The organism is Pseudomonas protegens CHA0, from assembly GCF_000397205.1.
Lineage (GTDB): Bacteria > Pseudomonadota > Gammaproteobacteria > Pseudomonadales > Pseudomonadaceae > Aquipseudomonas > Aquipseudomonas protegens.
The window spans coordinates 5,425,586-5,480,113 of record NC_021237.1 but is presented as its reverse complement, the minus strand read 5'-3'; the positions used below and the strand labels follow the sequence as shown (position 1 = coordinate 5,480,113).

Annotated in this window: 57 protein-coding genes (2 of these 57 only partly in view); 20 read left to right on the top strand and 37 right to left on the bottom strand. The window is 62.2% G+C overall.

What is annotated here, in order from left to right; all coding sequences use genetic code 11:
* A protein-coding gene (locus PFLCHA0_RS24360; protein WP_011063154.1) for an FMN-binding glutamate synthase family protein crosses the window boundary here: on the bottom strand, positions 1-262 show its 5' portion. Its footprint begins 1,358 nt before the window's first position; only the first 262 of its 1,620 coding nucleotides appear in the window; it begins with the start codon at positions 260-262; its stop codon lies off the left edge, out of view.
* 108 nt (positions 263-370) lie between these two features.
* On the bottom strand, positions 371-1,171 hold the full coding sequence (locus tag PFLCHA0_RS24355) for a helix-turn-helix transcriptional regulator (protein WP_015636842.1): 801 nt from the start codon (positions 1,169-1,171) through the stop codon (positions 371-373).
* A gap of 93 nt (positions 1,172-1,264) precedes the next feature.
* On the opposite strand from PFLCHA0_RS24355, the gene PFLCHA0_RS24350 reads away from it, so the two are divergent.
* From PFLCHA0_RS24350 to PFLCHA0_RS24315, 8 genes are all read left to right on the top strand, one after another.
* Complete coding sequence (locus PFLCHA0_RS24350; protein ID WP_015636841.1) at positions 1,265-2,086, top strand: carbon-nitrogen hydrolase family protein; 822 nt, start codon at positions 1,265-1,267, stop codon at positions 2,084-2,086.
* 96 nt (positions 2,087-2,182) lie between these two features.
* Entirely contained in the window at positions 2,183-3,508 is a 1,326-nt protein-coding gene (locus PFLCHA0_RS24345; RefSeq protein WP_015636840.1) for an APC family permease, read from the top strand.
* Between the two features lie 100 nt (positions 3,509-3,608).
* Entirely contained in the window at positions 3,609-3,878 is a 270-nt protein-coding gene (locus tag PFLCHA0_RS24340; protein WP_011063150.1) for a type B 50S ribosomal protein L31, read from the top strand.
* A gap of 196 nt (positions 3,879-4,074) precedes the next feature.
* Entirely contained in the window at positions 4,075-5,421 is a 1,347-nt protein-coding gene (locus tag PFLCHA0_RS24335) for a response regulator c-di-GMP phosphodiesterase, NosR family (protein WP_015636838.1), read from the top strand.
* Positions 5,422-5,521: 100 nt separating this feature from the next.
* Positions 5,522-5,956: an NUDIX hydrolase gene (locus PFLCHA0_RS24330; RefSeq protein ID WP_015636837.1), complete on the top strand. Its 435-nt coding sequence runs from the start codon at positions 5,522-5,524 to the stop codon at positions 5,954-5,956.
* Positions 5,957-5,981: 25 nt separating this feature from the next.
* Positions 5,982-6,620, top strand: coding sequence for a LysE family translocator (locus PFLCHA0_RS24325; protein WP_011063147.1), 639 nt, complete (start codon positions 5,982-5,984; stop codon positions 6,618-6,620).
* A gap of 15 nt (positions 6,621-6,635) precedes the next feature.
* Positions 6,636-7,001: a nuclear transport factor 2 family protein gene (locus tag PFLCHA0_RS24320; RefSeq protein ID WP_015636836.1), complete on the top strand. Its 366-nt coding sequence runs from the start codon at positions 6,636-6,638 to the stop codon at positions 6,999-7,001.
* A 2-nt stretch (positions 7,002-7,003) separates the two neighbouring features.
* Positions 7,004-7,513 (top strand): GNAT family N-acetyltransferase, encoded by a 510-nt coding sequence (locus PFLCHA0_RS24315; protein WP_015636835.1) that lies wholly within the window; start codon positions 7,004-7,006, stop codon positions 7,511-7,513.
* A gap of 45 nt (positions 7,514-7,558) precedes the next feature.
* Here the strand turns inward: PFLCHA0_RS24315 and metR are convergent, their stop codons facing one another.
* Positions 7,559-8,476 carry a transcriptional regulator MetR gene (gene metR / locus PFLCHA0_RS24310; RefSeq protein WP_011063144.1) on the bottom strand — a complete coding sequence of 306 codons (918 nt, stop codon included), beginning with the start codon at positions 8,474-8,476 and terminating at the stop codon, positions 7,559-7,561.
* A 289-nt stretch (positions 8,477-8,765) separates the two neighbouring features.
* Between metR and PFLCHA0_RS24305 the strand changes: the two genes are divergently transcribed.
* A complete protein-coding gene (locus PFLCHA0_RS24305; protein ID WP_015636833.1) occupies positions 8,766-9,800 on the top strand; it encodes an alpha/beta fold hydrolase in 1,035 nt (344 codons plus the stop codon).
* A gap of 71 nt (positions 9,801-9,871) precedes the next feature.
* Here PFLCHA0_RS24305 and PFLCHA0_RS24300 read toward each other — a convergent pair whose 3' ends face one another.
* Genes PFLCHA0_RS24300 through PFLCHA0_RS24275 form a run of 6 tightly spaced genes read right to left on the bottom strand, consistent with a single transcriptional unit; the run spans position 9,872 to position 17,115 of the window.
* Positions 9,872-11,269, bottom strand: a complete 1,398-nt coding sequence (locus tag PFLCHA0_RS24300) for a sigma-54-dependent transcriptional regulator (protein WP_015636832.1) — start codon at positions 11,267-11,269, stop codon at positions 9,872-9,874.
* A complete protein-coding gene (locus PFLCHA0_RS24295) occupies positions 11,259-13,031 on the bottom strand; it encodes a sensor histidine kinase (protein ID WP_011063141.1) in 1,773 nt (590 codons plus the stop codon). The genes PFLCHA0_RS24300 and PFLCHA0_RS24295 overlap by 11 nt, the downstream gene beginning before the upstream one ends.
* Positions 13,028-14,155, bottom strand: coding sequence for a GNAT family N-acetyltransferase (locus tag PFLCHA0_RS24290; protein WP_015636831.1), 1,128 nt, complete (start codon positions 14,153-14,155; stop codon positions 13,028-13,030). Before PFLCHA0_RS24290 ends, PFLCHA0_RS24295 begins: the two co-directional genes overlap by 4 nt.
* A 14-nt stretch (positions 14,156-14,169) precedes the next feature.
* Positions 14,170-15,036 (bottom strand): alpha/beta hydrolase, encoded by an 867-nt coding sequence (locus PFLCHA0_RS24285; RefSeq protein ID WP_015636830.1) that lies wholly within the window; start codon positions 15,034-15,036, stop codon positions 14,170-14,172.
* A complete protein-coding gene (locus tag PFLCHA0_RS24280) occupies positions 15,033-16,427 on the bottom strand; it encodes an aspartate aminotransferase family protein (protein WP_011063138.1) in 1,395 nt (464 codons plus the stop codon). The genes PFLCHA0_RS24285 and PFLCHA0_RS24280 overlap by 4 nt, the downstream gene beginning before the upstream one ends.
* Complete coding sequence (locus PFLCHA0_RS24275; protein ID WP_011063137.1) at positions 16,420-17,115, bottom strand: HAD-IB family phosphatase; 696 nt, start codon at positions 17,113-17,115, stop codon at positions 16,420-16,422. The genes PFLCHA0_RS24280 and PFLCHA0_RS24275 overlap by 8 nt, the downstream gene beginning before the upstream one ends.
* A 190-nt stretch (positions 17,116-17,305) precedes the next feature.
* Between PFLCHA0_RS24275 and PFLCHA0_RS24270 the strand changes: the two genes are divergently transcribed.
* Positions 17,306-18,115: a MipA/OmpV family protein gene (locus PFLCHA0_RS24270; RefSeq protein ID WP_015636829.1), complete on the top strand. Its 810-nt coding sequence runs from the start codon at positions 17,306-17,308 to the stop codon at positions 18,113-18,115.
* 102 nt (positions 18,116-18,217) lie between these two features.
* Positions 18,218-19,084 carry a fatty acid desaturase family protein gene (locus PFLCHA0_RS24265; RefSeq protein WP_015636828.1) on the top strand — a complete coding sequence of 289 codons (867 nt, stop codon included), beginning with the start codon at positions 18,218-18,220 and terminating at the stop codon, positions 19,082-19,084.
* A gap of 106 nt (positions 19,085-19,190) precedes the next feature.
* Here the strand turns inward: PFLCHA0_RS24265 and PFLCHA0_RS24260 are convergent, their stop codons facing one another.
* The 14 genes from PFLCHA0_RS24260 to PFLCHA0_RS24195 form a co-directional block, all read right to left on the bottom strand.
* Entirely contained in the window at positions 19,191-19,592 is a 402-nt protein-coding gene (locus tag PFLCHA0_RS24260; RefSeq protein ID WP_011063134.1) for a DMT family transporter, read from the bottom strand.
* A 31-nt stretch (positions 19,593-19,623) separates the two neighbouring features.
* The gene (locus tag PFLCHA0_RS24255; RefSeq protein ID WP_015636827.1) at positions 19,624-19,998 is read right to left on the bottom strand and encodes a DMT family transporter; all 375 of its coding nucleotides are present in this window, start codon (positions 19,996-19,998) and stop codon (positions 19,624-19,626) included.
* Complete coding sequence (locus PFLCHA0_RS24250; protein ID WP_015636826.1) at positions 19,995-20,915, bottom strand: arginase family protein; 921 nt, start codon at positions 20,913-20,915, stop codon at positions 19,995-19,997. Before PFLCHA0_RS24250 ends, PFLCHA0_RS24255 begins: the two co-directional genes overlap by 4 nt.
* A 178-nt stretch (positions 20,916-21,093) precedes the next feature.
* Positions 21,094-21,423 carry a GlpM family protein gene (locus PFLCHA0_RS24245; protein WP_169892259.1) on the bottom strand — a complete coding sequence of 110 codons (330 nt, stop codon included), beginning with the start codon at positions 21,421-21,423 and terminating at the stop codon, positions 21,094-21,096.
* A gap of 27 nt (positions 21,424-21,450) precedes the next feature.
* Complete coding sequence (gene aauR / locus PFLCHA0_RS24240) at positions 21,451-22,776, bottom strand: two-component response regulator AauR (protein WP_011063130.1); 1,326 nt, start codon at positions 22,774-22,776, stop codon at positions 21,451-21,453.
* Complete coding sequence (aauS, locus tag PFLCHA0_RS24235) at positions 22,773-24,674, bottom strand: two-component sensor histidine kinase AauS (protein WP_015636825.1); 1,902 nt, start codon at positions 24,672-24,674, stop codon at positions 22,773-22,775. The genes aauR and aauS overlap by 4 nt, the downstream gene beginning before the upstream one ends.
* A 133-nt stretch (positions 24,675-24,807) precedes the next feature.
* Positions 24,808-25,542 (bottom strand): amino acid ABC transporter ATP-binding protein, encoded by a 735-nt coding sequence (locus tag PFLCHA0_RS24230; RefSeq protein WP_011063128.1) that lies wholly within the window; start codon positions 25,540-25,542, stop codon positions 24,808-24,810.
* Positions 25,539-26,210 (bottom strand): amino acid ABC transporter permease, encoded by a 672-nt coding sequence (locus tag PFLCHA0_RS24225; RefSeq protein ID WP_011063127.1) that lies wholly within the window; start codon positions 26,208-26,210, stop codon positions 25,539-25,541. Before PFLCHA0_RS24225 ends, PFLCHA0_RS24230 begins: the two co-directional genes overlap by 4 nt.
* Entirely contained in the window at positions 26,210-26,956 is a 747-nt protein-coding gene (locus tag PFLCHA0_RS24220) for an amino acid ABC transporter permease (protein WP_011063126.1), read from the bottom strand. Before PFLCHA0_RS24220 ends, PFLCHA0_RS24225 begins: the two co-directional genes overlap by 1 nt.
* Positions 26,957-27,147: 191 nt before the next feature.
* A complete protein-coding gene (locus tag PFLCHA0_RS24215; protein WP_011063125.1) occupies positions 27,148-28,062 on the bottom strand; it encodes a glutamate/aspartate ABC transporter substrate-binding protein in 915 nt (304 codons plus the stop codon).
* Positions 28,063-28,426: 364 nt separating this feature from the next.
* On the bottom strand, positions 28,427-29,965 hold the full coding sequence (glpD, locus tag PFLCHA0_RS24210; protein ID WP_015636824.1) for a glycerol-3-phosphate dehydrogenase: 1,539 nt from the start codon (positions 29,963-29,965) through the stop codon (positions 28,427-28,429).
* 275 nt (positions 29,966-30,240) lie between these two features.
* Entirely contained in the window at positions 30,241-30,996 is a 756-nt protein-coding gene (locus PFLCHA0_RS24205; protein WP_011063123.1) for a DeoR/GlpR family transcriptional regulator, read from the bottom strand.
* Positions 30,997-31,091: 95 nt separating this feature from the next.
* A complete protein-coding gene (gene glpK, locus PFLCHA0_RS24200; protein ID WP_015636823.1) occupies positions 31,092-32,597 on the bottom strand; it encodes a glycerol kinase GlpK in 1,506 nt (501 codons plus the stop codon).
* A gap of 76 nt (positions 32,598-32,673) precedes the next feature.
* Positions 32,674-33,522, bottom strand: coding sequence for an MIP/aquaporin family protein (locus tag PFLCHA0_RS24195; RefSeq protein ID WP_015636822.1), 849 nt, complete (start codon positions 33,520-33,522; stop codon positions 32,674-32,676).
* A gap of 371 nt (positions 33,523-33,893) precedes the next feature.
* Between PFLCHA0_RS24195 and ybaK the strand changes: the two genes are divergently transcribed.
* Positions 33,894-34,364, top strand: coding sequence for a Cys-tRNA(Pro) deacylase (gene ybaK, locus PFLCHA0_RS24190; protein ID WP_015636821.1), 471 nt, complete (start codon positions 33,894-33,896; stop codon positions 34,362-34,364).
* A 117-nt stretch (positions 34,365-34,481) separates the two neighbouring features.
* On the top strand, positions 34,482-35,264 hold the full coding sequence (locus PFLCHA0_RS24185; RefSeq protein WP_041752529.1) for a PhzF family phenazine biosynthesis protein: 783 nt from the start codon (positions 34,482-34,484) through the stop codon (positions 35,262-35,264).
* 76 nt (positions 35,265-35,340) lie between these two features.
* Here PFLCHA0_RS24185 and PFLCHA0_RS24180 read toward each other — a convergent pair whose 3' ends face one another.
* Together PFLCHA0_RS24180 and argF are read right to left on the bottom strand one after the other, a co-directional pair.
* The gene (locus PFLCHA0_RS24180; RefSeq protein WP_011063118.1) at positions 35,341-36,450 is read right to left on the bottom strand and encodes an ABC transporter ATP-binding protein; all 1,110 of its coding nucleotides are present in this window, start codon (positions 36,448-36,450) and stop codon (positions 35,341-35,343) included.
* Positions 36,447-37,367, bottom strand: a complete 921-nt coding sequence (gene argF / locus PFLCHA0_RS24175) for an ornithine carbamoyltransferase (protein ID WP_011063117.1) — start codon at positions 37,365-37,367, stop codon at positions 36,447-36,449. The genes PFLCHA0_RS24180 and argF overlap by 4 nt, the downstream gene beginning before the upstream one ends.
* Before the next feature lie 415 nt (positions 37,368-37,782).
* Here argF and PFLCHA0_RS24170 point away from each other — a divergent pair, with 415 nt between their 5' ends.
* The 3 genes from PFLCHA0_RS24170 to grxD all read left to right on the top strand — a co-directional run bounded on the left by PFLCHA0_RS24170 (position 37,783) and on the right by grxD (position 40,752).
* Positions 37,783-38,073 (top strand): hypothetical protein, encoded by a 291-nt coding sequence (locus PFLCHA0_RS24170; protein ID WP_015636818.1) that lies wholly within the window; start codon positions 37,783-37,785, stop codon positions 38,071-38,073.
* A 135-nt stretch (positions 38,074-38,208) separates the two neighbouring features.
* Entirely contained in the window at positions 38,209-40,317 is a 2,109-nt protein-coding gene (locus tag PFLCHA0_RS24165; protein WP_015636817.1) for a molybdopterin oxidoreductase family protein, read from the top strand.
* 96 nt (positions 40,318-40,413) lie between these two features.
* Complete coding sequence (gene grxD / locus PFLCHA0_RS24160; RefSeq protein WP_011063114.1) at positions 40,414-40,752, top strand: Grx4 family monothiol glutaredoxin; 339 nt, start codon at positions 40,414-40,416, stop codon at positions 40,750-40,752.
* Between the two features lie 177 nt (positions 40,753-40,929).
* Here the strand turns inward: grxD and bfr are convergent, their stop codons facing one another.
* The gene (bfr, locus tag PFLCHA0_RS24155) at positions 40,930-41,403 is read right to left on the bottom strand and encodes a bacterioferritin (RefSeq protein ID WP_011063113.1); all 474 of its coding nucleotides are present in this window, start codon (positions 41,401-41,403) and stop codon (positions 40,930-40,932) included.
* Between the two features lie 212 nt (positions 41,404-41,615).
* Positions 41,616-41,834, bottom strand: a complete 219-nt coding sequence (locus PFLCHA0_RS24150) for a bacterioferritin-associated ferredoxin (protein ID WP_011063112.1) — start codon at positions 41,832-41,834, stop codon at positions 41,616-41,618.
* 324 nt (positions 41,835-42,158) lie between these two features.
* On the opposite strand from PFLCHA0_RS24150, the gene PFLCHA0_RS24145 reads away from it, so the two are divergent.
* Positions 42,159-42,761 carry a peroxiredoxin gene (locus PFLCHA0_RS24145; protein ID WP_011063111.1) on the top strand — a complete coding sequence of 201 codons (603 nt, stop codon included), beginning with the start codon at positions 42,159-42,161 and terminating at the stop codon, positions 42,759-42,761.
* Positions 42,762-42,831: 70 nt separating this feature from the next.
* Here the strand turns inward: PFLCHA0_RS24145 and rnt are convergent, their stop codons facing one another.
* A complete protein-coding gene (rnt, locus tag PFLCHA0_RS24140) occupies positions 42,832-43,503 on the bottom strand; it encodes a ribonuclease T (RefSeq protein ID WP_015636816.1) in 672 nt (223 codons plus the stop codon).
* Positions 43,500-44,546, bottom strand: a complete 1,047-nt coding sequence (gene pyrC, locus PFLCHA0_RS24135) for a dihydroorotase (protein WP_015636815.1) — start codon at positions 44,544-44,546, stop codon at positions 43,500-43,502. Before pyrC ends, rnt begins: the two co-directional genes overlap by 4 nt.
* Positions 44,547-44,702: 156 nt before the next feature.
* Here pyrC and PFLCHA0_RS24130 point away from each other — a divergent pair, with 156 nt between their 5' ends.
* The 3 genes from PFLCHA0_RS24130 to PFLCHA0_RS24120 all read left to right on the top strand — a co-directional run bounded on the left by PFLCHA0_RS24130 (position 44,703) and on the right by PFLCHA0_RS24120 (position 47,977).
* A complete protein-coding gene (locus tag PFLCHA0_RS24130) occupies positions 44,703-45,617 on the top strand; it encodes a flagellar protein MotY (protein WP_011063108.1) in 915 nt (304 codons plus the stop codon).
* A 129-nt stretch (positions 45,618-45,746) separates the two neighbouring features.
* Complete coding sequence (locus PFLCHA0_RS24125; RefSeq protein WP_011063107.1) at positions 45,747-46,964, top strand: argininosuccinate synthase; 1,218 nt, start codon at positions 45,747-45,749, stop codon at positions 46,962-46,964.
* 386 nt (positions 46,965-47,350) lie between these two features.
* Positions 47,351-47,977 (top strand): response regulator transcription factor, encoded by a 627-nt coding sequence (locus tag PFLCHA0_RS24120; protein WP_011063106.1) that lies wholly within the window; start codon positions 47,351-47,353, stop codon positions 47,975-47,977.
* Between the two features lie 147 nt (positions 47,978-48,124).
* On the opposite strand, the gene PFLCHA0_RS24115 is transcribed toward PFLCHA0_RS24120, so the two are convergent.
* The 8 genes from PFLCHA0_RS24115 to metG all read right to left on the bottom strand — a co-directional run.
* Positions 48,125-48,304, bottom strand: coding sequence for a PA3496 family putative envelope integrity protein (locus tag PFLCHA0_RS24115; RefSeq protein ID WP_011063105.1), 180 nt, complete (start codon positions 48,302-48,304; stop codon positions 48,125-48,127).
* A gap of 107 nt (positions 48,305-48,411) precedes the next feature.
* Positions 48,412-49,050: an endonuclease III gene (gene nth, locus PFLCHA0_RS24110; protein WP_015636814.1), complete on the bottom strand. Its 639-nt coding sequence runs from the start codon at positions 49,048-49,050 to the stop codon at positions 48,412-48,414.
* A 7-nt stretch (positions 49,051-49,057) separates the two neighbouring features.
* Positions 49,058-49,654: an Rnf-Nqr domain containing protein gene (locus tag PFLCHA0_RS24105; RefSeq protein ID WP_041119686.1), complete on the bottom strand. Its 597-nt coding sequence runs from the start codon at positions 49,652-49,654 to the stop codon at positions 49,058-49,060.
* Positions 49,647-50,258 carry an RnfABCDGE type electron transport complex subunit G gene (locus PFLCHA0_RS24100; protein ID WP_015636812.1) on the bottom strand — a complete coding sequence of 204 codons (612 nt, stop codon included), beginning with the start codon at positions 50,256-50,258 and terminating at the stop codon, positions 49,647-49,649. Before PFLCHA0_RS24100 ends, PFLCHA0_RS24105 begins: the two co-directional genes overlap by 8 nt.
* Positions 50,255-51,247: an RnfABCDGE type electron transport complex subunit D gene (locus tag PFLCHA0_RS24095; protein ID WP_041752527.1), complete on the bottom strand. Its 993-nt coding sequence runs from the start codon at positions 51,245-51,247 to the stop codon at positions 50,255-50,257. The genes PFLCHA0_RS24100 and PFLCHA0_RS24095 overlap by 4 nt, the downstream gene beginning before the upstream one ends.
* Complete coding sequence (locus PFLCHA0_RS24090; RefSeq protein ID WP_015636810.1) at positions 51,234-52,439, bottom strand: RnfABCDGE type electron transport complex subunit B; 1,206 nt, start codon at positions 52,437-52,439, stop codon at positions 51,234-51,236. Before PFLCHA0_RS24090 ends, PFLCHA0_RS24095 begins: the two co-directional genes overlap by 14 nt.
* Entirely contained in the window at positions 52,436-53,017 is a 582-nt protein-coding gene (locus tag PFLCHA0_RS24085) for an Rnf-Nqr domain containing protein (protein WP_041752781.1), read from the bottom strand. Before PFLCHA0_RS24085 ends, PFLCHA0_RS24090 begins: the two co-directional genes overlap by 4 nt.
* A gap of 130 nt (positions 53,018-53,147) precedes the next feature.
* Positions 53,148-54,528, bottom strand: partial view of a methionine--tRNA ligase gene (metG, locus tag PFLCHA0_RS24080; RefSeq protein WP_015636808.1) — the 3' portion only. Its footprint extends 665 nt past the window's final position; the window shows 1,381 of its 2,046 coding nt (coding positions 666-2,046); its start codon lies beyond the right edge, outside the window; the stop codon is at positions 53,148-53,150.

Genomic DNA, 54,528 nt, shown 5'->3' with positions numbered 1-54,528 from the left:
CGTCGCTGTCGGATTCCAGCAGGTACTGGCGGATCTCCGGGCGGATGCCTTCCACCAGGTAGCGGATATTGCCCAGGATCGGGTAATTGCGCCGCACCGCGTGCGGGCTTTGCAGCAGGTCGAAGATCCCCAGCAGGCTCAGCAGGCCGGTGACCAGGGCGAATGGCCAGAGCCAGTCGTGTTCGAGAAAGGGCAGGCTGGCGAGGGTGAAAATCACACAGGCGGCAAAGAAGGCGTAGCGGCTCAGAAGGGACAGGCTCATACGGTTTCCTTGGTTCGGACTCATTAAGGTCGTTTATCAGTACTCATTCTTATGGGTGCACAAGATCTTATTGTTGTGTGGGGCTGCCGGGGCGGCCCTGAAGGGGTATCAGGCGCTTTGCGCCTGGAGAAAAATCGAAAACAGCTCGGACTGGGATTTGATGCCCAGCTTGCTGTAGATGTGCTTTTTATGAACTTTCACGGTTTCGGCGGAGATTTCCAGCTTACGAGCGATCTCCTTGTTGGAGCAACCGCTGAGCATCAGGCGCCCCACATCCAGCTCCCGGGCGGTGAGTTGTGCGCCCCGCAGTTGTTGCATGGAGTGGTCCAGCTGGCTGCGCCAATCGGGCATTGGATGCAATTGCGCTGGGTTGTCTTGCTCAATGCTTTCGTGGGGCAGGCGCTGGCGCAGCAAGGCCACCACCCAGGGCTCGATCAGTGACAGCAGGGCGATCTGGGGTGGGGCGAAGCGTTGTCGCGAACCCAGGGACAGGCACAGGGTGCGGCTGTCCGCCAGCTGGCAATTGAACTGGATCTCATCGGCCACCACATTCAGACGAAAGTAGCGTTGGTAGTACTCGGTCAGCTGGAAGTGTTCCGGGGCCACTTCCGCCAGGCGCAGCAGGCCGCTGCGCGATTGTTCGCGGCTGGCAACGTAGAAGGGGTCGAGCAGGTACAGGCCGTTGAGGTAGTCCTGGAACAACTGGTCGGGGCTGCCGTCCTCCCCCGGGCATTCGGCGAACACCAGGGGTTTGCGCTCACTGCAAAACAGCAGCGCCACCCAGCTGTCGAAACTCACGTACTGCTCCAGCAGGCGCACCAGCTGGGGCCAGAAACTGGCCTGGTCCAGGGCTTCGATCATCTGCCCCACCGAGCGGTGCCAGGCGATGTCATCCAGCGACAATGTCATGCATCTACCCCTATCGGGTTACCCCGGCTGCGTGATTTGCGGGCCGGTTGCTGCTGCGCATACTGCGGCACAGCCAAAGAACAAGGAATACCCATGAAGGTTGAACTGGCCCAGTTGGCGGGCCGTGATAACGCCACAGCTTACAACCTGGAACGAGCCCTGGCGGCCATTGCCGCCTGCGCCGCCGATACCCGGTTGATCGTATTTCCAGAAACCCACCTGATGGGTTTCCCCAGCGCCGAGACCGTGGCCGCCGTGGCCGAGCCGCTGGATGGCCCCACCGTGCAGGCCGTGATCCAGGCCGCCCGGGCGCGCAATATCGCGGTGGTGATCGGCATGGCCGAAAACGACGACGGCCGATTCTATAACACCACTTTGCTGATTACCCCCGAGGGCATTGCCCTGCGTTATCGCAAGACCCACCTGTGGGCTTCCGACCGCGGTGTGTTCACCCCCGGTGACCGCTACGCCACCTGCCTGTGGAACGGTGTGCGGGTCGGCCTGCTGATCTGCTACGACATCGAGTTCCCCGAAAGCGCCCGGGCCCTGGCGCAACTGGGCGCCGAACTGCTGATCGTGACCAATGGCAACATGGACCCCTACGGGCCCACCCACCGTACCGCGATCATGGCCCGGGCCCAGGAAAACCAGGCGTTCGCGCTAATGGTCAACCGAGTGGAAGAAGGCGATGGCGGCCTGCTGTTCGCCGGCGGCAGCGCCCTGGTGGACCCCCTGGGCAGCCTGCTGTTCGAAGCCGGGCGCGAGGAAGGTCAGTTCAAGGTCGAGCTGGATCTCAAGCAACTGCAGGTGGCGCGCCAGGACTACCGCTACCTCGAAGACCAGCGCCTGAAGCTTGCGGGCGAAGTGCTCGAACACGGCGATGGCGTGCGTGAACTGCTGATTCCGATCCGCTGAAAGGGCCGTCCGCGGACGGCCAATCCCATAAGAAAGACCCCCTGCTGCACTCTTTTCAGTCCTGCCATAAATCTAATAATTGCGGAGTACTCGCTCATGGCTCGCTTGCAACGCACCCTTTCATTGGGCGCGGTGGTGCTGTTCGGTATCGCTTACATGACGCCGATCATTGTCCTCGGTACCTTTGGCATCCTCGCCCAATCCACCGCTGGCATGGTGCCGGCAGCCTATCTGGCAGCGCTGGTGGCGATGTTCTTCACCGCCATGAGCTACGGGCGCATGGCCGCGGCGTTTCCCGTGGCCGGCTCGGCTTACAGCTATGTGCGCAAGGCCATCAGCCCCAAGCTGGGTTTCATCGCCGGCTGGGCGGTGCTGCTGGATTACCTGTTCCTGCCCATGGCCATCTGGCTGATCGGCGCCGCTTACCTGCATTCGGCGTTTCCCGGTGTACCGCAGTGGGTCTGGGTGCTGGCTTTCATCGGGGTGACCAGCGCGATCAATATCGTTGGCCTGAAACTGGCCAACGGCATCAACGGCCTGCTGATGCTGGTGCAGTTCCTGGTGCTGATCGCCTTTGTCGGCCTGTGCATCCACTACCTTGGTGGCGAGGCCGGGCGGCCGCTGTTCACCCTGGCACCGTTCTTCAACGGGCAGATGCACCTGCCGCTGATCATGAGCGGGGCGGCAATCGCCTGTTATTCATTCCTGGGCTTTGACGCGGTCAGCACCCTGACCGAGGAAACCCGCGACCCACGGCGGACCATTCCCCGGGCGATCATGCTGATTACCCTGGTGGGCGGGCTGATCTTTGTCGCGGTGTCCTACTTCGTCCAGGTTGCCCATCCGTCCTTCGAGTTCGCCGATGTGGATTCGGCGGCCTACGAGATTGCGCGCAATATCGGCGGCGACCTGTTCGTCTCGATCTTCCTGATCGGGCTGATTGTCGGTCAGTTCGCCTCGGGGCTTTCGGCCCAGGCCAGCGGCTCGCGACTGCTGTTCGCCATGGGCCGCGACGGGGTCTTGCCCAAGCGCTTTTTCGGCAGCCTGCACGAGCGCTTCGGTACCCCGGTCAACAGCATCCTGCTGTGCGCCGTGGTGGCGTTGCTGGCATTGAAGCTGGATGTCACCACCTCGACGTCCTTCATCAACTTCGGCGCCTTCCTGGCCTTCAGCCTGGTCAACCTGTCGGTGATCTTTCATTACTGGGTGGGGGCCCGGCAGCGTGGCCTGCGGGAGCTGATCCTGTTCCTGATCTTTCCCCTCATCGGTCTGGCGGCCGATCTGTGGCTGATGTCCAGCCTCGATCACCTGGCGATCTACCTGGGGGCAAGCTGGCTGGTTATTGGCCTGGTGTACCTGGGTTTCCTCACTCGCGGTTTCTCCCGCCAGCCTCCGGAAATGGATTTTCAGGAAGCGGCATAGAACTGTCGGCAGTTTCCTTATTGCAATCGGTTCTCGTTTGGGTGATTTGGATATGTTATTATATAACGCATCCAGCTCACCCAGATGCCCAGGAGGCCTCATGAAACCCGGTATCCATCCTGACTACCGCACCGTGCTTTTCCACGATACCGCTGCCGACGTGTACTTCCTCATCGGCTCCACCGTCGATACCGATCGCAGCCACACCTACAGCGACGGCAAGACTTACCCCTATGTGGCGCTGGACGTTTCCAGCGCCTCGCACCCGGTGTACACCGGCCAGCAGCGCAAGACCCAGTCCGAAGGCCGCATCGCCGGCTTCAACAAGCGTTTCGCTTCCTTCGGTTCCGGCGCCAAAGCCGCCCAGTGACGGCGTGCACGGCGAGTGTTGCGACTGCGCAACACTCGCTGAAGGTGGTTGGCGGCGCAGCCGCAGCGGACCGATGGTATTAAAAAGCCACTATCTCGATTGGAAATTCTTCTAGTCTTCAATCAGGCAACAGGGATTACCGTTGCCAGCTCTAACAATGAAGGACACGTGCATCGACGTTGACCCGAGGTGTCTCATGGGTGAGCTAAACGTTGCCACTGTCACACGCCGACCCGAGATTCTGCTGGTCGATAGCCAGGAAGTGATCCTGCAACGCCTGCAGCAGTTGCTCAGCCCGCTTCCCTACACGCTGCATTTCGCCCGCGATGCCACCCAGGCCCTGCAGCTCCTGGCCAGCCGGGAGGTGGACCTGGTGATCAGCGCCGCCCATCTGCCGCAGATGGATGGCCCGACCCTGCTGGCGCGTATCCATCAGCAGTACCCGAGCACCACCCGCATCCTGCTGACCGGCGACCCGGACCTGAAATTGATTGCCAAGGCCATCAACGAAGGGGAGATCTACCGTTACCTGAGCAAGCCCTGGGATGACCAGGAATTGCTGCTGGCCCTGCGCCAGGCCCTTGAGCATCAGCACTCCGAGCGCGAGCGCCTGCGCCTGCAGGATCTGGCCCAGCAGCAGAATGCCGAGCTCAAGGCGCTCAACACGCTGCTGGAAAAACGCGTGGCGGCACGCACCTCGGAGCTGCAGCAGACCGCCGACATGCTCGACCTGGCCTATGAGGAGCTCAAGCACAGCTACGCCACTGGCGCCGAGCTGTTTTCCCTGCTGGTCAACCAGCGCTTGCCCGCGGACAAGCAGACCAACCGGCGGATCATCGAGCTGGTGCGGGCCTACTGCAAAGTCCAGGGCATCGACCCTGGCGCCCAGCGTGACCTGGCCATGGCCGCGGCGTTGCACAACATCGGCAAGCTGAGCTGGAGCGACAGCATGATGACCAGCCCGGCGGATTTGCTGCATCACCATCAGCGCGAGCGTTATCGGGCCTATCCGGCGCAGAGCGAATCGTTGCTGATGACCCTGGAACCGGTGCAGGACGCCGCGCGGCTGATCCGCCATCATCAGGAACACTGGGACGGCAGCGGTTTTCCCGACCACCTCAAGGGCGACGCGATTCCCCTGGGCTCGCGGCTGCTCAAGCTGGCGGTGGACTTCATCGAGTTGCAGTGCGGGCTGATCCTGGAACGGCACATGAACAGCGACGAGGCCCTGGTGTTCATCCGCAAGTACGCCGGCCGCTTGTACGACCCGGACCTGGTGGAAGGTTTCATCCAGGTGTGTGCGGTCTACCTCAGCGACGTGACCCTGGGCGACCCTTCGGTGAAGGTTCTGAGTACCCGGGAGCTGGCGGCGGGGATGATCCTGGCGCGCAACCTGAATGCCGATAACGGCATGCTGCTGCTCAACGCCGGCAAGGTGCTCAACCTGCCGCTGGTGGACAAGCTGATCGCTTTTGAAACCATGGAGGGCGCCCGCTACAGCGTGTTCGTCAAGTTGCCCCAGGAACAGCAGGCAAGGGCCTGAAGCCGGGTGGCGGTCACATCGAAAAATGCCGGCGGCGGATGACGAGCCGCCGCCGCGCATGTGATCCTTGCGCCCTCATTCTCAAGGCTCCCGGATTCCCATGTCGCTGTCGTCCGTTGCTGCACCCTCCATCATTCGTATCGCCGCTGCCCTGCTGATCGGTGCCGACGGCCAGACCCTCCTGGTGCGCAAGCGCGGCACCCAGGCCTTCATGCAGCCCGGTGGCAAGATCGAAGCCGGTGAACAACCGGTGCACGCCCTGGCCCGTGAGCTGGAAGAAGAACTGGGATTGCGCATCGACCCGGCCCAGGCCCGTTACCTGCAACAGTTCTCGGCACCGGCGGCCAACGAGCCGGGGCATGTGGTGGAAGCCGAGGTGTTCCTGGTCCATATCCATGGCCCGGTGACCCCGGCGGCAGAGATCGAGGAAGTACGCTGGATCGACCCGGCTGGTGATGGAGATTTGTTCCTTGCGCCGTTGACACGCGATCTGATCTTGCCGTTTTATCGCAAGGCCCGAGCGGGCCACGCCTGACCCCCTCCCATTGCCAAGGATTGCCATGATTCCACTCCACGACTACCTGATCTTCGCCGCTGCTTCCCTGCTGATGGTGCTGACCCCGGGGCCGAACATGATCTACCTGATTTCCCGTTCGATCTGCCAGGGGCGCAAGGCTGGGGTGACGTCGTTATTGGGGGTGGTGGCGGGGTTCTTTGTCCACCTGTTCGCCGCCGCGCTGGGCCTGACTGCTGTGTTCATGGCGGTGCCCATGGCCTATGAGGTGCTCAAGTGGGCCGGCGCCCTGTACCTGCTGTGGCTGGCCTGGCAGGCCCTCAAGCCTGGCGCGCGCTCGCCCTTCGAAGCCCAGCAGCTGCCGGCGGATTCGCCGCGCAAGCTGGTGACCATGGGCTTTCTGACCAGCGCCCTGAACCCCAAGATCGCGGTGTTCTACCTGTCGATCTTTCCGCAGTTCATCCACCCCGAGCACGGTTCGGTGTTCTCCCAGAGCATCATCCTGGGCCTGACCCAGATCAGCGTGAGTTTCTCGGTGAACCTGCTGATCGCCCTGTTTGCCGCCGGTATCGCCTCCTGGTTTGCCAGCAACCCCACCTGGCTCTCGGTGCAGCGTTATTTCATGGGCTTTGTGCTGGCGGGGCTGGCCGTGCGCCTGATGTTCGAACAGCGTCGCGTCAACTGATCGAGGAGCGCCAGCATGAGTGATTTTCCAAGCCCGCAAGCGGTAGTCGAAGCACAACTGCAGGCCTACAACCGCAAGGATCTGGAGGCCTGGCTGGCGACTTATGCCGTAGATGCCCGGCAATACGAACATCCGGCCACCTTGCTGGCCAGGGGGCATGAGGAAATACGAGCTCGGGCCGTGGTGCGTTTCCAGGAACCCAACCTGCATGCCCGGCTGATCCAGCGTACGGTCATGGGCAACGTGGTGGTCGATCACGAACTGATCAGCCGCACCTTCGCCGACGGCAGCGGCACCCTGGAAACCGTGGCCATTTATGAAGTGCATGGCGGCAAGATAAAATGCGCTTCATTCATTACCGGACACAAGACCCTCGACTGAGCATGCAGATCCAGCGCCTGACACCTGACGATGTGGAGCAATACCGGGCCTTGATGCTCGAGGCCTATGAGCGCCATCCCCAGGCCTTCACCTCCAGCGTCAAAGAGCGGGAAAAACTGCCTCTGGCCTGGTGGGCCGCACGCCTGGACGGCGAGCTGGACCTGTTGCTGGGGGCGTTTTCCGAAGGGCGGTTGCTGGGGATCGTCGGCCTGGCCTTCGAGCTGCGGGAGAAGGCCCGGCACAAGGCGACCCTGTTCGGCCTCTATGTCACCGGCACGCAGCGCAACAGCGGGCTGGGCTACCGCCTGGTCCAGGGGCTGCTGGCCGAAGCGGCTGAATACGAAGGGCTGCGCCTGATCCAGTTGACCGTGACGGCCAGCAATGAAGCGGCGCTGGCCCTGTACCAGCGCTGCGGCTTCGTCCAGTTCGGCCTGGAACCCCAGGCAGTGCGGGTGGGCGAGGACTATTTCGACAAGATCCACATGTGGCGCCAATTGCCGGCCGAAGGTTGACCCTGGTTCGCTGGCAAGCCGGCTCCTGGGCAAGCCTGCTTGGGGTCAGCGTACGGCGCTGACGCCGTCCAGGGTCGAGAACGAGGTGTCCTTGGCCGTGAGCAAAAAGTCGCGCATGTAGGGCGCATCCAGCATGTCGGCGCGAATCGCCGCGTACAGGGTGGCGAACAGGCCCTTTTCCCCGAGCCGCTTGGCCTTCACATAACCCCGTGAGCTGTACTCGTGCAGGGCCCAGTGGGGCATCCCGCACACGCCCCGGCCGCTGGCCACCAGTTGCATCATCATCACCGTCAGCTCCGAAGTCCGTACCTGGGCCGGTTCGATGTCCGCCGGTTCCAGGAAGCGGGTGAAGATGTCCAGGCGGTCGCGTTCCACCGGGTAGGTGATCAGGGTTTCGCTCAGCAGGTCTTCCGGGACTACGTATGGCTTGCTTGCCAGCGGGTGCTGGTTGGCGACCGCGAGCATGGCTTCGTAGGTGAACAGCGGCACGTAGGTGATACCCGCCAGCTCCAGGGGGTCGGAGGTCACCACCAGGTCCAGGTCGCCCCGGGCCAGGGCCGGCAACGGAGCGAACGAGAAGCCGGAGGCCAGGTCCAGCTCCACTTCCGGCCAGGCGTCGCGGAACTGATCGATGGTCGGCATCAGCCACTGGAAGCAGCTGTGGCATTCGATGGCCATGTGCAGGCGCCCGGCAGTGCCGCCGGCCAGTCGCGAAATGTCGCGTTCGGCGCCGCGCAGCAGGGGCAGGGTCGCATCCGCCAGTTGCAGCAGGCGCAGGCCGGCGCTGGTGAAACGCACCGGCTTGGTCTTGCGCACGAACAGCGGCATGCCCAGGCGCTCTTCCAGCTCCTTGAACTGATGGGACAAGGCGGACTGGGTCAGGTGCAGGCGTTCAGCGGCTTCCACCAGGCTGTCGGCTTCGCGCAAGGCGTGCAGGGTCTTCAGGTGACGGATTTCGAGCACCAGGATCTCCATGAGTAAATTTTGTGGTTAAAGCGAAAAGGTTGAGTTTGTCTCATGTTGACGGGCCTGTCGACCATCCCGCGTTCATCGATTCGCGGGCATTTTTGCCGATACGGGCGACGGCGCCTGTGTGTTGTGCACCGGGTGCCAGGGGCAAGCGCCGACCCTTGCCGCGGAAAAAGTACCGCTGGGGCAATCTTCATCAAATTGTCACGCAACTGTGGCAGCGCGAATCATCCAGGTTCATCAGACTCGTGCTCCACTGGGGTTCTGCGTTTCGGTGTTTTTCATGCGGGTACGATTTCTTTCGACTGTTCTACTCTTGGCCGGGCTGCTGCTCGGCCCGCTGTGTTTTGCGGCCGCGCGCTGCGATGTCAATGTCCCGACCCAACGGGTCGACCTGCCGCAGGTGAGCCTGGCCTACCAGAGCATTGGGCGCACCTCCGACCCGGCGTTGCTGCTAGTCATGGGCCTGGGCGGGCAACTGATCCACTGGCCGGATGAGGTGGTGGTGGCCCTGTGTCAGCAAGGGTTTCGGGTGATCCGCTACGACAATCGCGATGTCGGCCTGTCCACCTGGCGCCAGGCCCCGGCCAGCGCCAACCTGACCTTCGAAGTGCTGCGCTACAAGCTGGGCCTGCCGGTGGCGGCGCCCTACACCCTGACCGACATGGCCGATGACGCCCTGGGCCTGATGGACGCCCTGCATATCGAGCAATTCCACGTGCTGGGGGCGAGCATGGGCGGGATGATCGCCCAGCATCTGGCAGCCATGGAGCCGCGGCGGGTCGAGAGCCTGACGCTGATCATGACCAGTTCCGGGGCCGAAGGTTTGCCGGCGCCGAACGCGGCGCTGGTGCAACTGCTCTCGCGGCGCAACGCACCGAGCCGGGAAGCGGCGCTGGAGCAGCAGGCCGACCTGCTGGCGGCCCTGGGCAGCCCGAAGGTCAGCGATGACCGCCAGGTCCTGTTGCAACAGGCGGCGGTGGCCTATGACCGGGCGTTCAACCCGGAAGGGGTCAAGCGCCAGATCATGGCGATTCTTGCCGAGCCGAGCCGGGTGGCATTGCTCAAGCAACTGCGGGTGCCGACCCTGGTGGTGCATGGCACCGCCGACCCGTTGCTGCCGGTGATGCACGGCGTGCACCTGGCGGCGCAGATCCAGGGCAGTCAGTTGAAGTTGATTCCGGGGCTGGCCCACCGGTTCCAGGAAGCCTTCAAGGCGCCGCTGCTGGCGGCGGTACTGCCATACCTGCAAACCCACCGGGAAGACACTTCCCACTGGGCGCAGATCGAGCCGCTCGATAGCAGCAACATCCTCTAGGGCAGCGCGGCAAGCCGGCTCTTGCGGTTGGGTGCAGGAGCCGGCTTGCCGGCGAATGAAGCGCCGCGGTTTCAGCGAACGATCTTGTCCACCTGGATGCCGAGTTTCTTCAGCCGGTACCAGAAGCTGCGCTCGGAAATACCGATCAACTGCGCCGCTGCCGCCTGGACACCGTTGCTCTGCTGCAGGGCGGCGAGAATGTAGGCCTTTTCCACTTCCGCCAGGGCCGCTTCCAGGTCGCTGGGCACTTGCGGGCCGACACTGATGGCCGCGCTGCTCTCTGTGCCCTGCGCCTGGGGACCGAACAGATACCCTGGCAGGTCCTTTTCTTCGATGACCTGGCCGCTGGCGACGATGGTGGCCCGCTCCACGCAGTTCTGCAGTTCGCGGATATTCCCCGGCCAGGCGTAGCTGGCCATGGCCTGCAGGGCTTCGGGGCTGAAGCCGCTGATGCGCTTGCCGGCGGTGGCACCCAGGCTGTGGGCAAAGTGCCGGGCCAGCAGGGCGATGTCCTCGACCCGTTCGCGCAGTGCCGGCAAGGGGATCGGGAATACATTCAGGCGGTAGTACAGGTCTTCGCGAAATTCCTTGTTGGCCACCGCTTCCAGCAGGTTCTTGTTGGTGGCGGCGATCACCCGCACATCCACCTTGCGCTCCCGTGGATCGCCCACCGGCTCGATCACCCGCTCCTGCAGGGCACGCAGGATCTTGGCCTGCAGGGCCAGGGGCATGTCGCCGACTTCGTCGAGGAACAGGGTGCCCTTGTCGGCTTGCTGGAAACGCCCGACCCGGTCCGCCACGGCGCCGGTGAAGGCGCCCTTGCGGTGGCCGAACATCTCGCTTTCCAGCAGGCCCTCGGGAATGGCCGCGCAATTGACCGCGACAAAGGGCTTGTCGGCCCGGTTGCCGTGCTTGTGGATGGCCCGGGCGACCATTTCCTTGCCGGTGCCGCTTTCCCCGGTCAGGAGGATGGTGGCGTTGCTTTCGCGCACCGAATCCACGGCTTGCAGCACCCGACGGAAGGCCGGGCTGTCGCCCACCAGGCTGTCGATCTGCTGATGCTCTGCGAGCTCGGCGCGCATGCGCTGGTTGTCTTTGAGGATGTCGCGAAACTGCAGGGCCTTGCTGACGGTGATGTCCAGTTCGTCGATGTCGAAGGGTTTGGCGATGTAGTCGTAGGCGCCGTTGCGCATGGACTGCACGGCATTCTTCACCGTGCTGTAGGCGGTCATCACGATCACCGGCAACTGCGGGTAGCGCTGCTTGATTTCCCCCAGCAACTGCGGCCCGTCCATGCCGGGCATGCGCCAGTCGCTGATCACCAGGTCGATGTCTTCCTGCTCCAGCACCTTGAGCGCGTGCAGGCCGTTGCCTGCGGTGAATACCTGGATGCCGTTCTGGCTCAGGGCCGAGGACAGCAGGTCGCAGAGTTTCGGCTCGTCATCGACCACCAGCAGGTTATGCGTCATCACTGTCCTCGTCGTCTTCTTCACCGTTGGCCGGAATGTACAGGCTGAAGGTGGCGCCAGCATCTTTTTCGCTGGTGCACTCGATATGGCCGTCATGGCTTTCCATGATCGAGAAGACTTTAGCCAATCCCAGGCCGGTGCCCGAGGCCTTGGTGGTGACGAATGGGGTGAAGATGCGTTCCAGCATGTCCGGCTCGATGCCCTGGCCGGTGTCGCTGACGCTGATGATGGTTTCGTCGTCGCGCTGGGAAATGCCCAGGGTCAGGCGGCCGCCGTCGGGCATGGCGTCGATGGCGTTGAGAATCAGGTTGAGGCAGGCCTGCTTGAGTTGCCGGGCATCGGCGTGGAGGGTCGCGCCGGGGGCCTGGTCGTCGATCCGCGCGTCGATGTTGTGGGTGGCCAGTTCCGGGGTGCAGAAGCCCAGCAGTTCCTCCACCAGCGGGCGGGCCAGCTGGGTGGCGCGTATCGGCGCGCTGGGCTTGGCGAAATCGAGGAATTCGGTGATCAGGTCGTTGATCCGGCTGACCTCGCTGATCACGTATTCCAGGTGGCGCTTGTCGTTTTCCGGCAGGTTGGCCCGGCGGTGCAGCAACTGCGTGGCGGTCTTGATGATGCCCAGCGGGTTGCGGATCTCGTGGGCCAGGCCCATGGCCACTTCGCCCAGGGCATGCAGGCGGTCGCGGCGGCGCAACTGGGCTTCCAGGTGCTGCAGTTCCCCCAGGCGCTCGGTCATGTGGTTGAAGGTGCTGCTCAGCTCCGCCAGTTCGTCGCCGCCGATCACCGGCACCCGTTGGCGGTAGTCGCCGGCGATCACCGCCTGCACGCCCTTGGACAGGCCCCGCAGCGGTCGGGTCAGGCGCTGGGAAACCAGCCAGCCGACGCACAGCGAGGCTGCCGAGCTGAGCAGGAAGATCAGGATGAACAGGTTGCTCTGGTTGACCAGGCCCACCAGGCTGCTATGGCGAAGCAGGCCGCTGAAGATCACCCCCACCAGGTCGCCGCTGTCGTTGAAGATCGGCCGGTACAGGCCGCTGTAGCGGCTGGTGAACTGCTCGGTGGGCTGGCGGGTGGCGCGCAGGATGTCTTCGATCTTGTGCGGCACCTGGGGCGGGTGGTCCTCGAAGCGCTGGGTGGCGAAGATTTCCGAGAAGTCATCGGCCTTGGCCAGGTACAGGCGCAGGTCCAGGGAATGCACGTCGGCCACGCTGGTGAGGAAGCTGGCGTCCAGGTAGGTGGCGATCAGCAACTGGTAGTCGACCCCGTCGAGCTGGGTCTGGAACGTCGAGACTACCGCCCCGGTGGCCACGCCGCCGACCTGGATGGTCTGCAGCACGGCATTGGAGGCGGTACTGATCTGCCCCACCACGTCATCGGCGGCAGTGGTGAACACCACCTTGTGATCGTTCTTGCGGATCAGCGCCACCACGTCGATGCCCATGGAATCGGCGATGTCGGCGGTGAGCTTGTCATGCTTGGCCGCATTGCGGTCCGTGGGCGGGCGCGTATAGCGCAGGAACAGCTGGGCGATCCGCGCGTTGTCATGGAGGATTTCGGTGATCTCGTCCTCGACGATCTTGGTGGACTCCTGCAGCCAGATCCGCACGTTGCTGTCGAAGATTTCCGACAGGGTAGTGGCCGCCAGTTCCGCGGCGATCATGGTGGGAATCACACTGACCAGCCAGAACGCCAGCACCAGCTTGCGTTGCAGGCTCCAGCGGGAAATGGCGAAGGGGCGAGGAGGGCGACGATCTTTTCTGGTCATGTACTTTCGCTTATTGCAGCAGCCATGGCGGGGTCGGAGCGATCCGGGCGGACAAAGCGTTTTATCAGTTTGAGCAGGGCATTGAGCAAGGGATTGCGATGCCGGAAAAACAACATGTTACCGGTGAACTGGCAACCCAGGCGCAACTTGCTGGCATAACCGGCCTGGCCGCACTCGTACAGGGGAATGCGTTGCTGAATACAGTAGTCGACGTTGGCCAGCCAACTGCGGAAATACAGATTGTGCTCACGGGTGACACTGAGGTCGTGGGCAAAGAACTTGTCGATCAGCCGATGCTGGTCGATGAGCACCAGGTTGAAGGCCACCAGTTGCTCGTCGACCCAGTACAGGACACAGGCCGCGCGTTCCCCCAACTGCTCGAGGATGCCGGTGAAGTAGCCTGCCGGCAGGCGTTCGAACTGCAGGTCGCTACGATTCAGGGTGGCCTCGTAGAGGCGCATGATGTCCGGCAGCACGTCGTCGATCTGGCGGCGCCATTCTATGCGTGGCGCCGGTGTCCGGAGTTTGCGGCGCAGGTCCTTGCGGGTGGATTTGCCCAGGGTGCCCAGGTAGGCGTCGATCGAGGCAAAGGGCACCGGCAGCAGCGCCGTGGGCAGGCTCGGCATGGCTTGCAGGCCCGCGGCCAGGCAACTGGCAGCCCATTGCCGGTCGTTGCTCGGCGCATCCTTGACCGCCATCAGGCCGATGCCGAAGCTGTCGGCATCGCGTCGCGCCAGTTGCAGCAGCTGCTCCAGCAGCTCCTGGCGGCGTTGCGCAGGCACATGGCTGGCGGTGCCGGCATTGCACTGTTCGGCCACAGGCGAGCCTATGGCGTACAGGCGCAGCTCCAGGGCCCCGGGCCACTGGCGTGCCAGGCGTTCGGTGAAGCGCTTGGCCAGCCCGGAGACCGTGGTATCAAGCCGGTACTGGGTGGTGAAGGCCGGCGCCACTGCCACCAGGGTCGAACCCTCGTAGAGCGCCAGGTAGCGCCAGCGAAAATCGGCGATCGCGGCTTTTTCCACGGCCAGGTAATAGTCCCAATCCTCCAGGGCCCCTGGGAAACAGTCATTCCAGGCGCTGCGATCGATGGCCTGGATGGTTGAAAAGGCTTGGGCGGTTATCACGTCTCTTCCTTAAGTCACGCCAGCTGTCGGTAGTCTTCGCGCACCGCAGGTGTCACCACTCGCTGCTGGATGAAATCTGCGCTCAGTTCGATCACCCGCTGGTACTGCAGGTCCACGGTGATCATGTGATAGCAGTTGTCGAGGAGGATCTTGGTCACCGGGCCGCCGAGCTTGCGCTCCACGTAGTCGGCGTTCCAGGTACTGGTGATGTCGTCTTCGCTGGAGTGCAGCACCAGGGCCGGGGTCAGGATCGACGGCATGCGTTTCTTGACCACGGCGTTCATCCGGTGCAATTCGCGCACCGTCACGCCCTCCATGGTCAGGAGCCCGGCATTGCTGCTTTCACCGGCTTTCATCTGCTTCTCGACGATGGCCCGCAGGCGTTCGTTCTTGATGCCGTAGGGTGGCTTTTCCTCGAAGCGGCAGATGTGCACGCCAAAGGGGATCTTCATCAGCAACGGGGTGAGGAAGGCCAGCTTGTTGATGCTCCAGCCGTCGTACTTCAGGGTGGTGGAGTACATCAGCAGGCCGCTGATCCGTCCCGGATGCTCGGAGGCCAGGTACATGGACATCACCGCACCCATGGACAGGCCACCCACGAACACCTGCTCGTGGCGCTGCTCTACATCGGCGAAGGTCTTGCGCACGCCCTCGTACCAGTCCTGCCAGCCGGTGGCCTGCAGATCGCTGTTGTCCCCGCAGTGCCCGGGCAGGGTCGGTACGTACACCGTGCACGTACCGTCCTTGGCCAGGCCCTGGGCCACCCGACGGAGTTCCGTCGGGGTGCCGGTCAGGCCGTGGATCAACAAGACCCCGACCGGACCCGTGCCGAGAACGAAGCCGGCGCTGCCTTCGCCCAGATCGATCTCAGCCTTGCTCATCGCTTCATGGCCCGATCCAGCAGGCGATCCAGCAGTGCGATGCCCAGGTCGATTTCCGCGTAGCTGATTTCCAGCGACGGGGCCAGGGTGATGACGTTCTTGTAGTAGCCGCCCACATCGAGGATCAGGCCCAGGCGCTGGCCGTTGATTTCGATGTCGCCCTTCATGCCTTCCTCGACCATGTAGTCCAGGGTCGCCTTGTCCGGGGTGAAGCCGTCGGTGGTGCAGATCTCGCAGCGCAGGGCCAGGCCCAGGCCGTCGACGTCGCCGATGATCGGGTAGCGCTTCTGCAGGTCCTGCAGGCCGGCCAGGAAGTACTTGCCCTTCTCCATGACCATCGCGCCGTAGTCGATCTCGCTGGTCATCTTGAACATTTCCAGGCCCACGGCGGTGCCCAGCGGGTTGGAGGCGAAGGTGGAGTGGGTCGAACCTGGCGGGAACACGCCCGGGTTGATCAGCTCTTCACGGGCCCAGATGCCGCCCAGCGGGTTGAGGCCGTTGGTCAGCGCCTTGCCGAACACGATCACGTCCGGCTTGACGTCGAAGTGCTCGATCGACCACAGCTTGCCGGTGCGGTAGAAGCCCATCTGGATCTCGTCGACCACCATCAGGATGCCGTGCTGGTCGAGCACGTGCTTGAGCTCGCTGTAGAAGTTCATCGGCGGGATCACGTAGCCGCCGGTGCCCTGGATCGGCTCGACATAGAAGGCGGCATATTCGCTCTGGCCGACCTTCGGGTCCCAGACGCCGTTGTATTCGGTTTCGAACAGGCGGGCGAACTGCTGCACGCAGTGGCTGCCGTACTCTTCCTTGGTCATGCCTTTGGGGCCGCGGAAGTGGTACGGGAATGGAATGAACTGCGCACGCTCGCCGAAGTGGCCGTAGCGGCGGCGGTAGCGGTAGCTGGAGGTGATCGACGAAGCGCCCAGGGTACGGCCGTGGTAGCCGCCTTCGAAGGCGAACATCAGGCTCTTGCCGTTGGTGGCGTTACGCACCACTTTCAGCGAGTCCTCCACCGACTGCGAACCGCCGACGTTGAAGTGCACGCGGCCGTCGAGGCCGAACTTCTTCTTGGCGTCGACCGCGATCATTTCCGACAGCTCGATCTTGCCTTTGTGCAGGTATTGGCTGGCGATCTGCGGCAGGGTGTCGATCTGTTGCTTGAGGGCGTTGTTCAGGCGTGGGTTGGCGTAGCCGAAGTTCACCGCCGAGTACCACATCTGCAGGTCGAGGTAGGCCTGGTCGCTGGTGTCCCAGACGTAGGAGCCTTCGCAGCGGCTGAAGATGCGCGGTGGTTCGATGTAGTGAACGGTATCGCCGTAGGAGCAGTACTTGGCTTCTTTTTCCAGAAGGATCTGGTCTTCTGCGGTAGCGATGCGGATATCAGACATGGTGGAAGAGTTCCTGGGTTTCAAGAGAGAAGTTGGTCGCGTTGGCGGCGTTGTTCGGCAGCTTGGCCAGCAGCGCTGGCAGTTCGGCGAAGGAGTCGAACCGCGCATGGGGAATCTTGTTGCGTTCGCAGTAGTCGGCCAGGCGATCCTTGGCGAACACGAAGTCGGCGGTGGAAGCCACGCACATGTCCGACTGGCCGTCGCCGATCACCAGCACGCGCTTGCCCCGCGGGGTGGATTTGCACTTGCAGTTGCCGGAAGCGGCGCGGCAGGCGTCGCTGGCGTAGGGGAAGTCGATGCGCCAGCTGTTGTGGTCGACCTGGCGCAGGCGGTTGGCGAGGATCGGCAGCAGGGTCACGTAGTTGCGTGCCAGGATGCGGGCGATGCCCTGCTCGATGCCGTCGCTGACCACTTCGATGGAAGCGCCCAGGCCGATCACGTGATCGACGAAGTCGGGGAAGTCGGGGTCGATTTCGACACTGTCGAAGTAGCCCAGCAGTTCGGCGGGCGAAGCCTTGACCAGGGCCAGTTGGCGGCTGAGGCATTCTCGGGAGCCGATGTGACCGTCCAGCCATTCCTGCTCTATGCCTTCCCAACTGGGGTCGGCGAAGCGTTGGAGAACGTTATCGATCACGTCGGCGCGGGAGATGGTCCCGTCGAAGTCACATACGATATGCCAGTGCATCATCTGCTGTTACCTGTTGAATAAGAGCGCTCTTTGCGCTTGTGGCAGGGGTAGAGCAGGGACTGTGCCAAGTGGCGAAAACCCAGCGGGGCTGGGGTCTTGGCGAGGAAAGAGGGTGATTTGTAGAGTTCTGGCTACAATTTTTGTAGGTCCCTACAAAGAACATCAGTGCTTGCGCCCAAGGGCCGCTCTGATGATTGATGCGCGCATGTTCAGACAAGGAAACTCATTCATGCCCAGGCTTTCATCCCCCGCCTTACTGGCCGGCCTGCTCTCCCTGACCCTCGCCAGTGGCGCCATGGCCGACTCCGGCATCACCGGTGAACTGGGCCTGGGCCTGGGCTACCAACCCCATGACCCCACAGGCAGCAGCTACGACACCGTGCCGCTGCCGTACATGGACCTGGATTGGGGAGATGTCAGCCTGAACGGTGACGATGGCCTGACCTGGGATGCCTTCAAGAGCAATGGCTTGAGCATCGGCCCCTACATCAATTACCTGCAGGGGCGTAATTCCGACGGTGCGCTGCGCGGCCTGCGGGATGTTCGCGACATGGCCGATATCGGCGCCTTCATCGAGTACGCCCCCGAGGACTTCTGGCGGCTGTTCGCCGCCGTGGGCCAGGCGGTGGGCGGTGCCGGGGGCCAGGGCGGGGTGCTGGGCAAGGTCGGGGGTGAAATCGGCTACCCGCTGGGCCTGGGCATCATTGGCAGCAACAACCTGACCCTGCACTTCGCCGATGGCCGCCAGAGCCAGACCTTCTTCGGCGTCGACGCCAAGGAGTCCCTCGCTTCCGGCATTGGCCAGTACAACGCCAGCGGTGGCATGCAGAACTTCACCCTGAGCCAGAATTTCCACTTCCCCCTGGGGGACAACTGGGCGCTGGTGGCCAGTGCCAGCTGGACGCGCCTGGTCAATTCCGCCGCCGACAGCACCATCGTCCGCGACAAGGGCGAGGTCAACCAGGGGCAGGTGCAGACCGCCATCAGCTACAAGTTCTGAGGGGCGCCGCCCAGGCCTGAGCACGGCCTGGGGCGGCAACAGCAAAAACTGGTCTGGCCTTTGCAATGGTCGCCATGAATTCAATTTCTCAGGAAGTTCTTCATGGCTCGACCTGCCTATCGTCTACTCGCCTATTCCCTCTGGGACCTGATCCCGATTGCCATGGCACTGGTACATTTCGCCTTTGTACTGTGGTTGGTGCTGGATTTCCACGCCCTGTCCTGGTGGGTCATCGTCCCGGCAGCGCTGCTGTATTCAGTCAGCCTGTCGTGGAGCATCAACAGCATTTCCCATAACCAGATCCACAACGCCTATTTCACCCCCGGGTGGATGAACCGCGGCTTCGACCTGCTGCTCTCGGTGACCATAGGTTTTTCCCAGACCCTGTACCGCGACATCCACAACCGCCACCACCGGGGCAACTCCGACCTGCCGGACGCCAATGGCAAGACCGTCGACCCGCTCTCCATCTACCTGCATGGCAAGGATGGCCAGCCGGACAACCCCTGGGCCTACACCTTCCTGAGCTTTTTCCGCGACGACCCCAAGGAGATCTACCAGGAAATGCAGCGCAAACGGCCTGACGATGCACGTTGGGTAAAAGTGGAGATCGGCGTCACAGTGGCGTTCTATCTGGCCCTGGCGCTGTATGACTGGCATGCGGTGCTGGTGCTGCTGCCGTTCTGGTACCTGGGGCAGTCGCTGTCGTCGCTCAATGGCTACTACGAGCACCTGGGGGGCAACCCGGACCTGCCGATCGCCTGGGGCGTGAGCTCCTACAGCCCGCTGTACAACCTGATCTGGATGAACAACGGCTACCACGCCGAGCATCACTACCGGCCGAAGATGCACTGGACCAAGGTCAAGGCTTTCCACCGCGAGATCCGCGAGCAGCAACGGGCTGCCGGGGTGAAAGTGATTCCGGTGTCCCACGGCCTGGGTTTCCTGGTGTCCCACCGCAAGACCTAAACCCCGTGGCTGTAGGAGCTGGCTTGCCAGCGAAGGGGCCGGCAAGATCGCCTTCGCCAGCAAGCCGGCTCCTGCACAACATCCCTTCGCTGTAGCAAAGAGGCCCTCAGGCCTCTTCACCCTCCGCCAAGAGGGCAATCCCGCCGATGATCACAAAGACCCCGACCCAGTGCAGCAGGCTGATCTGCTCGCCCAGGCCCAGCCACGAGCCCAGCAGCACCACCACGAATACCAGGGAGCTCAAGGGGAAGGCCAGGGACAGGCTGCTGCGCCGCAGGATCAGCATCCACACGAAAAACGCGCCGATATAGCAGGCAATCGCCATCAGCACCCCGGGGTTGACCGCGACCGCCGCCAGCCACTGCAGGTTGAAATCCATCTGGCCCAGCTGGTCGCCGCCAACCTTGGTGGCGATCTGCCCGGCGCTTTCGAAACCGATCAGCAAGGCCCAGAGCACGATGGTGCCCAGGCGCTCGTGCAGCCAGCCGTGGGAGGTATTGGAACTCATGAAACGTCTCCTTCTATTCGTTGAATAAGGCTCAGGTACTGGCCACGCACACCAGCATCACCCCGGCGGTGATCACCAGCGTGCCCATCCAGCGCCGACGGCTGACGGTCTCGCCCAGCACCACCTTGCCCGCCAGTACCACGCCGCAATAGGCCAGGGCCGCCGCGGGGAACAGCAGGCTCAGGGGCGCCCGGGACAGGGCTTCGAGCCAGACGAAGAACTCGATGGCGTAGGCGCCGATGCCGCACCACAGCAAGGGCGCGTTGAACACCTGGCCCCAGAAAGCGTTCAGGCGAAAACCGCCTTCCAGCTCTGGCAGGCGGTCCAGGCCGAGCTTGAAACAGAGTTGGCCGACCACGTCCAGGACAATGGAAAAGGCCACCAGCAGAACAACGGTCAGGGTCACGGGAACAGCTCCTCGAACAGCGAGATCAGGGCTTCATTGGTCACCGAGTTGCGCAGCAGGTCGTCCTGGCTCCAGCGCTCGGCCGGAGGCTGGTCGGACTTGGCTTCCCAGCGTTTGAAGGCGTTGCTGAAGGCCGGCTGGGCGAACTCGCCGCAGACGTCGATGCCCAGAATCCGCTTGCGCGCGGCCAGGGTGCGCAGGGCCTGCAGCAGGTGGGTCAGGCGCATGCCGCCCTGGTCCCAGTTGGTGGCGGCGTCTTCGCTGGCCAGCACATCCTTGTCGATGGTGATCCAGATCGCCTCGGTGGGCAGGCTGTCGATCATCTGTTCGAGAAAGGCCTGCCAGTCCAGTTCCGCCAGGTTGCGCCAATGCAGGTGGTTTTCCTGCTGCTGGTGCCCGGCGCCGTCGCCGACCCGCCCCCAGATCTTGGACGGCGCGTGCTGCCAGGGGAACAGCTGCAGCTTGCCGTGCTTGAGGGCGGCGACATTGCCGCCGCGCAGTTGTGGGTTGTGCAGGTCTTCGCTGCAGGGGCCAAGGGTGACGATGCGCTGGATGTGCGGCAGTTTCAGCGCCCGGTTGACCCAGGAGCCGCAATGCCGGCGCGGAGCCAGGCGTACCCAGTCCGGGTGGTTGTCGAAGTGGATCAGGCTCACCGGCTCTTGCAGGTCGCCGAGAAAGGCCGGGGTCAGGTGGTGATAGTCACCGGAGCCGACAAAGAAGATTTCCGGCTGCGGGCCGCTGTGGCGGGGCCGCTGGCGCAGGCGTTCGGTGAAGTGACGGTAGGTGCGCTCGGTGGACCACAGGCGCAGCTTGGGCCCCAGGTCCAGCAGGTCGAGACGCCGCGCCTGGCCGCTGTTCAGGCGTCGGATGATCGGCTCCTGGGCGGTCAGGCTGTGGTCGAGATCTAAGATATTCAAAGTGTTCTTTACCCATGGCAGCGCCCTCCAGAAAACTGCGTGATACCGCTCGAACGCAGGCTGGACGGGCTTTGCCGGGTAAATGCAAGGGTCGGGCCAGGGTCGTTGCCGGGTTGCCGGCGAAAGACCGCGGCGCAGGCTTCGCGAGCAAGCTCGCTCCTACGGGAAGGGCGGGAGCTCAGGCGTGGAGGCGCACCCAGACGCTGACCAGGATCGTCGCGGCGATCAGCCAGGCCACGGCGGCTACCGCCAGGGAAGCTTCCAGGCGCAGGCGGTCGACCATCACATACAGGGTCGCCAGGTAGACGAAGTAGGGAATGATCGACCACATGCCGAACAGGATGGTGGTCTTCAGGTCATCGAGGGAGCGGCCCTTGCCGACGATGTAGTGGGCGATCAGGGCAAAGGTCGGGAACAGCGGCACCAGGCCGGCGATGTAGTAGTTCCGGGTCTTGGCCAGGGCCGCCAGAATCACCACCACCGCCGCGCCCAGGGCGGCCTTCAACAATAGATCCATGGTTACTCGCGCCTTGGGTTAGTGGCTCAGGCCGTACTTCTTGACCTTGTCGAACAGGGTGGTCTTGGCCATGCCCAGCTCCTGGCTGGCCTGGGTCAGGTTGCCGCCGCTGCGCTGCAAGGCATCGTTGAGCAGGTTGCGCTCGAAGGCTTCCACCGCCTCGGCAAAGCCCAGCCCCTGGGCGACACTGCTGCCGGGCTTCTTGAAGGCCGGCAGGCCGAGGGCAAAGCGTTCGGCGACGTTGCGCAACTCGCGCACGTTGCCCGGCCAGTCGTGGCTCATGAGGGTCGACAGGGTTTGGTTGTCCAGCTCCGGCACCGCGCGGTCAAAGCGCAGTGACGACTGCTGCAGGAAATGCTCGAACAACTGCAGGATGTCTTCGCGGCGTTCGCGCAGGGGCGGCAGTTCCAGGGTCACCACGTTGAGGCGGTAGTACAGGTCGCTGCGAAACTCCTTGGCCCGGCTCATTTCGTCCAGGTCCGACTTGGTGGCGGCGATCACCCGGCAATCCACGGCCACGCTCTGGTTGGAACCGAGGCGCTCCAGGGTACGCTCCTGCAACACGCGCAAGAGCTTGATCTGCAGGTTGATCGGCATGCTTTCCACTTCGTCGAGGAACAGCGTGCCCTGGTGGGCGTGCTCGATCTTGCCGATGCGCCGTTTGCCGGCGCCGGTGAAGGCGTTGGCCTCGTGGCCGAAGATCTCGCTTTCGAAGAGGTTCTCGGGCAGGCCGCCGCAGTTCAGGGCGACGAACTGCTGCTGGTGGCGCCGGCTGAAGTCGTGCAGGCAACGGGCGACCAGTTCCTTGCCGGTGCCGGTCTCGCCTTCGATCAGCACGTTGGCCGAGGTATCGGCAACGTTGGCGATCAGCTCCCGCAGGTTCTGCATGGCCGGCGAGCGGCCGATGATCCGCCCTTCCAGGGAACTGCGTTCGGCCAGCTGGCGGCGCAGCGAAGTTACTTCCCGGGCCAGGCCCCGTTGCTCCAGGGCGCGGCGGGCCACATCCACCAGGCGCTCGGGGGAGAAGGGTTTTTCCATGAAGTCGTAGGCGCCTTTCTGCATGGCGCCCACGGCCATGGAAATATCGCCGTGGCCAGTGATCAGCACCACCGGCAGGCTGCGGTCCCGGGCCTTGAGGCGGTTCAGCAGTTCCAGGCCATCGATGCCCGGCAGGCGAATATCGCTGACCACGATGCCGGGAAAGTTTTCACCGACCTGGGCCAGGGCTTCTTCGGCGCTGCCCACACCGATGCAGGGAATGTCTTCCAGGGCCAGGGCCTGTTGGCAACCCAGCAGGACATGGGGGTCGTCTTCGACGATCAGCACGGTCAGCTCGTTGTTCATATCGGCTCGGCTTGAGTGGGGCTTGCCAGGGGCAAGCTGAGGACAAAGGCGGTGCCGCCGCTTGCCGGGTGTTCCACCCCCAGGCTGCCGCCGGTGGCGGCGGCGAGGCTGGCGGACAGGGTCAGGCCGAGGCCCAGGCCCTGCTCGCCGGGTTTGGTGGTGAAGAAGGGTTCGAACAGGTGCTTGCGCGCTTCAAGATCGATGCCGTGGCCGTTGTCGCGCACCCGCAGGCGGTACTTGCCCTCGCTGAATTCGCCCTCCAGCCACAGTTGCGGCTCCGGTTGGGCCTGCATGGCATCCAGGGCATTGCCGATCAGGTTGACCAGGATCTGCTCCAGGCGGGTCTGGTCGATCTGCAGGGTCTGCTCGGTGAAGTCGCGGTGCAGTTGCAGGGGCAGGGGTTCGAGGCGCGCATTGAGCACTTGCAGGGCTGCGTCAACGGCCTTGTCCAGGCTGGCCTGGCCCTGGTCGTCGCCACGGCGGGCGAAGGAGCGCAGGCTGGCGGTGATGCGGCCCATGCGGTCGATCAGTTCATTGATGGTCTTGAGGTTGGCGCTGGCGGTGTCCAGGGCGCCGCGTTCGAGGAAGCGCACGGTGTTGCCGGACAAGGTACGCAAGGCCGCCAAGGGCTGGTTCAGTTCGTGGGCGATGCTGGTGGACATCTGGCCGATGGCCGCCAGCTTGCCGGCCTGGACCAGTTCGTCCTGGGCGCGGCGCAGGGTTTCCTCGGCCTGGCGGCGTTCGCGGATCTGGCCCTTGAGCCGTTCGTTGCTGGCCCGCAGGTCGGCGGTGCGTTCGGTGATCCGCCGTTCCAGCTGGCTGTTGGCTTCCTGCAGGGCTTCACGGGCGGCCAGGCGAGTGGCGATGACCTTGCGCCGTTCGTTCCAGGCGATCAGCAGAAAGGCCACCAGGGCAAAGGCCACCGCCACCAGGATGCCCTGGTTGATGGCTTCGCGGCGCAGGTCCTGCAACGGGGTGAGCAGGGTGAAGTTCCAGGGGGTATCGCTCAGGGGCCGGGTCTGGGACAGGTAGCTGATGGCTTTCTCGTCGGACACCAGCTCGGTGTTGGCCGGAAAGGTCAGCTTTTCCACGCCTTCGGCCAGGCGTTCCCGGGCCAGGGGTTCCAGTTCGTTGAGGGGGAACCAGTAGTATTGCAGGCTGCGGGCCAGGCGTTCCTTGGTGTCGTCGCTGAGCGGGCGGACCGACTTGAGGCGGCGCGCCGGGTCGCTGGACAGGATGATGATGCCGTTCTCGTCGCTGACGAAGGCTTCCAGGCGGGCACGCTGCCAGCGTTCCTCCAGGGCCTCCAGGCGTACCTTGACCACCGCCACGCCGATGATCTTGCCTTGTTCCTCCAGGCCATGGGCCAGGTAGTAGCCAGGTTCGCCGTTGGTGCTGCCGATGCCGTAGAAGCGCCCGGGCTGGCCGCGCACGGCGTTCTGGTAATAGGCCCGGAACGACAGGTCTTCGCCCAGGTAGCTGTCGACGTCACGCCAGTTGCTGGTGGCTACCACCCGGCCCGTGGTGTCCATGACATAGATGGCCCGGCTGCGGCTGCGGCGGTTCAGGCCTTCGAGGTATTGATTGACGGTTTGCCGGTGTTCCGGCGAAGGATCGCCCAGCAGCTGGGAAACACTGGATTCCAGTTCCAGCAGGCTCGGCAGATAGGTGTACTTGCTGATCTCACTTTCTACGGCGCGGGCATGCAGCTCCAGCTGGCGCTGGCCATTTTCGCCGAGGGTGCGGATGCCGTTGTGCTCGCTGATCCAGAACCCGACGTAGCCCAGGCCGATCATCAGCAGGATGACCAGGGGCGGCAGGAATAGATGTCGGATCAGGCGGGGTTTCACGGCGAGTGATGGCGGCGCGGCGCGATAGAGAGTGGGGTCGCATTTCATCACAGATGCCTTGGGTCAACCACTGCGCAGTGTCTGTAGGAGCCGGCTTGCCGGCGACCAGGGCGGCACTGACGATAGGGGAGTCAGATACCGTCCCGTCGCAGGCAAGCCGGCGCCTACAGGAACGCGGGTTTTAGTGCTGCAGGATCTTCTCGAGGAAGTGCTGCGCACGTTCGGAGCGGGCGCTGATATCGCCGAAGAACTCTTCTTTCTGGCAGTCCTCGATGATCTGGCCCTTGTCCATGAAGATCACCCGGTTCGCCACTTTGCGGGCAAAGCCCATTTCGTGGGTTACGCACATCATGGTCATGCCTTCATGGGCCAGTTGCACCATGACGTCCAGCACTTCGTTGACCATTTCCGGGTCCAGGGCCGAGGTCGGTTCGTCGAACAGCATGACGATCGGGTCCATGGCCAGGGCGCGGGCGATGGCCACACGTTGTTGCTGGCCACCGGAGAGTTGCCCCGGGTGCTTGTGGGCGTGGGCGGCGAGGCCGACGCGGTCCAGCAGTTGCAGGCCTTTCTTGGTGGCCTCTTCCTTGCTGCGGCCCAGCACCTTGATCTGCGCGATGGTCAGGTTCTCGGTGATGGTCAGGTGCGGGAACAGCTCGAAATGCTGGAACACCATGCCCACGCGGGAACGCAGTTTCGGCAGGTTGGTCTTGGGGTCGGCGATGGAAGTGCCGTCCACCACGATGTCGCCTTTCTGGAAGGGTTCCAAGGCGTTGACGCACTTGATCAGGGTCGACTTGCCGGAGCCGGACGGCCCGCAGACCACCACCACTTCACCTTTCTTGACCTCGGTGCTGCAATCGGTCAGCACCTGGAAGTCCCCATACCACTTGTTGATGTTCTTGATAGAGATCATACGGCGAACCTTTTTTGCAGACGCTTGACCAGCAGCGAGGCGGCAAAGCTGATTGTGAAATAGACCAGACCAGCGATGATCAGGAATTCATTGGAGCGGCCGATGATGTCGCCGCTGGACCGCGAGGCGTTGAGGAAATCCACCAGGCCCACGGTGTACACCAGGGAGGTGTCCTGGAACAGGATGATGCTCTGCTGCAGCAGCAGCGGGGTCATCTTGCGAAACGCCTGGGGCAGGATGATCAGGCGCATGGTCTGGCCATAGCTCATGCCCAGTGCCTGGGCGGCGCCCATCTGGCCCTTGGGGATCGACTGCACGCCGGCACGGACGATTTCGCAGAAGTACGCCGCTTCGAACATCATGAAGGCCACGATGCACGAGGTGAATGCGCCGATCGGGGTGTCTTCGCCGGTGATCCAGCGCAGCACGAAAGGCACCGCCAGGTAGAACCAGGTGATCACCAGCAGCAGCGGGATCGAGCGGAAGTAGTTGACGTAGGCGCCCGCCAGGTTCGACAGCAGCTTGTTGTGAGACAAGCGCATCAAGGCCAGCAAGGTGCCGAGGATGATCCCGCCGACCACACCCATGACCATCAGCTTGAGGGTCATCAGCATGCCGTTCCACAGGCCGGGAATGGCCGGGATGATGCCCGAGAAGTCGAATTCCATTATTTACCTCCCACGGAGATCAGGCCGGGGACCGAAACTTTCTTCTCCACCAGGCGCATCAGCAGCATCAGGCTCATGTTCAGGGTGAAGTAGATCAGGGTAGCCAGGGTGAAGGCTTCGAACAGGTTGGCCGAGAACTCGGCGGTCTGCTTGGTCTGGGCCAGCAATTCCATCAAGCCGATCAGCGACGCCACGGAGGAGTTCTTGAATACGTTGAGGAACTCCGAGGTGAGTGGCGGAATGATGATTCGGTAGGCCTGGGGCAGCAGCACGTTCCAGTAGATCTGCGGCAGCGAGAAGCCCATGGCGCGTGCGGCGGATTCCTGGCCGCGGGGCAGGGCCTGGATACCGGTACGTACCTGTTCGCAAACCCGTGCGGCGGTGAACAGGCCCAGGCACACGACAACGCTCAGGTAGGCCGAGGTGGTCGGGTTGAGGTCCTGCTTGTACCACTCCTGGAGGTTCTCCGGCAGCAGGTCCGGCACCAGGAAGTACCAGATGAACAGCTGCACCAGCAGCGGCACGTTGCGGAAGATCTCCACGTACACGGTGGCGATGCCCGACACTAGGCGGTTCGGCACGGTGCGCATGACGCCCAGGATCGAGCCCAGCAGCAGCGCGATGATCCAGGCCACCACGGCGATGGCGATGGTCCAGCCCAGGCCGGAGATGAACCAGTCGAGATAGGTCTCGCTGCCCACGCCGGTGGACTTGAAGAACACGCCCCAGTCCCAGTTGTAATTCATTAGGGTTACCCCTCAGATCGTTCGATGTACAAGCACCCGCCTGGGGACGTCCGTTCCCGCCTGATCATGACGATCAGGCACACACGATCGGCTCGACAACCACCGGTTCGAGTGTTTCCAAAAAATGCCAGCAGGTAGTGACAGACTCCTGAAAGGGCAGGGCCCCTTCAGGAGATAAGGTTAGTCAGGAATCAGGACTTTTTGTCGTCAGCCGCTTTGTCGGTCGGGTTGGCGATCAGGGCCTTGAGCTCGTCGCTCATCGGGAACATCAGGTTCAGGCCTTTTGGCGGGATCGGCGACTGGAACCACTTATCGTAGATCTTGTTGATTTCGCCCGATTTGTAGGTGGCGACGATGGCGTCATCCACGGCTTTCTTGAACGGGGCATCGCCCTTGCGCACCATGCAGCCGTAGATTTCGTAGGACTGAGGGGTACCGGTCACGGCCCAGTCGGTCGGTTTCTTGGCCTTGGCCATTTCACCGGCCAGCAGCGCGTCGTCCATCATGAAGGCTACGGCGCGGCCCGATTCCAGCATCTGGAACGACTCACCGTGGTCCTTGGCGGAGATCACGTTCATGCCCATCTGCTTGTCGGCGTTCATGGCCTTGAGGATGCGCTCGGAAGTGGTACCGGCGGTGGTTACCACGTTCTTGCCTTTCAGGTCCGCGAAGTCCTTGTAGGAAGAGTCCTTCTTGGACAGCAGACGGGTGCCGATCTCGAAGATGCCAACGGAGAAGTCGACTTGTTGCTGACGCTCGACGTTGTTGGTGGTGGAGCCGCACTCGACGTCCACGGTGCCGTTCTGCACCAGCGGGATACGGGTCTGGGAGGTGACCAGGTTGTACTTGACCTTCAGGTCAGGCATGTCGAGGTCTTTCTTGATCGCTTCGACGATTTTCAGCTGGATGTCGTGGGAGTAACCCACTGGCACGCCGGAAGCGTCAGCGATGTAGGAAAACGGAATGGAAGCGTCGCGATGTCCGAGGGTGATGGTGCCGGACTCTTTGATTTTCTTCAGTGTGCCGGTGAGCTCGGCAGCGAAAACTGGAGTGCTAATCAGAGCGGCAGCGATAGCTGCGCCCAACAGATGGGGAACGATGCGCATCAATATTTCCTCGACATTTGTTTTTTTTATGAAGCCAGTTCGACGGCTCTTTTATACAGCGAATGCCTTGACGGCTCCTGTTGTGTTGGCACGACAGGCATTCGTCGCACAGTGTAGAGCATGAGTCGTGCCAGACCCATTGATCATCGTCAAACCCTTGATTTTCAAGCCTATAGAATATTTATGACCTGGGGATTTCAGCGGCTGTATCCGGTTATCCGAACCCCTGTGGCTTTGTCATTCGGAAAACCGAACGCGCCCCTGCCATTGTAGGAGCCGGCTTGCCGGCGAAACGTTCAATCCTGCTGGCCCACAAAAAAGCCCCTGGACCTTCCGGTGCAGGGGCTTTGCTTGCCTATGTGGCTCAGGCAGCCTTGATCTTGCCGCGATTGTGCTCGACTTTCTGCAGATAATCCTGCAGTTGCTGCTGCTGCGCCTCGGTGGTGAACAGCCCGAGCTTGCTCCGGCGCCAGAGAATGTCCTGGGCTTTCACTGCCCATTCCTCGCTGCACAGGTAATCCACTTCACGGGTATAGAGGCCGCCGCCCAGGTGTTCGCCCAGGTCGCTGAGGCTGTGCACGCCTTCCAGCAGGCGCCAGGTACGGCTGCCGTAGCTGGTGGCCCAGCGCTGGGCGATCTGGCTGGGTACCCAGTCGAACTTCTTGCGGATGGCTTCTGCCAGTGCCTGTGGCGTGCTCATGTTCTCGCCACCGGGCAGGGTGGCCTGGGCTGTCCAGCTCGGCTTGGCCTGCTTGAAGTACGGCGCCAGCTGCGCCATCGCCGATTCCGCCAGTTTGCGGTAGGTGGTCAGCTTGCCGCCGAACACCGACAGCAGGGGGGCCTCCTCGCCATGGCCGGAAAGGGCCAGGGTGTAGTCGCGGGTCACGGCCGAAGGGTTGTCGGATTCGTCATTGCACAGCGGGCGAACGCCGGAATAGCTGTGCAGGATATCGCTGCGGCTCAGCTGTTTCTTGAAGTGCGCATTGACCACTTGCAGCAGGTAATCGGTTTCACCTTCAGTGATCGCCACCTTGGCCGGGTCGCCGGTGTATTCGCGGTCGGTGGTACCGATCAGGGTGAACTGGTTGAGGTAGGGAATGGTGAAGACGATGCGCTGGTCCTCGTTCTGCAGGATGTGCGCGTGCTCGCCCTCGTACAGCTTGGGCACGATCAGGTGGCTGCCCTGGATCAGGCGGATACCGTACGGCGACTCCAGCTTGAGGTCGTCCTTGATGAACTTGGCGACCCAGGGGCCCGCGGCGTTCACCAGGGCCTTGGCGCTGATGGAGAACAGGCTGCCATCGGCGCGCTCCAGCTCCAGTTGCCACAGGCCCTTGCTGCGGCGGGCGCTGATGCAGCGGGTCTGGGTATGAACGTGGGCGCCGTGTTCGCGGGCGGCCATGGCATTGAGCACCACCAGGCGCGCATCGTCGACCCAGCAATCGGAGTATTCGAAGCCCTTGGTGATTTCGGCTTTCAGGGCGCTGTCGGCACCGAACTTCAGGCTGCGCGAGCCGGCGAGTTTTTCCCGCTTGCCCAGGTGGTCATACAGGAACAGGCCGGCGCGAATCATCCAGGCCGGGCGCAGGTGTGGCCGGTGCGGAAGGACGAAACGCATGGGCTTGACGATATGCGGGGCCTTGGCCAGCAGCACTTCGCGTTCGGCCAGGGCTTCGCGCACCAGGCGGAACTCGTAATGTTCGAGGTAGCGCAGGCCGCCGTGGATCAGCTTGCTGCTGGCCGAGGAGGTATGGCTGGCCAGGTCGTCCTTTTCGCAAAGGAACACGGACAGGCCGCGACCTGCCGCATCGGCGGCAATTCCAACACCATTGATCCCACCGCCAATGACGGCGATATCGTAAACCTCGGAAAGAGGGCGCGCGGGCAAGGTAGAAGTGGGCATCGACAGGCCTCGTGTTACTTTGATATTTGAATTCGAACATTAATGTTCATTTTCGAAAATACTAGCGCATAAAGATGCACGCATCCAGCGTGCTTCGATTGAAAAAACTGATCGAAGCAGCGCTAAAGGAAAGTTTTCGAACATTGTCGACGGGTAACTGTAGCCGCTGCTGTTGCCTTGGGCTGGATGGCGGGATCGGCCGCGGCGATTTCGAAAGCGATGAAGCGTCGAGGCTCGTCGTTCGAGCGCGGCCGGATCCGCAGGAGGGAGAGCAGTCAGACCACTTCGAGGCGGATCTTGTGCTGGTTGAGCAGTTGGGTCAGGGCCGGTACCGGTTGCTGGTCGGTGACCAGGCAATCGATCAGGCTGATGGGCCCCAGGCGGATCATGGCGTTGCGCCCGAACTTGCTGGAGTCGGCAGCCAGGATCACCTGCCGGGCATTGGCGATGATCGCCTGGGATACCCGCACTTCCTGGTAGTCGAAGTCCAGCAGGCTGCCGTCCTCGTCGATGCCACTGATGCCCACCAGGGCGAAGTCGACCTTGAACTGGTTGATGAAGTCGACACTGGCCTGGCCCACCACGCCGCCGTCACGGCGCACATTGCCGCCGGTGAGCAGCACGTCGAAATCATCCTTGGCACTGAGCATCGAGGCCACGTGCAGGTTGTTGGTGATGATCTTCAGGTGGCTGTGATTGAGCAGGGCCCGGGCGATGGATTCGGTGGTGGTGCCGATATTGATGAACAGCGAGGCGTGATCGGGGATCTGCGCGGCAACGGCTTCGCCGATACGCTGCTTTTCGTCGCGCATCTGGTCGGCGCGCATGGCGTAGGCGGTGTTTTCTACGCTGGAGTCATAGGCTGCGCCACCATGGTAGCGGCGCAGCAGATTGGCTTCCGCCAGCTGGTTGATATCGCGGCGGATGGTTTGCGGGGTTACGACGAACAGCTGGGCCAATTCCTCGATGCTGACGTAGCCGCGTTCGCGAACCAGATCGAGGATTTGCTGCTGACGGGGAGGCAGATTCATGGGGCTTCCTTTGGGCTGCCGTGCAAAATTTGCCCATGATGCCGCAGGAATCCCCTCCCTACCAGTTACAAGCGGTTACCAATCCACGGCTTGGCTTATTTGGCCTCGTCGTGGGGTTCCCAGTCGCGGGTGCGGCTGACGGCCTTCTTCCAGCCTGCGTACAGGCCTTCTTTTTCCGCTTCCGCCAGTTGTGGTTCGAACTCGCGCTCGATCACCGCCTTGCCCCGCAGTTCTTCCAGGCTGCCCCAGAAACCGCAGGCCAGGCCCGCCAGGTAGGCAGCGCCCAGGGCGGTGGTTTCACGCATTTGCGGGCGTTCCACCTGGGTGCCGAGGATGTCGGCCTGGAACTGCATGAGGAAGTTGTTGGCCACGGCGCCGCCGTCCACCCGCAGGGCTTTGAGGCGTTCGCCGGAGTCCTGCTGCATGGCGTCGAGCACGTCGCGGGTCTGGTAGGCGATGGACTCCAGGGCGGCACGGATGATGTGGTCCACGCGCACGCCGCGGGTCAGGCCGAACAGCGCGCCACGGGCATAGGGGTCCCAGTAGGGAGCACCCAGGCCGGTGAAGGCCGGCACCAGATACACGCCGTTGCTGTCCTTGACCTTGCCGGCGAAGTATTCGGTGTCGTGGGCGTCGTTGATGATCTTCAGTTCATCACGCAGCCACTGCACGGTGGAACCGCCGTTGAATACTGCACCTTCCAGGGCGTAGGCCACTTCGCCACGGGGGCCGCAGGCGATAGTGGTGAGCATGCCGTGCTGGGATTTAACCGCCTTGTCGCCGGTGTTCATCAGCAGGAAGCAGCCGGTGCCATAGGTGTTCTTGGCCTGGCCCGGCTCGACGCACATTTGGCCGAACAGCGCGGCCTGCTGGTCGCCGGCGATACCGCCGATGGCGATGCCGCTCTTGGTGCGGCCGTAGATTTCCGACGAGGACTTCACCTGCGGAAGCATTTCCCGCGGGATGTCCAGCACCTCCAGCATCTTCGCGTCCCACTCCAGGGTGTGGATGTTGAAGAGCATGGTGCGCGAGGCGTTGGTGTAGTCGGTGACGTGGGTCTTGCCGCCGGTGAATTTCCAGATCAGCCAGCTGTCGATGGTGCCGAACAGCAGCTCGCCGTTGCGCGCACGCTCGCGGCTGCCTTCGACGTTGTCGAGGATCCACTTGAGCTTGGTGCCGGAGAAGTAGGGGTCGGTCACCAGGCCTGTGGTTTCGCGGATGTAGTCTTCCAGGCCGTCGCGCTTGAGCTGCTGGCAGATCTCGGTGCTGCGGCGGCACTGCCAGACGATGGCGTTGTAGATCGGCCGGCCGGTGTTCTTGTCCCAGACCACAGTGGTTTCACGCTGGTTGGTGATACCGATGGCGGCCACCTGGTCGTGATGCAGGCCGGCTTGTGCCAGGGCCTCGACCATCACCGCGCTCTGGGTGGCGAAGATTTCCATCGGGTCATGTTCGACCCAGCCGGCCTGAGGGTAATGCTGGGCGAATTCACGCTGGGCGGTGCAGACCACGTTGGCGTCGCGATCGAAAATGATCGCCCGGGAACTGGTCGTACCCTGATCGAGGGCAATGATGTAGTTCTTATTCTGAATGTCGGTCATGTCGATTGCCTTGGACGAAATAAGGGAGTGAGAACAGGCGCGCGATCGATTTGGGCAGGATCACGCGCCACTGGATTCAGGAAGCTTTGACTTTGCCTTCGGTGACCTGTTCGGCCTCCGGGGCGACAGCAGCGCTGGGCAAATGGCGGGCAATCAAGCCGCGATAGGCTGCAGCACCCAGGCAGGCGCCGAGGATCGGAGCGAAGATTGGCACCAGGAAATACGGAATATCACGGCCGCCGGTGAAGGAAATTTCACCCCAGCCGGTCACGAACGTCATCAGTTTAGGCCCGAAGTCCCGCGCCGGGTTCATCGCAAACCCGGTCAGCGGGCCCATGGCACTGCCGATCACGGCAATCAGCAGGCCGATCAGCAGCGGAGCCATCGGGCCGCGCGGTAGGCCATTGTTGTCATCGGTCAGGGACATGATCACTCCCATCAGGATGGCGGTGATCACCAGCTCCACTAGGAACGCCTGGGCAGTGGACAGCGCCGGGTTGGGGAAGGTGGAGAACACCGAGGCCAGTTCCAGGCTGGCCTGGGAGCCACGGACCATCTGGTGGGTTTGTTCGAAATCGAAGAACAGGTTGCTGTACAGCGTGTAAACCAACAGCGCCGCGCAGAAGGCGCCAGCGATCTGGGCGAGGATGTAGAACGGCAGTTTGCGCTTCTCAAAATCGGCGAACAGGCACAGGGCGATGCTCACGGCCGGGTTCAGGTGCGCGCCGGAAACTCCGGCGGTCAGGTAGATCGCCATGCTCACGCCGATCCCCCAGATGATGCTGATTTCCCATAGGCCGAAGCTGGCCCCCGCGACCTTGAGCGCGGCGACACAACCGGTGCCGAAGAAGATCAACAGCGCAGTACCCAGAAACTCGGCGATGCATTGGCCCGATAGCGACGGTTGTTGCAGAGCAGTTGTCATGTGAACCTCGATTTTTGTTGTTGTCTGGCGCTGCTGCAAAAGGCATGGAGCGCGACTTCAAACGAAGGCGGAATCCCCATTCCGACCTCGCCTTGCTACTGGGTACAACCTTGGATCTACCGCATGATATTCAGAAACGAAAAAATATAGACAAGAAACACCGCTGTCAAAGGTCGAAAGTGAACGGATGGTCATTTTATAGATATCAATCAAATGAATGATTCCGGGGCATAGTCGCGGGAACGACAGGCATGGTTGCTTTCGTAGGCACACGGGCCGGTTATCAAGGCTTGGAATAGAGCCTTTTGCTGGTGAATGACCTAAAATTCGCGCGCTTGGTTTTGCCTTTTCATTCCTCGCCTGGAGCTGCCATGACCCCTGCACTGGACCTGCTGAAAAAAGTTCGCGCCGAACATCGCATCCACAGTTACGAACATGACCCCAAGGCCGCCTCCTATGGCCTGGAGGCCGCGGAGAAACTTGATCTTGATCCTGCGCAGGTGTTCAAGACCTTGCTTGCCAGCAGTGAAAAGGGTGAGTTGCTGGTGGCGGTGGTGCCGGTCGTCGGAAGTCTTGACCTGAAGGCCCTGGCCCACGCAGCGGGCGTGAAGAAGGCTGAAATGGCCGACCCGGCTGCCGCCCAGCGCGCCACGGGGTACCTGCTGGGAGGCATCAGCCCGCTGGGGCAGAAGAAGCGCCTGCGGACCTTTATCGATAACAGTGCGCAGCCGTTCGCCAGCATCTTTGTCAGTGCCGGGCGCCGTGGCCTGGAAGTCGAGCTGGCGCCGACGGTGCTGGCCGAGCATACCCAGGCCAGGTTCGCCGATATCGGTCGTCCTTGAGTCGCAACGGCTGCGGCCAGGGCCGCTGCTGTATGCAGGAAAATCCCGACTTCTGTGTCTGTCCCCCGTTGGGGGCCAGGGCCCATGCTGGGGGCCAGTTATTCACGGAGAAGGGATATGCAGCTTGAGTTTCATCAGGTCGATGCGTTCAGCGAGCGCCCGTTCGCGGGTAATCCGGCCATGGTTTACCGGCTTGAGTCCTGGCTCGATGACAGGCTGATGCAGCAGATTGCTGCCGAGCACAATCTGGCAGAGACCGCTTTTGTGGTGCGTGAGGCCCAGGGCTGGCGGATTCGCTGGTTCACCCCGGTGACGGAAGTGCCGTTGTGTGGGCATGCAACCTTGGCCACTGCCTATGTGTTGTTCGAGGTTTATGGCCAGACCGCGCAGCGTATCGACTTTCTCAGCCAGTCCGGGCCCCTGAGTGTCACCCGTGAAGAGGGCCTGTTGTGGCTGGATTTCCCGCTGCGCAGCCCGAGCAGCCAGGCAGGGCGGGAGGCGGTGGCGCAAGCGCTGGGGGTTGAGGTCGTCGAATTGCTGGGGGCCAACGAGCTATTGGCCGTGCTGGAGTCGGAGCAGGCGGTGCGTGAGTGCCGGCCGGATATGACGGCGCTGGCGAAATTGCCCTGGCCCGGGGTGATCGTGACTGCGCGCGGGGAGCAGCACGACTTTGTCTCGCGCTATTTTGCCCCCGCCATTGGTATCGATGAGGACCCGGTGACCGGATCCACCCATTGCTGCCTGGCGCCTTACTGGGCGCAGCGTTTGGATAAGCCGCAGTTGAGCGCTTACCAGTGCTCTGCCCGAGGTGGCGCGTTGTTTTGTCGTCTGGAAGGTGAGCGGGTGAAGATCGGTGGGCATGCCCGGCTGATTGCCAGTGGGCAGTTGCATCTGCCATGACTGTGCTGGGTGTTTCGCCGGCAAGCCGGCTCCTACAGTGGGCTGTCGTAGGAGCTGGCTTGCCAGCGAAGACGGCTCAATGCGCGCTGCTGTAGCGGCGCACCCCTGAGTCGCTTTGCGGGATCTGCGCTGCGGTACTGCCCGAGGCCTGGAACAGCACCAGGTGTTCCGCCGCGACCCGGATACCCACGTCGGCGCCGACCTGATGATCGGCGTGGCTCGGAAAGATCGATTCCAGCTGGCTGCCGGTGGGCAGTTGCAGGCGATACAGGGTCGAGGCGCCGAGGAACGTCTTGCCCACGACGCGGGCTTTCAAGGCGCTGTCGGGGGCGTGGACGATGTCGTCCGGACGCAACAGCACATCCACCGCACCGCCGGTTGGCCAGGTGTAGGCACGGTTGCCCTGCAGCAAGCCGAGTTCGGTCTGTACCGATTCCGGGCTGCTCAACTGGCCGCGAATGAAGTAGCCCTGACCGATGAAGCTGGCGACGAAGGGCGTCTGGGGTTCGTGGTAGAGGTTGTACGGTGTGTCCCACTGTTCCAGGCGGCCTTCCTTGAATACCCCTACCTGATCGCTCACGGCAAAGGCTTCCTCCTGGTCGTGAGTGACCAGGATCGCACTGGTGCCACGGGCCTTGAGGATGTCACGCACCTCGTGGCTGAGCTTGCGTCGCAGTTCGCCGTCGAGGTTGGAGAAGGGCTCGTCCAGCAACAGCAGTTGTGGTTCGGGAGCCAGGGCACGAGCCAGGGCCACCCGTTGTTGCTGGCCACCGGACAGTTCGTGGGGGAAGCGCTGGCCGAGGCTCTTCAGGTTCACCAGCTCCAGCAGTTCGGCCACCACCCGCTCTTTCTGCGGGTGTTTGCGAATGCCGAAGGCAATGTTGTCGGCCACGCTCAGGTGCGGGAACAGGGCGTAGTCCTGGAACACCATGCCGATCCGGCGTTTCTCCGGCGCCAGGGTGAAACCGGCGCTGGAGATGGTCTCGCCCGCCAGCTGGATTTCCCCCTCATGCACCGGCTCGAACCCGGCGATGGCGCGCAGGGTGGTGGTCTTGCCGCAGCCGGATGAGCCCAGCAGGCAGCCGATATCCCCTGCATTGAGGTGCAGGTTGAGGTTCTGCACCACGCGTTGGTCCTGGTAGCCGCAAGCGAGGTTGCGCAGGTTCAGTAGCAAGGGCTGGCTCATGCGTGGTGGTACGCCGGCTCGACGAGGAATTCGAGCAGGGCCTTTTGTGCGTGGAGGCGGTTTTCCGCCTGGTCCCAGGCCACCGAACGCGGGTCGTCCAGCAGGTCGAGGCTGATTTCTTCACCGCGGTGGGCGGGCAGGCAATGCATGAACAGAACGTCCTCGGCGGCCAGGTCCAGCAGTGCACGGTTGACCTGGAAGGGAGCGAACAGTTGCAGGCGCTTGGCGGTCTCCTCTTCCTGGCCCATGGAGGTCCAGACATCGGTGCTCACCAGGTGGGCGCCACGCACGGCTTCGCGAGGGTCGCGGACGATGGTCACGCGCTCGCCGGCCTGAGCGACGAAGTCTGCGTTCGGCTCGTAGCCTTCAGGGCAGGCGATGCGCAGTTGGAAGTCGAACTGGATGGCCGCTTCTATATAGCTGTTGCACATGTTGTTGCCGTCGCCGATCCAGGCCACGGTCTTGCCCTGAATCGAGCCGCGATGCTCGAGGAACGTCTGCATGTCAGCCAGCAGTTGGCAGGGGTGCAGGTCATCGGACAGGCCGTTGATCACCGGTACGCGGGAGTTGGCCGCAAACTCGGTCAGGGTGCTGTGGGCAAAGGTGCGGATCATCACGGCATCGAGCATGCGCGACATGACGATGGCGCAGTCGCCGATGGGCTCGCCGCGCCCCAGTTGAGTGTCCCGTGGCGAAAGGAAGATGGCCTGGCCGCCCAGCTGGATCATGCCGGCTTCGAAGGACAGTCGGGTTCGGGTCGACGACTTCTCGAAAATCATGCCAAGCACACGATTTTTCAAGGGCTCGAAGAGTACGCCGCGGTTACGCAGGTCCTTCAGCTCGATGCCTCGACGAATCACACTGACCAGCTCTTCGGGCGTGCAATCCATCAGGGAGAGAAAGTGCCTTGCGCTCATCATTAACTACCTTTTTGCAACGGACCGCAGATTCTCAAAGCCTTGTTTAGTCGAACAACGGGCTGGACCTGCGGCGAAAGCCGCACGGGGCGACGAAATAGGGGAAGGCGCGATCTTATAATTAAATGTCGCGTCTTACCAATAGTAGTGCTACGGCGATTATGGGCATGAGAGGCCAGGACGCGAATGCGCTGGCACTTTTGAGACCAGTTTCCAGACAGCAGCCGGGCATTTGTACACTGCCCCGGCGCGCCTTGGCAATCGAGCGCGGCGCGGGTGATGCCCATGCAGTCGTTTTCTGACCTGGAGGGCGGGGGCTGCGTCCCGGATAATCCGCGGGCTGGCAGCCTGAAACATTTCCTAATGCAAAGTGCTGAGGTTATAAAGGCGAATCAGTGGCAGGGGCGGGTGAACGATGGAATCCAGGGAGCAACAACTGATGACGCTCTTGGGGCTCACGGCCCGGGCACTCACCGACATGACAGCTTCGGTGACGGCGTTTTCCTTCGAGCTGCTGCGCAGTGAAGATCCGGTGACCCGAGCGGCCGCGCGCAAGATGATCGACCGGATGATGAGCCTCAGTGCAGGCCTGGACGAGCATTGGCGATTGCTCGCACAACTCTCGGGTGGCTATGGAGAGCGGGAGGCCGTGGATGCAACCACCCACGTCTCAGCGGATGGGCCGCCACGGTTGCCCTCCAACTGAAGGCGCCGATCATGGCCGGGGCTGATGGCCGTGAATTCATGGGACGAACGTCACTGGTGTCCTGTCAGGGGAGCGCCCATAGTTTTTGCTTCCGGCAAGCGAATACGCTGCGCTCTCAAACAATAGAGACTGGCCATGACCAAGACTCTCCATCACCGTGCCTGCCACCTGTGTGAGGCCATCTGTGGCCTGAGCCTGGAAATCACTGAAGAAGACGGCAGTGCTCCGCGCATCAGCTCGATCAAGGGCGATCTTCAGGACAGTTTCAGCCGCGGTCATATCTGCCCCAAGGCCGTGGCCTTGCAAGATATCCAGAATGACCCGGACCGCCTGCGCCAGCCGGTGCGCCGGGTTGGCAATGAGTGGCAACCGATCGAATGGGACGAGGCCTTTGCCCTGGTGGCCGAGCGGCTGGCGAGCATTCAGCAGCGTCATGGCAACAACGCGGTGGCGACCTACCAGGGCAATCCCAGCGTGCACAACTATGGGCTGATGACCCACAGCAACTACTTTCTCGGCCAGCTCAAGACGCGCAATCGCTTCTCGGCTACCTCGGTCGACCAATTGCCTCAGCACCTGACCAGCTACCTGATGTATGGCCACGGCTTGCTGTTGCCGATTCCGGATATCGATCACACCGATTTCATGTTGATTCTTGGCGGCAATCCCCTGGCGTCCAACGGCAGCATCATGACCGTTCCGGATGTGGAAAAGCGCCTGAAAGCGATCCAGGCCCGTGGCGGCAAGGTAGTGGTGGTCGATCCGCGGCGCAGCGAAACCGCGGCCATGGCCGACCAGCATCTGTTTGTCCGCCCGGGGGGCGATGTCGCGCTGCTGTTTGGCCTGCTCAACAGCATCTTCGAAGAGGGGCCGACCCGCGACAGTCACTTGCAGGTGGATGGGCTGGCCGAGGTGCGCCAGGCCATATCCCGGTTCACGGCGGAGGCGATGAGCCCCCTGTGCGCCATTGCGGCGCCACAGATCCGCCAACTGGCCAGGGATTTCGCCTCGGCCGACAGAGCGGTCTGCTACGGGCGCATGGGCGTCTCGACCCAGGCCTTCGGCACGCTGTGCCATTGGTTGCTGCAATTGCTCAACCTGGTCACCGGCAACCTCGACCGCGTGGGTGGCGCCTTGTGTACCAGCCCCGCGGTGGATCTGGTAGCGGCGACTTCGGGCGGCCACTTCAATGCCTGGCAGAGCCGGGTTTCCGGGCTTCCGGAATACGGCGGCGAGTTGCCGGTGTCGGCCCTGGCAGAAGAGATGCTCACCGAAGGGGAGGGGCAGGTACGGGCGCTGATCACGGTGGCGGGCAACCCGGTGCTGTCCACGCCCAATGGCCGGCAGCTGGAGCAGGCGCTGGATGGCTTGGAGTTCATGCTCAGCATCGACCTGTACATCAACGAAACCACCCGCTATGCCGACTTGATCCTGCCGTCCACCTCGGCCCTGGAAAATGATCACTACGACACCACGTTCAATCTGTTCGCGGTGCGCAATGTCAGCCGTTTCAACCGGGCGATCCTGCCCAAGCCCGAAGGTGCACTGCACGACTGGGAGATCTTCGTCGGCCTGGCCAAGGCCTTTGCCGAGCGCACCGAAAGCTCGCTCAAGCCGACCATCGCTCCGGCGCAAATGATTGATATGGGGCTGCGTGCCGGGCCTTATGGCGACGCCTCGCCGTTCAAGCTGTCATTGGCGACGCTGGCCGAGCATCCCCATGGCATCGATCTGGGGCCGCTGCAGCCGAATCTGGCCGGGCGCCTGAAAACCGAAAACCTGCGGGTCCAGGCTGCGCCGCCGGCGATCATGGCCGACCTGGAGCGCTTTGCTGCCCTGGAGGCGCCGCAGGAGGGGGAATTGTTGTTGATCGGCCGCAGGCATGTGCGCAGTAACAACTCCTGGATGCACAACTATCACCGCCTGGTGAAGGGCAAGCCTCGTCACCAACTGCTGATGCATCCGCAGGATCTGGCTCACCGGGGTTTGCAGGACGGTCAACGGGTACGCATCAGTTCACGGGTCGGCGCGGTGGAAGTCGAAGTGCTGGCCAGCGCCGAGATGATGCCGGGGGTTGTGAGCCTGCCCCATGGCTGGGGGCATGGGCGTCCGGGCGTGCAGATGAACATAGCCACGGAGCAGCCGGGTTGCAGCGCCAATGACCTGACCGACGAGCGCCAGCTCGATGTGCTGTCGGGAAATGCAGCGTTGAACGGGGTGCCGGTCAGGGTGCAGGCGGCCTGAGATGTCTGTCGGAGAGGCCGAGCAGGGTGCTCAGGATTCCGTTACAATGCGCCACCGTGCCGACAACAGAGTCGGAAAGTTCAGCCGAGGTGTTCCATGGATATCATCGAAACTATTAAAGAGCAGATTGCCAACAACACCATTCTGCTTTACATGAAAGGCTCGCCGAATGCCCCGCAGTGCGGCTTCTCTGCCAAAGCCGCTCAGGCCGTAATGGGCTGTGGTGAGAAGTTCGCTTACGTGGACATCCTGCAGAACCCGGAAATTCGCGCCAACCTGCCCAAGTACGCCAATTGGCCAACCTTCCCACAACTGTGGGTGGCCGGTGAGCTGGTCGGCGGCAGCGACATCATGGCTGAAATGTTCGCCAACGGTGAATTGCAGAGCCTGATCAAGGCCGCTGCCGAAAAAGCCGCTGCCAAGACCGAAGCGTAAAAGCGCGCCTGCTCGCGAGGGTTTCCGGGAATCGACATGCTACTCGTGTGATTCTCGGAAACTTGCGGCAAGCACTCTGCTTCGGTTTGTTACGCGAACATATCCGCGTAATAAAAAAAAGCCCCGCTCTCATATGAGAAGCGGGGCTTTTTTATTCTTCGGGTATTACGAGTTGAGTTACTCGTCACCCATTTGCGATTGCAGATAGTTCTCGATACCCACTTTATCGATCAGGCCCAATTGGGTTTCCAGCCAGTCGATATGCTCTTCTTCGGATTCCAGAATATCTTCCAGCAGTTCACGGCTGCCGAAGTCACCAACCGATTCGCAATGGGCGATCGCGGCCTTGAGGTCGGCATGGCCGGTGCGCTCGATACGCAGGTCGCATTCGAGCATTTCCTTGGTGTGCTCACCGATATGCAACTTGCCCAGGTCCTGGACGTTGGGCAGGCCTTCGAGGAAGAGGATGCGCTTGATCAGCTTGTCCGCATGCTTCATCTCGTCGATGGACTCGTGGTACTCGTGCTTGCCCAGCTTGTTCAGGCCCCAATCTTCATACATGCGCGCATGCAGGAAGTACTGATTGATCGCGACCAGTTCATTGGCAAGGATTTTATTGAGATGCTGGATGACTGTAATGTCGCCTTTCATGATGGGGTCCTGCCCTGTATTTAGTGGAACATGGGCAGAGTCTGAGCTGCATGAACATTACTGTCAAACCTAAGTTATTGAATAATATATGAAAATTAATCGGAATAAGAATGTTTGTGTTCCGCGTTTTGTCTCTAAGCGATTGAATTACAGGCATAAAAAAACCGGACGCCAGGTCCGGTTGTTTGTAACGCCGCTAATTATTGATTAAATCAGGCGACATTAAATTCCACAGGGTAGGGGATTGCCGCTTGGCTGCTCTGCAATTCGGTCAGGGTTTCGCGAACCACTTGCTTGGCCAGGCAGGCACATTTGCCGCACTGGCTGGCAACGCCGGTGGCCTGGCGTACTTCGCGGTAGCTGCAGCAACCTTCGTAGATCGCTTCGCGAATTTGTCCGTCGGTGACACCGGTGCAGAGGCAGACATACATAAGATGAGAACCGTCGCTGGTTAGGGCTCAATTGCGATGGATCTTAATGTTAACGAGAATGATTGTCAAAGTGGTTTCGACGCCCTTTGTTGCTGATTCTTGCTTGAGTGACGAACGGCTTTTCTTGGCATTAATGACAGATCATTCGCATTTTTCGCGTTGGAGGCCGGCCAGAGGAAAAACCACTAAGGACAGCTTAAAAACGCCGTGTATGATGGTCGGTCCTTGCGAAGAGGGCGCACGTCACGGGGCTGTCGTATCAGCATGGCAGGCTCGGGGCCAACCCTTCTTCTTCATTACTACGTCCACACCAGGAGATATCCAATGAGCGTACTCGTAGGCAAACAAGCCCCTGACTTCACCGTTCCGGCCGTTCTCGGCAATGGCGAAATCGTCGACAGCTTCACCCTGTCCTCGGCCATCAAAGGCAAATACGGCCTGGTGTTCTTCTACCCACTGGACTTCACCTTCGTGTGCCCGTCCGAGCTGATCGCTCTGGACCACCGCATGGCTGATTTCAAGGCACGCAATGTTGAAGTGATCGCTGTGTCCATCGACTCGCACTTCACTCACAACGCCTGGCGTAACACCCCGATCAATGCCGGCGGCATCGGTCAGGTTCAATACATCATGGCTGCTGACATGAAGCACGAAATCGCCAAGGCCTACGACGTTGAGTCCGAAGGCGGCGTGGCTTTCCGTGGCGCGTTCCTGATCGACGACAAAGGCGTTGTCCGCTCGCAGATCGTCAACGACCTGCCACTGGGCCGCAACATGGAAGAGCTGATCCGTCTGGTCGACGCTCTGCAGTTCCACGAAGAGCACGGCGAAGTCTGCCCTGCCAACTGGAAGAAAGGCGACAAGGGCATGACCGCTTCGCCAGAAGGCGTTGCTGCTTACCTGAGCGAGAACGCCGGCAAGCTGTAAGGCTTGGCGTCACGCATAAAAAAACCGGCCTTAGGGCCGGTTTTTTTATGGGGCAAAGGAAAGCGACTATTCAGTCGTCGAAATCCTGCCAGCCGCCCATCTGTTTCCAGCGGTTGACGATGCCGCAGAACAGCTCGGCGGTCTTCTCTGTGTCGTAGCGAGCCGAGTGGGCCTCGCGACCGTCGAAGTCGATGTCTGCGCTCTGACAGGCCTTGGCCAGCACGGTCTGGCCGTATGCCAGGCCAGCCAGAGTGGCGGTATCGAAGCTGGAGAACGGGTGGAACGGATTGCGCTTCATGTCCAGGCGCGCCACGGCGGCATTCAGGAAGCCCAGGTCGAAGCTGCTGTTGTGGCCTACCAGGATGGCGCGCTTGCAGCCATTGGCCTTCAGCGCCTTGCGCACCCCGCGGAAAATATCGGTGAGGGCGGTTTCTTCGCTCACAGCCATGCGCAGGGGATGATCAAGCTTGATCCCGGTGAATTCCAGGGCTGCAGCTTCGATGTTCGCGCCTTCGAAAGGCTCGACCCGGAAGAAGTAGGTGTGTTCGGGGAACACGAAGCCTTTTTCGTCCATGCCGATGGTGGTTGCGGCAATTTCCAGCAGGGCGTCGGTGGCCGAGTTGAAGCCACCGGTTTCAACATCGACGACTACCGGCAGGTAACCGCGAAAGCGTGCCGCCATCGGATGGCGAGGACCGCCGCTGTTACCTTCTTGTTCGTCGTCGAAATGGTCGTCACTCACGAGTGATCCTCCAGCAGGCGCCAGCGCAGTTTTTCACCGGCGCGCAGCGGAATGACAGTCAGCTCGCCAAACGGCAGGCTGGCAGGAGCGGTCCATTCTTCACGGACCAGGGTGATGCTGTCGGTGTTGGCCGGCAGGTCGTAGAAGCGCGGGCCGTTGAGGCTGGCGAAAGCTTCCAGCTGATCCAGGGCGTTGCGTTGTTCGAACGCTTCGGCGTACAGCTCGATGGCGGCGTAGGCGCTGTAGCAGCCGGCGCAACCGCAAGCGGCTTCCTTGGCGTGCTGGGCGTGAGGTGCCGAGTCGGTGCCGAGGAAGAACTTCGCGTTGCCGCTGGTGGCCGCATCCAGCAGGGCTTCCTGGTGGGTGTTGCGCTTGAGGATCGGCAGGCAATAGAAGTGCGGACGAATACCGCCCACCAGCATGTGGTTGCGGTTGTACAGCAGGTGGTGCGCGGTGATGGTTGCGCCAACGTTGGCCGAAGCCTCCTTGACGAACTGCACGGCTTCAGCGGTGGTGATGTGTTCGAACACCACTTTCAGGCTGGGGAAGCGTTCAACCACACGCCGCATGTGCTCGTCGATGAAGATTTTCTCGCGGTCGAAGACGTCGACGTCGCCGCGGGTTACCTCGCCGTGGATCAACAGCGGCAGGCCGACTTCGGCCATGGCTTCAAGCACCGGGAAAATCTTGTCGATGCTGGTCACGCCCGAATCCGAGTTGGTGGTCGCGCCGGCCGGGTACAGCTTGGCGGCGTGGACGAAACCGCAGGCCTTGGCCGCGCGGATTTCCTCCGGCTGGGTACGGTCGGTCAGGTAGAGCACCATCAGTGGCTCGAAGCGGCTGCCGGCCGGGCGCGCAGCTAGAATGCGCTGGCGATAGGCGTCGGCTTCCGCGGCGTTGCGCACCGGAGGTACCAGGTTGGGCATGATGATGGCGCGGCCAAAGGTGCGCGCGACATCTGCGACTGTATTGGGCAACACGGCCCCATCGCGAAGATGAATATGCCAGTCGTCGGGACGCAGCAGGGTCAGGCGGTCGGACATTGGAGGTTCCAGGCGGGTAAAACTCGGGGGAATGCTACCGGAAAAGACTCTTCCAGGCACTCGCTATCAAGTTTTGCGACGAGCAACCGATATCCCGAAGGTATGGCGTATTAACGCCTGTCGATTTTTCTGTTGTACACGTCAGTGGAGCCTCCCGTGCGCCAGCGTTATCTAGCCTTGCTCAGTGTGTTTGCCAGCCTGCCTGCGATGGCTCTCACTTTCCAGACTCGCCTGGAGAGCATTGAGTGGACGGTCGAAGGTGACAAGTTCGAGTGCCGCCTGATCCAACCGGTTACCGATTTCGGTTCCGGCGAATTCGTTCGTCGCGCCGGCGAGCAGGCGATTTTCCGCCTCAAGAGTTTCAACCCCATGCAGGCCGGTGGTTCCGCGACCCTGCTTGCGGCCGCCGCCCCCTGGCAGCCGGGGCGTGGCGACATCAACCTCGGGGCGGTCAAGGCCGGTACCGATGGGGTGCTGTTCAACAGCAACCAGATGCAGGCCGGACGTCTGATCGTCGGTTTGCTGGAGGGGCGCAGCCCGGTGGTCCGGCACTTCTCCCGCGAAGGCGGAGTGTCCGAGGTACGCCTGTTGCCGGTGAAGTTCAGCAAGGCCTACGGCGACTATCAAAGCTGCATGGCCAAGCTGTTGCCGATGAACTATGAACAGGTCAAGCAGGCCGAGATCGGTTTCCCCGGGGGGGGCATCGACCTGGACGCCCGGGCCAAGGCCAAGCTGCAAGTGATGGTGGACTTCATCAAGGCCGACCCCACGGTCAATCATGTCGAATTGGACGGGCACTCTGATAACAGTGGCAACCGCCTGACCAACCGTGACCTGTCGCGCCGTCGTGCGCTGGCGGTCATGGAGTTCTTCAAGGCCAATGGCCTGGCGGAAAACCAGATCGTGGTGCGCTTCCATGGCGAGCGCTATCCCCTGGCCCCCAACACCAATGCGGCCAACCGGGCGAAGAACCGGCGGGTCAATGTGCATCTGGAGCGGGTCGCTCCTGCCGAAAAGCCGGCCCCAGCGCCTCAGGCGGCTTCCGGATCCAGCGCAGCGGCGACTTCCTGATACGGCTGTCGTCGTCGCTCGCTCGACATAATCTGTCGCTTGGTCGTCATAAGCTGTCGCGCCTCTGTAAATTATCCGCGTGGATCGGTAGACTTGGCGGCTTTCCGTACAACCCCGTGGAGTGATGGCATGGCGGACGTTAACAAGGTCGTTCTGGCGTATTCGGGCGGCCTGGACACTTCGGTGATCCTCAAGTGGCTGCAGGATACTTACAACTGTGAAGTAGTGACTTTCACTGCTGACCTGGGCCAAGGCGAAGAGGTCGAGCCGGCCCGCGCCAAGGCGCAAGCCATGGGCGTCAAAGAGATCTACATTGACGATCTGCGCGAAGAGTTCGTGCGTGATTTCGTCTTCCCGATGTTCCGCGCCAACACCGTCTACGAAGGCGAGTACCTGCTGGGTACTTCCATCGCTCGTCCGTTGATCGCCAAGCGCCTGATCGAAATCGCCAACGAAACCGGCGCTGACGCCATTTCCCATGGCGCCACCGGCAAGGGCAACGATCAGGTGCGTTTCGAACTGGGCGCCTACGCCCTCAAGCCGGGTGTGAAGGTGATTGCCCCTTGGCGCGAGTGGGACCTGCTGTCCCGCGAGAAGCTGATGGACTACGCCGAGAAGCACGGGATCCCGATCGAGCGTCACGGCAAGAAGAAATCCCCGTACTCGATGGATGCCAACCTGCTGCACATCTCCTATGAAGGTGGCGTGCTGGAAGACACCTGGACCGAGCACGAAGAAGACATGTGGCGCTGGACTGTCTCCCCGGAGAAGGCCCCAGATACCCCGCAATACCTGGAACTGACCTACCGCAACGGCGATATCGTGGCACTGGACGGCGTCGAGATGACCCCGGCCACCGTGCTGGCGACCCTGAACCGCATTGGTGGCGAACACGGTATCGGTCGTCTGGACATCGTCGAGAACCGTTACGTGGGCATGAAGTCCCGCGGCTGCTACGAGACACCTGGCGGCACCATCATGCTGCGTGCTCACCGCGCCATCGAGTCCATCACCCTGGACCGCGAAGTGGCTCACCTCAAAGACGAGCTGATGCCCAAGTACGCCAGCCTGATCTACACCGGCTACTGGTGGAGCCCTGAGCGTCTGATGCTGCAACAGATGATCGACGCCTCCCAGGCCCACGTGAATGGCGTGGTACGCCTGAAGCTGTACAAGGGCAACGTGATCGTGACCGGTCGCAAGTCTGACGAGTCGCTGTTCGACGCCAACATCGCTACCTTCGAAGAGGACGGCGGTGCCTACAACCAGGCGGACGCAGCTGGCTTCATCAAGCTCAACGCCCTGCGCATGCGCATTGCCGCGAACAAGGGTCGGACCCTGGTCTGATGCTTTGAGTGGTTGAAGAAAGCCCCGCGATAAGCGGGGCTTTTTTTTGCCCTGGATAATTGCAGTGAGCGTCGGGGCCTAATTCAGATCAGCAAATGGCTGTTGGGCAAGGTAAGCCACTTCTTGATGGGCGAAGTACCAAGTACCGCTACTGAGAGTGCTTGTAGGTTGGAGTTTTATTAGTACGAAAAGTAGCTGATTTGACGATTGATCCTAGGCGGTTTGGATATTGAACCACTTTTATCTAGGTCGTTTTGTAAGGCAATTCGGTATTGTTTGTAAGGATCGTCCTCGTAAGGTCGTAGCCCTCTGTAGCACGGTGTCAGAGTCAATTCTCTGGGGTATTGTGCGGGCTCTAAAAAAACTCTCAGGACTGAGATGGACCTATGAAAAGAGTATTGATCGTGGATGATCACCCTGTTGTCCGTTTGGCTGTGCGCATGTTGATGGAGCGCCATGGCCTTGAAGTAGTAGCGGAAGCAGATAACGGCACGGATGCATTGAAGTTGGCTCTTGAATATGTTCCAGACATCTTGATTCTGGATATTGGAATTCCGCAACTTGATGGGCTCGAAGTTATAAACCGGCTGATGTCCAGAGGTATGTCGATCAAGATTCTGGTATTGACCCTGCAAGTTCCTGGGCCTTTCTCCATGCGCTGCATGCAGGCCGGTGCTGCCGGTTATGTGTGCAAGCAGCAGGACATCACCGAGCTGTTGAGTGCCGTGCGTGCGGTGCTTGCGGGATACAGCTACTTCCCCAATGAGGCCTTGCATACTTTTCGCTCAAGCCAGGGCATCAGCAGTGAGCAGCAGATGATCGAGCTGCTTTCAGGGCGCGAATTGATCGTATTGAAACAACTCACCAACGGCATGAGTAACAAGGAAATTGCCGAGGGGTTGTGCTTGAGCAACAAGACCATCAGTACCTACAAGCGCCGGTTGCTGGCCAAGCTCAATGCTCGTTCACTGGTTGATCTGATCGAGTTCGCTCAACGGCATCGGTTGATATGAGCCTTTAGAGCACGTGCGCATTGAGACGGTGTTGCTGGATGGGCTCGCTTGAGTGCCGACGCAGCCGGTCAGTGGGGGAGGCTGACCGGCCAGATTTGCGGCTGGGCACAGGTACAAAAAAACCTCCATGGGGAGGTTCTTTTGTGACTAGAGGTCAAAGTCGTAATCGGCCAACTGTTTTTGCAGGCGCCGTTCCTCGAGGAGATTGTCGATGGTCCGGCGCTTGCTCAGATTGGTTTTCGCTACTTCGACCACCGGTTCTGCGTCATCTGTTTCAGCTGCGACGAAATCGTCTTCTACGTCCAGTTGTTCTTTGCCAGTACTCATAAGGTCGACTCCAGGCTAGGACTGCCATTGGCGCTCCTTATATCGATATTCTCCTGGCGGGTAAAAAAGATTTTTTCAATCGATCTATCGGCAAAATCAATGCTTGCTCAATCGTCGGAAGTCTTTTGCTTGTATTCGCACAGGTCTTCGATTCGACAGCTGCCACAGCGTGGCTTGCGTGCCAGGCAAACGTAGCGGCCGTGGAGGATCAGCCAGTGATGGGAGTCCAGCAGAAACTCCTTGGGCACGAACTTCATGAGTTTCTTTTCGACCTCGACCACGTTCTTTCCCGGGGCCAGCCCGGTTCGGTTGCTGACCCGGAAGATATGGGTGTCCACCGCCATGGTCAGTTGCCGGAAAGCGGTGTTGAGGACCACGTTGGCGGTCTTGCGGCCCACCCCGGGCAGAGCCTCCAGCTCTTCCCGGGTCTGTGGCACTTCGCTGTTATGGCGTTCCACCAGCAGGCGGCAGGTCTCGATGACGTTCTTGGCCTTGCTGTTGTACAGGCCGATGGTCTTGATGTATTCGGACAGGCCTTCGACACCCAGGGCGTAGATTGCCGCTGGGGTATTGGCTACGGGGAAGAGCCTGGCAGTTGCCTTGTTGACCCCGACGTCGGTCGATTGCGCCGAGAGAATCACCGCGATCAGCAGCTCGAACGGCGAGGAATAGGCCAGCTCGGTTTTCGGTTCGGGGTTGTCTTCGTGTAGCCGGCGAAAGATTTCCAGGCGTTTGGCGGCATTCATGGGTGATTCATTTCCTCGAAGGCGGTCGGTTTAAGGTCCAGGAGCCGGCCCAGGCTCGTTTTGCGGCCAGCAGCGCACCCAGCAGGATAAAACCGCCGGGGGCGAGGGTCAGCAGGCGTAGCCCCCCATGTGGCAGCACGACCCAGCCATTGCCTGCATCCGGCTGGCCGACAAGCCAGCCCAGATGGCTGCCCAGCGTACCAGCGCCCAGCAGCTCGCGCAGGGCACCCAGGCCGATCAGGGCCACACAGAAAGCGCCGGCCAGGCGCAGTCGGTTGCGGTGCTGGAAGAAGCCCGCCTGTTCCAGTACCACGCATTGCAGGGGCAGCAGGCCCAGGTACAGGCTCAATTGCTGGTGCAGCTCATAACTCCAGGCCTGCAGCGCCAGCCACAGGCAACTGCCGAGGCTGGCGCTGAGCAGCAGGCTGGCCAGCCAGTGGTGGCGGGCCTCGATGGGCGGACGCAGCAAGCGCATGCCGGCGCCGTAGAGGCCGATCAGCAATACCCAGGCCAGGGCCAGGCCGATTGCCTTGACCCAGGAGTCCGTAGCCCCGATCAGGGGTGGCAGCATCAGCAGCCCCGGCAATGACAGCGGCTTATTCATGAGGCGTTCCAGGGAGCAGTTGTCCGCGGTGTTCGTCGAAGTAGCGCAAGGCATCATGCAAGGCACTGATCACCGCACGGGAAGTGATGGTGGCGCCGGCAATCTGATCGAACTGCCCGTTGTCCTTTTTCAAGGCCCAGGCGCTGTCGCCCGGATCATTGCGGGATTTTCCTGAAAACCCCTGGAGCCAGGCATTGGGCCAGCTGGCGATACGTGCTCCCAGCCCCGGAGTCTCATCCTGCCGGAGGGTCTTGCTGCCCAGCAGGCGCCCCTGGGGGTCGATAGCAATCAGCAACTCGATGGGGCCGGCGTAGCCTGTGACCTGGCTGCGCAGCAGCACGGCGCTGGGCCGGCCATTGCGGGTGGCCAGGTAGCCATCGAGCAGGCGACTGTTGCTCAGTTGCCCATCGGCCAAGGGCAATGGCTGGTCCAGGGGCTGGTTGTCATAGCTGCCGGCGGGCAGCACATCCAACAGCTTGCGTGCCTGCAAGGCCCGTTGTTCGGCTTCTATGCGTGGAGTGGCGGCATATTGCAGCCACAGGGTGGCACCGATGCCCAGGGAGCCGAGCAGCATCAGCAGCAACAGGCTGCGAGCCCCTTTCATGAGGGGCGCTCCAGCGGTTTTTCGGAGCTCAGGCGCTCCAGAGCCGGTACCGCCAGGTTCATCAGCAGCACGGCGAATGCGAGCCCGTCGGGGTAGCCACCCCAGGTGCGGATCAGGTAGGTGAGCAGGCCAACGCCAACGCCAAACAGCAGGCGGGCCTTGGCGGCCTTGGGGCCGGACACCGGCTCGGTGACGATAAAGAACGCACCGAGCATGCTGGCGCCGCTGAGCAGGTGGAACAGCGGCGAACCGTGGGAGTCGGAGCCGCTGCCGTTCCAGCACAGCAGGCTGATCAGCAGCAGGCTGCCAAGCATGCCCACGGGCGCCTGCCAGCCGATGACCCGCTGTTGCAGCAGAAACAGGCCGCCAGCCAGAAATCCAAGGTTGACCCATTCGGTACCACGGCCGCCGAAGTGACCGAAGGCGGGGTTGCCGGCAAAGAGTTCATCGACGGTCAGGCTCTTGTTGATCCGCAGGCTGTCCAGCGCCGTGGCCTGGGCCCAGGCGTCCGGGGGCGGGTTGCCTCCCAGGCCGAATACCTGCTGCAGCCCGCCGAGCAGGTCCAGGGCATGGGGCGCGGGCCAGTGAGTCATGGCTTGCGGGAAGCACAGCAGGGCCAGTGCATAACCCAACATCGCCGGGTTGAAGGGGTTCTGGCCGACACCGCCGTACACCTGCTTGCCCAAGAGCACGGCGCTGGCAGCAGCGCTCAGCGGCAGCCACCAGGGGCAATAGGGTGGCAGGGCCAGGGCCAGCAAGGTGGCACTGACCAGCGCACTGCCATCGCTGAGGGCAGGTTGCAGGGGACGCCGCCGCAGGAACAGCACCAAGGCTTCCATGGCCAGGGCCCCACTGGCTGCCAGCAGTAGATTCAGCAGCGGCCCCCAGGCATACAACCACAGCAGTACCAGCAGCCCCGGCAGCGTGGCCAGCAGCACGCGCTGCATGGCCTGGCGCAGGCGCGGGTCGACTGTTTCAGGGCACGTCATGGGCGTTTACCTGGCGCTCGGCTTCGCTCAGGCGGGCTTGGGCCTGGGCCAGTTGTTCGCTGCTGGTATCGGTCTGGCGTTGCAGTTTGCTCAGTTCGGCTCGGGCGTAGGCCAGTTCGGTCTTCAGTTGTCGCAGTTGTGGGGCGATCGGGCGTTTCTCGATCCGCTCCAGTACTGGTGCCGGTTTGCCACTGGCGTCTTCCGCGGCGTGCAGCGCCTGTTCGGCCGCCGCCAGGGCCGCGGCCAGGGTTTGCAGTTCGGCTTCGGGGGCTGCTGCGGCCTGGGCCTTTTTCAGTTCGGCGCGGCGCATCGCCAACTGGATCTTGGCTCGCTTGAGGTCGGCATCCCGGGCCACCGGCGCGGTCGGTGGAGGCGCCTGGGTTTCCAGTTGGGCCAGTGCCTGCTCGGCCACTTCGAACTGGCGCTGCAGGACGATCAACTGCGATTGCTGCTCGAAGGTCGGCGGATGACCGAAGGCCTTGAGGGATTTGTGCAATTGGGCGCGACTCATGGCCAGCTCGATCTTGGCCTTTTTCAAGGCGGCATCGGCCGCCGCGGCTTTCTGTGCGCGGACCCGCTCGATAGCCGACTGAACCGGGTCCTGGCTGGCGTCGCTGGCCTGGGTGGCGCGCTGGGCCCTGGCCTGACGTTCGGCCAGGCGCCGGGCCTCTTCGCGCTGCAAGCGATCATTGCGCTGCTCGAAGCGGCGCCGGGCGTGATCGCGTTTGGCGGCGCGAGCCTGCAACTGCTCGGGGCTGCTGGCCAGGCCGCCGACAAGGGGCAGCACTCGGGCCATGGGCAACGGCAGCATGTCGATGCAATCCACCGGGCAGGGCGCCACACAGAGGTCGCAGCCGGTGCATTCGTCGATCAATACGCTGTGCATGAGCTTCGCCGCGCCGACGATGGCGTCTACCGGGCAGGCCTGGATGCACTTGGTGCAGCCGATACATTCGGCCTCGCGGATATGGGCGATCTGCGCCGGGGCCTCGCCACGGCTGTGGTCCAGTTCTACCACCGGCAGCTGGAGCAGTTGTGCCAGGCCGGCGATGGTTTCCTGGCCCCCTGGCGGACACTTGTTGATGGCCTCGCCACTGGCGATGCCCTGGGCGTAGGGTTTGCATCCGGCGTGGCCGCACTTGCCGCATTGGGTCTGGGGCAGAAGGGCGTCGATGCGTTGAATCAGACTCATGTCTTGAGTAGTCCGTTGAAGCCGAAAAACGCCACTGCCAGCAGGCCGGCGCTGATCAGGTCGATCGGCAGGCCTTGCCAGGGCAGGGGAATATCGTTGGTGGAAATACGCTGGCGCAGGTCATTGAACAGGCTCAGTACCAACCAGAAGCCCAGCCCGGCACCCAGGCTCATGGCGCCGAGGGTCGCCAGCCCAAGGTTTTCCCCGCTGGCGATCAACAGCAGGCCGAGCATCCCGGCATTGGCCAGCAACAAGGGCCAGAGGCCATCGAATGGCAAACCGGGCAGGGCCCGGGGCAGCCAGTGTAGCGCCGGCCTGATCAGCAGCACACTCAGGGACAGCCAGGTAAACAGCTGCAAGGACTGCAGCCCCCAGGGCTCCAGCACGCCACGATAGAGGGCATGGCCGAGTACGCAACTGACCAGCATCAAGACCGTCGTTGCCAGGCCCAGCGCATGGATCCGAAGCCGAGCGCTATCGGCTGGGGCCTGCAGCAGCGGGTCGACGCCCAGCGGCCACTGCAACACGAAGTTGTTGATCAGGGCAGTGCTGACAAGGGCGAGGAGGAAGTCGGTCATGGTCGGGGCCGGTACGGGCAGGCTGTCCTTCAAGAGTAGGCAAACTCCAGCGTCGGCGCAGGGCCCGCCAGATATGCAAATCCCCCCGCTGCGCCGGGCGCAACGGGGGGATGGGGTCCAGCCTGCAGCCTTACTTGATCCGCTGGCCGGGCTTGGCGCCGCTGTCCGGGCTCAGCAGGTAGATTTCTTCACCGCCAGGGCCGGCAGCCATCACCATGCCTTCGGAGATGCCGAACTTCATTTTCCGTGGCTTGAGGTTGGCGATCATCATGGTCAGGCGGCCATCGAGCTTGGACGGATCAGGGTAGGCGCTCTTGATGCCGGAGAACACGTTGCGCTGTTCGTCGCCGATATCCAGGGTCAGGCGCAGCAGCTTGTCGGCACCCTCCACGGCTTCGGCCTTGACGATCAGGGCGACACGCAGGTCGATGGCGGCAAAGGCATCGAAGTCGATTTCCGCGGACAGCGGGTCCTTCACCAGTTCACCGTTGCCTTTAGGGCCACCGGTGTCGGTCTGGCTGGCGGCCAGGTCTTCCTTGGAGGCATCGGTCATGGCTTGCACTTTTACCGGGTCGATCCGCGTCATCAGCGGCTTGAATTCGTTGAGCTGATGGTTGGCCAGCAGTTGCTGGTGGTCGTTCCAGGTCAGCGGGGCCACGTTGAGGAAGGCCTCGGCATCGGCAGCCAGCAGTGGCAGCACCGGTTTGAGGAAGATCACCAACTGGCGGAACAGGTTGATGCCAGTGGCGCAGATGGCCTGGACTTCATCCTGCTTGCCTTCCTGCTTGTTCAGCGACCATGGAGCCTTGTCGGCGATCCAGGCGTTGGCGCGGTCGGCCAGGCCCATGATCTCGCGCATGGCCCGGGCGAAGTCACGGGCTTCATAGGCGTCGGCGATGCTTGGCGCCGCGGCCAGGAAAGCCTCGGTCAGCTCGGGGGCGGCATTGCTGTCCACCATCACCCCGGCATTGCCCTTGTGGATGAAGCCGGCGCAACGGCTGGCGATGTTCACCACCTTGCCCACCAGGTCGGAGTTGACCTTCTGCACGAAGTCTTCGAGGTTCAGGTCCAGGTCGTCGACACCACGGCCCAGCTTGGACGCGTAGTAGTAGCGCAGGTATTCCGGCGACAGGTGCTCCAGGTAGGTGCGGGCCTTGATGAAGGTGCCACGGGACTTGGACATCTTCTGGCCATTGACCGTCAGGTAGCCGTGGACGTTGATGCCGGTCGGCTTGCGATAGCCGGCGCCTTCGAGCATGGCGGGCCAGAACAGGGCGTGGAAGTTGACGATGTCCTTGCCGATGAAGTGATACAGCTCGGCGGTGGAGTCCTTGCCCCAGAAGGCGTCGAAATCCAGTTCCGGACGACGGCTGCAGAGGTTCTTGAAGCTGGCCATGTAGCCGATCGGCGCGTCCAGCCACACATAGAAGTACTTGCCCGGCTCATCCGGGATCTCGAAGCCGAAGTACGGTGCATCGCGGGAGATGTCCCACTGCTGCAGGCCGGCGTCC

Excerpts from the sequence above, each read along its gene's own strand:
- nth (WP_015636814.1), bottom strand. The coding sequence starts at position 49,050 with ATGAATGCCGCCAAACGCCTGGAAATCTTTCGCCGGCTACACGAAGAC.
- PFLCHA0_RS24325 (WP_011063147.1), top strand. The coding sequence starts at position 5,982 with ATGATTCCACTCCACGACTACCTGATCTTCGCCGCTGCTTCCCTGCTG.
- PFLCHA0_RS24275 (WP_011063137.1), bottom strand. The coding sequence starts at position 17,115 with ATGATGCACTGGCATATCGTATGTGACTTCGACGGGACCATCTCCCGC.
- PFLCHA0_RS24150 (WP_011063112.1), bottom strand. The coding sequence starts at position 41,834 with ATGTATGTCTGCCTCTGCACCGGTGTCACCGACGGACAAATTCGCGAA.
- PFLCHA0_RS24105 (WP_041119686.1), bottom strand. The coding sequence starts at position 49,654 with ATGAATAAGCCGCTGTCATTGCCGGGGCTGCTGATGCTGCCACCCCTG.
- aauR (WP_011063130.1), bottom strand. The coding sequence starts at position 22,776 with ATGAACAACGAGCTGACCGTGCTGATCGTCGAAGACGACCCCCATGTC.
- PFLCHA0_RS24195 (WP_015636822.1), bottom strand. The coding sequence starts at position 33,522 with ATGACAACTGCTCTGCAACAACCGTCGCTATCGGGCCAATGCATCGCC.
- glpK (WP_015636823.1), bottom strand. The coding sequence starts at position 32,597 with ATGACCGACATTCAGAATAAGAACTACATCATTGCCCTCGATCAGGGT.
- PFLCHA0_RS24335 (WP_015636838.1), top strand. The coding sequence starts at position 4,075 with ATGGGTGAGCTAAACGTTGCCACTGTCACACGCCGACCCGAGATTCTG.
- PFLCHA0_RS24185 (WP_041752529.1), top strand. The coding sequence starts at position 34,482 with ATGCAGCTTGAGTTTCATCAGGTCGATGCGTTCAGCGAGCGCCCGTTC.
- PFLCHA0_RS24260 (WP_011063134.1), bottom strand. The coding sequence starts at position 19,592 with ATGAGTTCCAATACCTCCCACGGCTGGCTGCACGAGCGCCTGGGCACC.
- PFLCHA0_RS24170 (WP_015636818.1), top strand. The coding sequence starts at position 37,783 with ATGGAATCCAGGGAGCAACAACTGATGACGCTCTTGGGGCTCACGGCC.
- PFLCHA0_RS24145 (WP_011063111.1), top strand. The coding sequence starts at position 42,159 with ATGAGCGTACTCGTAGGCAAACAAGCCCCTGACTTCACCGTTCCGGCC.
- aauS (WP_015636825.1), bottom strand. The coding sequence starts at position 24,674 with ATGAAATGCGACCCCACTCTCTATCGCGCCGCGCCGCCATCACTCGCC.
- ybaK (WP_015636821.1), top strand. The coding sequence starts at position 33,894 with ATGACCCCTGCACTGGACCTGCTGAAAAAAGTTCGCGCCGAACATCGC.
- PFLCHA0_RS24125 (WP_011063107.1), top strand. The coding sequence starts at position 45,747 with ATGGCGGACGTTAACAAGGTCGTTCTGGCGTATTCGGGCGGCCTGGAC.
- PFLCHA0_RS24090 (WP_015636810.1), bottom strand. The coding sequence starts at position 52,439 with ATGAGTCTGATTCAACGCATCGACGCCCTTCTGCCCCAGACCCAATGC.
- PFLCHA0_RS24120 (WP_011063106.1), top strand. The coding sequence starts at position 47,351 with ATGAAAAGAGTATTGATCGTGGATGATCACCCTGTTGTCCGTTTGGCT.
- argF (WP_011063117.1), bottom strand. The coding sequence starts at position 37,367 with ATGAGCGCAAGGCACTTTCTCTCCCTGATGGATTGCACGCCCGAAGAG.
- PFLCHA0_RS24225 (WP_011063127.1), bottom strand. The coding sequence starts at position 26,210 with ATGGAATTCGACTTCTCGGGCATCATCCCGGCCATTCCCGGCCTGTGG.
- PFLCHA0_RS24280 (WP_011063138.1), bottom strand. The coding sequence starts at position 16,427 with ATGTCTGATATCCGCATCGCTACCGCAGAAGACCAGATCCTTCTGGAA.
- PFLCHA0_RS24320 (WP_015636836.1), top strand. The coding sequence starts at position 6,636 with ATGAGTGATTTTCCAAGCCCGCAAGCGGTAGTCGAAGCACAACTGCAG.
- PFLCHA0_RS24285 (WP_015636830.1), bottom strand. The coding sequence starts at position 15,036 with ATGAGCAAGGCTGAGATCGATCTGGGCGAAGGCAGCGCCGGCTTCGTT.
- PFLCHA0_RS24215 (WP_011063125.1), bottom strand. The coding sequence starts at position 28,062 with ATGCGCATCGTTCCCCATCTGTTGGGCGCAGCTATCGCTGCCGCTCTG.
- PFLCHA0_RS24270 (WP_015636829.1), top strand. The coding sequence starts at position 17,306 with ATGATTGATGCGCGCATGTTCAGACAAGGAAACTCATTCATGCCCAGG.
- PFLCHA0_RS24300 (WP_015636832.1), bottom strand. The coding sequence starts at position 11,269 with ATGACGCATAACCTGCTGGTGGTCGATGACGAGCCGAAACTCTGCGAC.
- PFLCHA0_RS24265 (WP_015636828.1), top strand. The coding sequence starts at position 18,218 with ATGGCTCGACCTGCCTATCGTCTACTCGCCTATTCCCTCTGGGACCTG.
- PFLCHA0_RS24305 (WP_015636833.1), top strand. The coding sequence starts at position 8,766 with ATGCGGGTACGATTTCTTTCGACTGTTCTACTCTTGGCCGGGCTGCTG.
- bfr (WP_011063113.1), bottom strand. The coding sequence starts at position 41,403 with ATGAAAGGCGACATTACAGTCATCCAGCATCTCAATAAAATCCTTGCC.
- PFLCHA0_RS24295 (WP_011063141.1), bottom strand. The coding sequence starts at position 13,031 with ATGACCAGAAAAGATCGTCGCCCTCCTCGCCCCTTCGCCATTTCCCGC.
- glpD (WP_015636824.1), bottom strand. The coding sequence starts at position 29,965 with ATGCCCACTTCTACCTTGCCCGCGCGCCCTCTTTCCGAGGTTTACGAT.
- PFLCHA0_RS24165 (WP_015636817.1), top strand. The coding sequence starts at position 38,209 with ATGACCAAGACTCTCCATCACCGTGCCTGCCACCTGTGTGAGGCCATC.
- PFLCHA0_RS24355 (WP_015636842.1), bottom strand. The coding sequence starts at position 1,171 with ATGACATTGTCGCTGGATGACATCGCCTGGCACCGCTCGGTGGGGCAG.
- PFLCHA0_RS24085 (WP_041752781.1), bottom strand. The coding sequence starts at position 53,017 with ATGACCGACTTCCTCCTCGCCCTTGTCAGCACTGCCCTGATCAACAAC.
- PFLCHA0_RS24230 (WP_011063128.1), bottom strand. The coding sequence starts at position 25,542 with ATGATCTCTATCAAGAACATCAACAAGTGGTATGGGGACTTCCAGGTG.
- PFLCHA0_RS24345 (WP_015636840.1), top strand. The coding sequence starts at position 2,183 with ATGGCTCGCTTGCAACGCACCCTTTCATTGGGCGCGGTGGTGCTGTTC.
- PFLCHA0_RS24100 (WP_015636812.1), bottom strand. The coding sequence starts at position 50,258 with ATGAAAGGGGCTCGCAGCCTGTTGCTGCTGATGCTGCTCGGCTCCCTG.
- PFLCHA0_RS24095 (WP_041752527.1), bottom strand. The coding sequence starts at position 51,247 with ATGACGTGCCCTGAAACAGTCGACCCGCGCCTGCGCCAGGCCATGCAG.
- PFLCHA0_RS24330 (WP_015636837.1), top strand. The coding sequence starts at position 5,522 with ATGTCGCTGTCGTCCGTTGCTGCACCCTCCATCATTCGTATCGCCGCT.
- PFLCHA0_RS24115 (WP_011063105.1), bottom strand. The coding sequence starts at position 48,304 with ATGAGTACTGGCAAAGAACAACTGGACGTAGAAGACGATTTCGTCGCA.
- PFLCHA0_RS24205 (WP_011063123.1), bottom strand. The coding sequence starts at position 30,996 with ATGAATCTGCCTCCCCGTCAGCAGCAAATCCTCGATCTGGTTCGCGAA.
- PFLCHA0_RS24315 (WP_015636835.1), top strand. The coding sequence starts at position 7,004 with ATGCAGATCCAGCGCCTGACACCTGACGATGTGGAGCAATACCGGGCC.
- PFLCHA0_RS24350 (WP_015636841.1), top strand. The coding sequence starts at position 1,265 with ATGAAGGTTGAACTGGCCCAGTTGGCGGGCCGTGATAACGCCACAGCT.
- PFLCHA0_RS24340 (WP_011063150.1), top strand. The coding sequence starts at position 3,609 with ATGAAACCCGGTATCCATCCTGACTACCGCACCGTGCTTTTCCACGAT.
- PFLCHA0_RS24180 (WP_011063118.1), bottom strand. The coding sequence starts at position 36,450 with ATGAGCCAGCCCTTGCTACTGAACCTGCGCAACCTCGCTTGCGGCTAC.
- pyrC (WP_015636815.1), bottom strand. The coding sequence starts at position 44,546 with ATGTCCGACCGCCTGACCCTGCTGCGTCCCGACGACTGGCATATTCAT.
- grxD (WP_011063114.1), top strand. The coding sequence starts at position 40,414 with ATGGATATCATCGAAACTATTAAAGAGCAGATTGCCAACAACACCATT.
- PFLCHA0_RS24220 (WP_011063126.1), bottom strand. The coding sequence starts at position 26,956 with ATGAATTACAACTGGGACTGGGGCGTGTTCTTCAAGTCCACCGGCGTG.